This is a genomic window from Affinirhizobium helianthi (assembly GCF_042680945.1).
GTDB lineage: Bacteria > Pseudomonadota > Alphaproteobacteria > Rhizobiales > Rhizobiaceae > Neorhizobium > Neorhizobium helianthi.
Genome location: NZ_JBHUEQ010000015.1, coordinates 172,528 through 229,902 on the forward strand (window position 1 = coordinate 172,528; position 57,375 = coordinate 229,902).

Annotated in this window: 47 protein-coding genes, 1 pseudogene and 2 riboswitches (2 of these 50 cut by a window edge); of the genes and pseudogenes, 27 read left to right on the plus strand and 21 right to left on the minus strand. The window is 57.3% G+C overall.

Features of this window, described 5'->3' with window-relative positions:
- Together ACFSE1_RS08460 and ACFSE1_RS08465 are read right to left on the minus strand one after the other, a co-directional pair.
- A protein-coding gene (locus tag ACFSE1_RS08460) for a ShlB/FhaC/HecB family hemolysin secretion/activation protein (protein ID WP_377399239.1) crosses the window boundary here: on the minus strand, positions 1-34 show its 5' portion. 1,709 nt of this gene lie to the left of the window's left edge; 34 of the gene's 1,743 nt are visible here — the first part of the coding sequence; the start codon lies at positions 32-34; the stop codon falls past the left edge of the window.
- Between the two features lie 15 nt (positions 35-49).
- Positions 50-4,741 carry a beta strand repeat-containing protein gene (locus ACFSE1_RS08465; RefSeq protein WP_377399242.1) on the minus strand — a complete coding sequence of 1,564 codons (4,692 nt, stop codon included), beginning with the start codon at positions 4,739-4,741 and terminating at the stop codon, positions 50-52.
- A gap of 196 nt (positions 4,742-4,937) precedes the next feature.
- Between ACFSE1_RS08465 and kduI the strand changes: the two genes are divergently transcribed.
- Together kduI and kduD are read left to right on the plus strand one after the other, a co-directional pair.
- Positions 4,938-5,762: a 5-dehydro-4-deoxy-D-glucuronate isomerase gene (gene kduI / locus ACFSE1_RS08470; protein WP_377399245.1), complete on the plus strand. Its 825-nt coding sequence runs from the start codon at positions 4,938-4,940 to the stop codon at positions 5,760-5,762.
- Complete coding sequence (gene kduD / locus ACFSE1_RS08475; RefSeq protein ID WP_377399248.1) at positions 5,759-6,502, plus strand: 2-dehydro-3-deoxy-D-gluconate 5-dehydrogenase KduD; 744 nt, start codon at positions 5,759-5,761, stop codon at positions 6,500-6,502. The genes kduI and kduD overlap by 4 nt, the downstream gene beginning before the upstream one ends.
- A gap of 438 nt (positions 6,503-6,940) precedes the next feature.
- On the opposite strand, the gene ACFSE1_RS08480 is transcribed toward kduD, so the two are convergent.
- From ACFSE1_RS08480 to ACFSE1_RS08495, 4 genes are all read right to left on the minus strand, one after another.
- Positions 6,941-7,897 carry an ROK family protein gene (locus tag ACFSE1_RS08480; protein ID WP_377399251.1) on the minus strand — a complete coding sequence of 319 codons (957 nt, stop codon included), beginning with the start codon at positions 7,895-7,897 and terminating at the stop codon, positions 6,941-6,943.
- A 157-nt stretch (positions 7,898-8,054) separates the two neighbouring features.
- Positions 8,055-8,738 (minus strand): GntR family transcriptional regulator, encoded by a 684-nt coding sequence (locus ACFSE1_RS08485; RefSeq protein ID WP_377399254.1) that lies wholly within the window; start codon positions 8,736-8,738, stop codon positions 8,055-8,057.
- 175 nt (positions 8,739-8,913) lie between these two features.
- Positions 8,914-10,239 carry a GGDEF domain-containing response regulator gene (locus ACFSE1_RS08490; protein ID WP_377399257.1) on the minus strand — a complete coding sequence of 442 codons (1,326 nt, stop codon included), beginning with the start codon at positions 10,237-10,239 and terminating at the stop codon, positions 8,914-8,916.
- A 102-nt stretch (positions 10,240-10,341) separates the two neighbouring features.
- Positions 10,342-11,262: a hydrogen peroxide-inducible genes activator gene (locus ACFSE1_RS08495; protein ID WP_377399260.1), complete on the minus strand. Its 921-nt coding sequence runs from the start codon at positions 11,260-11,262 to the stop codon at positions 10,342-10,344.
- Between the two features lie 177 nt (positions 11,263-11,439).
- On the opposite strand from ACFSE1_RS08495, the gene katG reads away from it, so the two are divergent.
- Entirely contained in the window at positions 11,440-13,614 is a 2,175-nt protein-coding gene (katG, locus tag ACFSE1_RS08500; RefSeq protein WP_377399263.1) for a catalase/peroxidase HPI, read from the plus strand.
- 237 nt (positions 13,615-13,851) lie between these two features.
- A complete protein-coding gene (locus tag ACFSE1_RS08505; RefSeq protein ID WP_377399266.1) occupies positions 13,852-14,022 on the plus strand; it encodes a hypothetical protein in 171 nt (56 codons plus the stop codon).
- A gap of 100 nt (positions 14,023-14,122) precedes the next feature.
- Here the strand turns inward: ACFSE1_RS08505 and ACFSE1_RS08510 are convergent, their stop codons facing one another.
- Both ACFSE1_RS08510 and ACFSE1_RS08515 read right to left on the minus strand, forming a co-directional pair.
- Complete coding sequence (locus ACFSE1_RS08510; protein WP_377399269.1) at positions 14,123-14,251, minus strand: hypothetical protein; 129 nt, start codon at positions 14,249-14,251, stop codon at positions 14,123-14,125.
- A 190-nt stretch (positions 14,252-14,441) separates the two neighbouring features.
- On the minus strand, positions 14,442-15,698 hold the full coding sequence (locus ACFSE1_RS08515; protein ID WP_377399272.1) for a glycerate kinase type-2 family protein: 1,257 nt from the start codon (positions 15,696-15,698) through the stop codon (positions 14,442-14,444).
- A gap of 126 nt (positions 15,699-15,824) precedes the next feature.
- Positions 15,825-16,021: riboswitch (cobalamin riboswitch) on the plus strand.
- A 133-nt stretch (positions 16,022-16,154) separates the two neighbouring features.
- Here ACFSE1_RS08515 and ACFSE1_RS08520 point away from each other — a divergent pair.
- From ACFSE1_RS08520 to ACFSE1_RS08530, 3 genes are read left to right on the plus strand one after another with little or no spacing between them, the layout of a single operon-like run.
- Entirely contained in the window at positions 16,155-17,162 is a 1,008-nt protein-coding gene (locus tag ACFSE1_RS08520) for an ABC transporter substrate-binding protein (RefSeq protein ID WP_377399275.1), read from the plus strand.
- A 57-nt stretch (positions 17,163-17,219) separates the two neighbouring features.
- A complete protein-coding gene (locus tag ACFSE1_RS08525; protein WP_377399278.1) occupies positions 17,220-18,242 on the plus strand; it encodes a FecCD family ABC transporter permease in 1,023 nt (340 codons plus the stop codon).
- Positions 18,239-19,000, plus strand: a complete 762-nt coding sequence (locus ACFSE1_RS08530) for an ABC transporter ATP-binding protein (RefSeq protein ID WP_377399281.1) — start codon at positions 18,239-18,241, stop codon at positions 18,998-19,000. Before ACFSE1_RS08525 ends, ACFSE1_RS08530 begins: the two co-directional genes overlap by 4 nt.
- Positions 19,001-19,145: 145 nt before the next feature.
- On the opposite strand, the gene ribB is transcribed toward ACFSE1_RS08530, so the two are convergent.
- Positions 19,146-19,781: a 3,4-dihydroxy-2-butanone-4-phosphate synthase gene (gene ribB / locus ACFSE1_RS08535; RefSeq protein ID WP_377399284.1), complete on the minus strand. Its 636-nt coding sequence runs from the start codon at positions 19,779-19,781 to the stop codon at positions 19,146-19,148.
- 123 nt (positions 19,782-19,904) lie between these two features.
- Positions 19,905-20,053: riboswitch (FMN riboswitch) on the minus strand.
- Positions 20,054-20,316: 263 nt separating this feature from the next.
- Here ribB and ACFSE1_RS08540 point away from each other — a divergent pair.
- A complete protein-coding gene (locus ACFSE1_RS08540; protein WP_377399287.1) occupies positions 20,317-22,560 on the plus strand; it encodes a glycoside hydrolase family 2 protein in 2,244 nt (747 codons plus the stop codon).
- 74 nt (positions 22,561-22,634) lie between these two features.
- Positions 22,635-24,003: pseudogene (locus tag ACFSE1_RS08545) on the plus strand (IS3 family transposase).
- Positions 24,004-24,051: 48 nt separating this feature from the next.
- On the opposite strand, the gene ACFSE1_RS08550 reads toward ACFSE1_RS08545, so the two are convergent.
- On the minus strand, positions 24,052-24,882 hold the full coding sequence (locus ACFSE1_RS08550) for a p-hydroxycinnamoyl CoA hydratase/lyase (RefSeq protein ID WP_377399290.1): 831 nt from the start codon (positions 24,880-24,882) through the stop codon (positions 24,052-24,054).
- 35 nt (positions 24,883-24,917) lie between these two features.
- On the minus strand, positions 24,918-26,369 hold the full coding sequence (locus ACFSE1_RS08555) for an aldehyde dehydrogenase (protein ID WP_377399293.1): 1,452 nt from the start codon (positions 26,367-26,369) through the stop codon (positions 24,918-24,920).
- A gap of 131 nt (positions 26,370-26,500) precedes the next feature.
- Between ACFSE1_RS08555 and ACFSE1_RS08560 the strand changes: the two genes are divergently transcribed.
- Positions 26,501-26,953, plus strand: coding sequence for a MarR family winged helix-turn-helix transcriptional regulator (locus ACFSE1_RS08560; RefSeq protein ID WP_377399296.1), 453 nt, complete (start codon positions 26,501-26,503; stop codon positions 26,951-26,953).
- Between the two features lie 124 nt (positions 26,954-27,077).
- Here ACFSE1_RS08560 and ACFSE1_RS08565 read toward each other — a convergent pair whose 3' ends face one another.
- Together ACFSE1_RS08565 and aspT are read right to left on the minus strand one after the other, a co-directional pair.
- On the minus strand, positions 27,078-28,685 hold the full coding sequence (locus ACFSE1_RS08565) for a bifunctional aspartate transaminase/aspartate 4-decarboxylase (RefSeq protein ID WP_377399299.1): 1,608 nt from the start codon (positions 28,683-28,685) through the stop codon (positions 27,078-27,080).
- Positions 28,686-28,696: 11 nt separating this feature from the next.
- Positions 28,697-30,379, minus strand: a complete 1,683-nt coding sequence (gene aspT / locus ACFSE1_RS08570) for an aspartate-alanine antiporter (protein WP_377399302.1) — start codon at positions 30,377-30,379, stop codon at positions 28,697-28,699.
- A gap of 254 nt (positions 30,380-30,633) precedes the next feature.
- Here aspT and ACFSE1_RS08575 point away from each other — a divergent pair, with 254 nt between their 5' ends.
- The 10 genes from ACFSE1_RS08575 to ACFSE1_RS08620 all read left to right on the plus strand — a co-directional run bounded on the left by ACFSE1_RS08575 (position 30,634) and on the right by ACFSE1_RS08620 (position 42,332).
- On the plus strand, positions 30,634-31,128 hold the full coding sequence (locus ACFSE1_RS08575; RefSeq protein ID WP_377399305.1) for a hypothetical protein: 495 nt from the start codon (positions 30,634-30,636) through the stop codon (positions 31,126-31,128).
- Positions 31,129-31,543: 415 nt separating this feature from the next.
- Positions 31,544-32,974 carry a YfcC family protein gene (locus tag ACFSE1_RS08580; protein ID WP_377399308.1) on the plus strand — a complete coding sequence of 477 codons (1,431 nt, stop codon included), beginning with the start codon at positions 31,544-31,546 and terminating at the stop codon, positions 32,972-32,974.
- Positions 32,975-32,985: 11 nt separating this feature from the next.
- Positions 32,986-34,212: an arginine deiminase gene (arcA, locus tag ACFSE1_RS08585; protein WP_377399311.1), complete on the plus strand. Its 1,227-nt coding sequence runs from the start codon at positions 32,986-32,988 to the stop codon at positions 34,210-34,212.
- Positions 34,213-34,224: 12 nt separating this feature from the next.
- On the plus strand, positions 34,225-35,226 hold the full coding sequence (gene argF, locus ACFSE1_RS08590) for an ornithine carbamoyltransferase (protein ID WP_377399315.1): 1,002 nt from the start codon (positions 34,225-34,227) through the stop codon (positions 35,224-35,226).
- Position 35,227: 1 nt separating this feature from the next.
- Positions 35,228-36,178 carry a carbamate kinase gene (arcC, locus tag ACFSE1_RS08595; RefSeq protein ID WP_377399318.1) on the plus strand — a complete coding sequence of 317 codons (951 nt, stop codon included), beginning with the start codon at positions 35,228-35,230 and terminating at the stop codon, positions 36,176-36,178.
- A 98-nt stretch (positions 36,179-36,276) separates the two neighbouring features.
- Positions 36,277-36,756 (plus strand): Hsp20/alpha crystallin family protein, encoded by a 480-nt coding sequence (locus tag ACFSE1_RS08600; protein ID WP_377399321.1) that lies wholly within the window; start codon positions 36,277-36,279, stop codon positions 36,754-36,756.
- 148 nt (positions 36,757-36,904) lie between these two features.
- The gene (locus tag ACFSE1_RS08605) at positions 36,905-37,447 is read left to right on the plus strand and encodes a DUF1269 domain-containing protein (RefSeq protein WP_377399324.1); all 543 of its coding nucleotides are present in this window, start codon (positions 36,905-36,907) and stop codon (positions 37,445-37,447) included.
- A gap of 203 nt (positions 37,448-37,650) precedes the next feature.
- Positions 37,651-38,847 (plus strand): NAD-dependent epimerase/dehydratase family protein, encoded by a 1,197-nt coding sequence (locus ACFSE1_RS08610; protein ID WP_377399327.1) that lies wholly within the window; start codon positions 37,651-37,653, stop codon positions 38,845-38,847.
- Positions 38,848-38,853: 6 nt separating this feature from the next.
- Positions 38,854-40,455: a hypothetical protein gene (locus ACFSE1_RS08615; RefSeq protein ID WP_377399330.1), complete on the plus strand. Its 1,602-nt coding sequence runs from the start codon at positions 38,854-38,856 to the stop codon at positions 40,453-40,455.
- Positions 40,449-42,332 (plus strand): glycosyltransferase family 2 protein, encoded by a 1,884-nt coding sequence (locus tag ACFSE1_RS08620; RefSeq protein WP_377399333.1) that lies wholly within the window; start codon positions 40,449-40,451, stop codon positions 42,330-42,332. Before ACFSE1_RS08615 ends, ACFSE1_RS08620 begins: the two co-directional genes overlap by 7 nt.
- Before the next feature lie 79 nt (positions 42,333-42,411).
- Here ACFSE1_RS08620 and cysN read toward each other — a convergent pair whose 3' ends face one another.
- The 3 genes from cysN to ACFSE1_RS08635 all read right to left on the minus strand — a co-directional run bounded on the left by cysN (position 42,412) and on the right by ACFSE1_RS08635 (position 45,711).
- The gene (gene cysN / locus ACFSE1_RS08625; RefSeq protein ID WP_377399336.1) at positions 42,412-43,893 is read right to left on the minus strand and encodes a sulfate adenylyltransferase subunit CysN; all 1,482 of its coding nucleotides are present in this window, start codon (positions 43,891-43,893) and stop codon (positions 42,412-42,414) included.
- Entirely contained in the window at positions 43,893-44,849 is a 957-nt protein-coding gene (cysD, locus tag ACFSE1_RS08630; protein ID WP_377399339.1) for a sulfate adenylyltransferase subunit CysD, read from the minus strand. Before cysD ends, cysN begins: the two co-directional genes overlap by 1 nt.
- A 112-nt stretch (positions 44,850-44,961) precedes the next feature.
- A complete protein-coding gene (locus ACFSE1_RS08635) occupies positions 44,962-45,711 on the minus strand; it encodes a phosphoadenylyl-sulfate reductase (RefSeq protein ID WP_377399342.1) in 750 nt (249 codons plus the stop codon).
- Between the two features lie 309 nt (positions 45,712-46,020).
- On the opposite strand from ACFSE1_RS08635, the gene ACFSE1_RS08640 reads away from it, so the two are divergent.
- The 6 genes from ACFSE1_RS08640 (at position 46,021) to ACFSE1_RS08665 (ending at position 51,859) form a co-directional block, all read left to right on the plus strand.
- A complete protein-coding gene (locus ACFSE1_RS08640) occupies positions 46,021-46,470 on the plus strand; it encodes an RrF2 family transcriptional regulator (protein WP_377399345.1) in 450 nt (149 codons plus the stop codon).
- Positions 46,471-46,688: 218 nt separating this feature from the next.
- Positions 46,689-47,717 carry a sulfate ABC transporter substrate-binding protein gene (locus ACFSE1_RS08645; protein ID WP_377399348.1) on the plus strand — a complete coding sequence of 343 codons (1,029 nt, stop codon included), beginning with the start codon at positions 46,689-46,691 and terminating at the stop codon, positions 47,715-47,717.
- Between the two features lie 72 nt (positions 47,718-47,789).
- Positions 47,790-48,644 (plus strand): sulfate ABC transporter permease subunit CysT, encoded by an 855-nt coding sequence (gene cysT / locus ACFSE1_RS08650; protein WP_377399351.1) that lies wholly within the window; start codon positions 47,790-47,792, stop codon positions 48,642-48,644.
- A complete protein-coding gene (gene cysW / locus ACFSE1_RS08655; RefSeq protein ID WP_377399354.1) occupies positions 48,631-49,500 on the plus strand; it encodes a sulfate ABC transporter permease subunit CysW in 870 nt (289 codons plus the stop codon). The genes cysT and cysW overlap by 14 nt, the downstream gene beginning before the upstream one ends.
- An 11-nt stretch (positions 49,501-49,511) precedes the next feature.
- The gene (locus tag ACFSE1_RS08660) at positions 49,512-50,549 is read left to right on the plus strand and encodes a sulfate/molybdate ABC transporter ATP-binding protein (RefSeq protein ID WP_377399357.1); all 1,038 of its coding nucleotides are present in this window, start codon (positions 49,512-49,514) and stop codon (positions 50,547-50,549) included.
- Between the two features lie 194 nt (positions 50,550-50,743).
- Positions 50,744-51,859: a phosphatidylglycerol lysyltransferase domain-containing protein gene (locus ACFSE1_RS08665; RefSeq protein ID WP_377399360.1), complete on the plus strand. Its 1,116-nt coding sequence runs from the start codon at positions 50,744-50,746 to the stop codon at positions 51,857-51,859.
- A gap of 364 nt (positions 51,860-52,223) precedes the next feature.
- Here ACFSE1_RS08665 and ACFSE1_RS08670 read toward each other — a convergent pair whose 3' ends face one another.
- Entirely contained in the window at positions 52,224-52,826 is a 603-nt protein-coding gene (locus tag ACFSE1_RS08670) for an FMN-dependent NADH-azoreductase (protein WP_377399363.1), read from the minus strand.
- A 55-nt stretch (positions 52,827-52,881) separates the two neighbouring features.
- Positions 52,882-53,364, minus strand: coding sequence for a DMT family transporter (locus ACFSE1_RS08675; protein WP_377399366.1), 483 nt, complete (start codon positions 53,362-53,364; stop codon positions 52,882-52,884).
- A gap of 79 nt (positions 53,365-53,443) precedes the next feature.
- On the opposite strand from ACFSE1_RS08675, the gene ACFSE1_RS08680 reads away from it, so the two are divergent.
- Positions 53,444-54,352, plus strand: coding sequence for a LysR family transcriptional regulator (locus ACFSE1_RS08680; RefSeq protein ID WP_377399369.1), 909 nt, complete (start codon positions 53,444-53,446; stop codon positions 54,350-54,352).
- Positions 54,353-54,608: 256 nt separating this feature from the next.
- Here the strand turns inward: ACFSE1_RS08680 and ACFSE1_RS08685 are convergent, their stop codons facing one another.
- The 3 genes from ACFSE1_RS08685 to ACFSE1_RS08695 form a co-directional block, all read right to left on the minus strand.
- Positions 54,609-55,919 (minus strand): TRAP transporter large permease, encoded by a 1,311-nt coding sequence (locus ACFSE1_RS08685; protein ID WP_377399372.1) that lies wholly within the window; start codon positions 55,917-55,919, stop codon positions 54,609-54,611.
- On the minus strand, positions 55,919-56,458 hold the full coding sequence (locus ACFSE1_RS08690) for a TRAP transporter small permease (RefSeq protein WP_377399376.1): 540 nt from the start codon (positions 56,456-56,458) through the stop codon (positions 55,919-55,921). The genes ACFSE1_RS08685 and ACFSE1_RS08690 overlap by 1 nt, the downstream gene beginning before the upstream one ends.
- Positions 56,459-56,541: 83 nt before the next feature.
- Positions 56,542-57,375, minus strand: partial view of a TRAP transporter substrate-binding protein gene (locus tag ACFSE1_RS08695; RefSeq protein ID WP_377399379.1) — the 3' portion only. Its footprint extends 201 nt past the window's final position; the window shows 834 of its 1,035 coding nt (coding positions 202-1,035); its start codon lies off the right edge, out of view; its stop codon occupies positions 56,542-56,544.

Consider the following 57,375-nt stretch of genomic DNA (forward strand, 5'->3'; position numbering starts at 1 on the left):
GCAGGAAAAGGCGGTGTCGCAAAATCATCAACATGCTCAATCTTTATCTTCAGAACCCGGCATTGGAGAGCTCTTGCTCCAGAGTTGACTGGGATGGGTTGGAAGGTGGCGTTGCTGGCCGGCCACCTTGGCTATTGCTCGAATTACCTTGGTTGCTGGTCGTGCTGTTCTGGTTGCCGGGCTGATTCTTGCCTGTGCCAAAGGGATCCTGCGTCGGGTCAACCTCCCCGGGCACCTGCAGTGAGATCGTGTCCTGCTGGTTCTTGATGAAGCTTTCCACAATCGAGCTCACGTTTGGTTCCTGCGTCGAAGGCTGCGGTGCTGGCTTGGCAGGCGGCGTTCCAACGACAGCAAGGTTACCAGGCGTGACGGTCAGGCTATAATTTGCGGAAACCTGCAGGCTGCCCTGATTGATGGGATAGATACCTGCTGCCGAGTTTGCATTGGCTGGCGATAGCAGGCTGCCTGAAAGTCGGTCGCCATTGATGAGATCGCCGGACAGGATCTGGTAGGAGAAAGCAGGATTGTTTGATCCTACTGTGCGGCTTGCATCATTCGCCCGCAGCGATAGGGCCCTCGGTAGAATGCGAAGCTGACCATTTACCAGCGTCACTGCGTAGTTCGGCGACAGAGAGAAGCCGCTGAGCCCGATTGAATAATTACCAACTGAAGACCTGGCGTTGGCGGTAACGGAAGGGGTTCCGCTCAGCCTGTCCCCATTGGCAAGCCCCATTCCTCCAATCGTATAGGTCAAGTCGGGATTGGCTTCGCCGTAGATCCGGGTCAAATTGTTTGCCGTGATCGTCAGCGGACGACGTAGAACAGACAACTGCGCGTTTCGATAGCTTAATTGATAATTAGGCGATGCGGCCAGTGTACCTTGTCCGATCGTGTAGGCACCAGCGTTCGATGTTGCGGTGGCACCGGTTGCAAGGCTGCCGGTCAGGCTATCGCCATTGACGAGACCCTCGGTCCGATAGGTCAGCGCGGGATTGCTGTCGCCGTAGTATCGGGAAATTGCATCTGCGTTCACGTTGAGCTGCCGGGGCGTGATGTTCAGTGCTCCGGCCGTGAAGCTGAGCCGGTAGTTCTGAGAGGCGCTGAGCGTTCCCTGATGGATGGCATAGCTGCCGATGCCGGACGCCGGTGTGGCCGCAGTGGCAAGGCCACCGATAAGTTGGTCGCCATGAACAAGCCCGGAGGCCGTATAGCCAAGAAGGGGATTGGCGTTCCCATAGATGCGCGACAGGTTATTCGCCGCCACGATCAACTGGCGTGGTGTAATCGTCAACTGCCCGCCTGCGAATGAAAGCGCATAATTGCTGCTATTGGTGGCGCTCAGCGACCCCTGAGCAATATCGTAGGTGCCGACGCCTGAGGTGATCGTTGCCGCCGTTGCCAATGAACCCGTGATGGTATCCCCGTTCACCAAACCGTTGGCCGAGTAGGTCAGCCTTGGATTGGCGTCTCCGTAGGTTCTGGTGATGTTATCGACAGTTACACTGATCGGGCGAGGCGTAACGGTGAGTTGTCCAGGTCTGAAGGACATCCAATAATTGCTGCTATTGGCAAGGGTCAGTGTTCCCTTCGTAATGTCATAGGTCCCCACACCGGACGCAGTGTTTGCTGTTGTCGCGAGAGATCCCGAAATCGTGTCCCCGTTGACGAGGCCATCGACTCCATAGGTGAGGGAAGGATTTGTGTCCCCATAGACCCGGGCCATGTTGTCAGCCGAGATGCGGAGATTCCTCTGCGCGATAAATCCCCCCAGATCGACAAGTTGCAGCGATGCACCGTGAGCTGTCGTGCCGCTTATGCCGCCAATGCCGATCTGGTTATAGCTTCCGGCAGATGTTGTATTCGTCAATCCGCCCTGACCTGATATTCGATAGTCTCCACGGCCGCCTGTCTGATAGACGGTGGTCGGAGTATCGCCATAGGTGCCATGCTGCGATACGCCGACGACACCCGCAACGCCCAGCAGCATGGGATAGGGATTGCTGTTGGATAGTCCCCAAGCACCTCCATTCAGCAGAAACCGGCTTCGAAACTCATCGGTATTCACCCCGCCGGAGGTTGATCCGGCACTGGTTGTCTGACCGGTGGTCTGTCGATCCCAATAGGAGTTGAAGGTGAACCCCAGCCCCTGATGGGATACGAGGCCGCCGGTGACTGCTCCGTTTACGCTGCCTGCGGCAAAGGAGTTACTGATGTTTCCGAAATGGAAACTACCGACAAGCCCTCCGGCTGAATTGCCGGATGTTGCGCCGGTTGCGTAACTATAACTAACAACACCTTCAAGTTCACCGACCAAGCCGCCAGCTGCTGCGCCGCTAAATCCGAAGACATTCGCGGTTGAATAGGACTGCGTGATAGAACTGCTCGCCCCATCGCCGAGATAGTATCCGATTAGTCCTCCCACCGAAGAAAAATGGCCAGAAACACTGCCGGATGTATAGACGCGAGAAATGTCTCCTAGGGCAATTGCGGCAAGGATGCCTGCACTACTGCTCGCTTTGATGGAAGCATTTGTGATGCCGAGATCGGTGACAATGGAATTTTCGCCCAGCGAATTGAACAACCCTCCCGCTATGCCGTTGTAGCTGGCCGTATCGACGGTCAGCCCGTCAATGCGGAATCCCAGGCCATTCAATTGTCCCTGAAATCCATTCGAGTTGGCGCCGATTGGTTTGAAACCATCGCCGCCGTTCCACTGGGCCGTAGAGCTTGCGTCGATGTCTCGCCCAAGAGCATAGGTGCCATTAAGATTGTTCTGCATGTTTTGCAGATCGAAGACCGTATTCACCAGCATGTAAGGGTTTATGGTCGTTCTGTCGGCGGCAAAGAGCGCGTAGTCCGTGGGGTTGGTGTAGCTCGTGCCGTTGACGGTCGAAGAATCCTTGCCCGTCGGATTATAGAAGATACTCATCCCGCCTGGAGTCGAGACCTTTACTCCGTTTGCGAAAGATACCGTCCCAACCCCCTGACCGCTATTGTCTGCACGCAAAGTGAGGGATGACTGGTTGCCTCCCGTCACATTGGCGTTGATGGCAATGTTTCTGTAGGCCGACAGCATCAGGTTGGTGCTGGATGTCCAGGAGAGTGGATCGGCAACAGTGATATCACCATCCTGGCTTCCGGCGGAGCCCGCGCTGCCGGTGGTGATCATGACATTGGCTGTGCGAAGCGCATTGACCAGCGTATCGGTGCTGATGATGCTGTCATTGCCGGTCGCAGACAGACCGGAAGAGTTGTGCGCTATCGCGTTGGCAATGGTGATATTGTAGGGATCGAGCAACAGATTACCGAACTGTCCGCTGGAGGCAGTCAGATCGACGCTACCCTGATAGGCAAGCTTTGCCTTGCCCGAAACCTCAACCTCTCCGCCTGCGCCGCTGCCAGCACCTTTGGCGCTGATTGCCCCACTGAAGCCGGTCAACAGGTCCGACCAGATGACGATATCGCCACCGCGGCCGTCTGTAGTGGCATCGGCCTTGATTGTGGTGTCGGCATCCACCATGGTTGTGGCTGCAGTCTGGACGGTGCCGCTGCCCTGACGCGCCCCGCCAATCAGGATGGTGCCGCCTCCGGTTGACCCCGATGCGTCAATGGTGGCCTTGTCCAAGCTGATGGTTTTGCCGGTTACGGTGACGTTGCCGCCCTTGCCTTGTTTTGTCGTCGCCTTGACCTTGCCGGAAATGGTGACCGCTCCACCACCGCCTCCGCCGATGACAATCTTGCCGCGGCTCCCGCTCATGGAGTTTGCTTCGACCGATCCCGACAGATTGATGGCATGACGTGCCGCATTCTGGGCCGTTGCCGCTGATATGACAACCTGGCCTCCTGATGCGGAAATCTTGCCACGGTTCTGGATCAGCGGTTCGTCGCCGCTTTTTCCTGTCGGAACCGCCACCTGCAGAAAACCATCGCCGGAAAGATCGAGTGTAGCCTGTTCGCCAGAGCCGAGGCCGATCTTGCCGGTCTCAACTTCGATCAGGCCGTCATTGCTGACAGTGCCACCAATCAGGGCAGCGTAGCCGCCGCGGCCAATGCGGACCGTTCCGGCGTTTGTAACCGCCTTTGAAGCGCCATTGCCTGAGAAACGCGGTTTGCCGGCGAGAAAGTCTTCATCCGTCATATCGAGGGTGGAGGCGACGAAGCCACCTCCAACAGAAACCGTGCCGCTGGGCGTGATGGCAATTCCGTTCGGATTGATCAGGTAGACTTGGCCATTGGCTTTCAGCGAACCTGAAATGCTCGAGCCGGTGGTGCCAGTGACACGGTTGAGAATGGCAGAAGAGCCGCTAGGCTGGACAAATTCGACGCTGCTGTCCCTACCGATTGAAAAGCTGTTCCAGTTGACGATTGCATTTTCAGAGCCCTGGTGAACGGTCATCGCGCTTCCGGTTGAGCCGATCGAGACCTGTCCCGCCGCAACGCTAGCCCCTGACGGCAGATCATTGGCATGTGTCGGGTGCGTTACAATCGTCGAAAGCAGAATCAACGCAGTTGTTGATGTCAGCTGTGCGTGTAGCCCACGTCTACCCCGGCCCATTTTCTTGCTCCCCTGATCCCCATTGCGCCCGCAGACGCGAACATGCCAAGCCCGTTTGTGGCGGAAAAGTGGTGTCTCGGAGGCTTCGCCAAGTAAAGCGCAAAAATTGCATCTATCGTCTAAAGGGGTGATTTTCCGGCGACAGGCCGTTGGAGCGCCGGAGCATTGCCGGTTCCACGGAAGCATCTGAAATGCTCTCTCCGGTTGCTATTTCTGGCCCGGAGGCAAAGCGCGCTACCGCGCTCTTGCCGGGCGTGGCCCAGCCTCCCGAAGAACGAGCTCTGGTAAATCTTACGATGAGGCGCTTGACCTACGGCAACTCATCGTACAAATAGCTCCATATATAATACGTATTTTGTCGCACTGGATTGGGAGGAGTTTCATGCTGACCGTTGAAACACGTCAGGCCGTTCACCCTGAGCACGCCAAGAGCCTGGATACAGAAGGGCTACGCCGTCATTTTCTGGCGCAGGATATGTTCCGCCCCGGCGAAATCCGCCTCATCTACACCCATTACGACCGGTTCGTCATGGGAGGTGCGGTTCCGGCAGGCGCGTCTCTTACGCTGGACAGGGTGGAGGAGACCAAGACACCTTCCTTCCTGGATCGACGCGAGATGGGCATCGTCAACATTGGCGAGGCAGGGACCGTTTCTGCTGGCGGCGAAACATACACATTGAACCGGGGCGACGTTCTCTACCTCGGAGCAGGCAGTGGCCAGGTGACATTTGCAGGTAAGGGGCGCTACTACATCGTTTCCTGCCCTGCCCATCGCACCCTGCCAGCCAGGCTGATTACGCTTGCCGACAGCAAGGAAGTCAAGCTGGGTGCCGTTGAGACCTCCAACAAGCGCACCATCAATCAGTTTATCCATCCTCTCGTCATGGAGAGCTGCCAGCTCGTTCTTGGCTATACAACGCTTGAGGACGGTTCCGTGTGGAACACCATTCCGTCCCACGTGCATGATCGCCGTATGGAGGCCTATCTTTACTTCGGGATGGATGAAAAATCGCGTGTGCTTCACTTGATGGGCGAGCCGCAGGAAACGCGCCACCTGTTCATTTCCAACGAAGAAGGTGCAATTTCGCCGCCCTGGTCTATTCATTCCGGCGCAGGCATCGGCTCCTACACCTTCATCTGGGCCATGGCAGGTGACAATGTCGATTATACAGATATGGATTTCATTCAGCCGAGCGACTTGAAATGACGGATGTATTTTCGCTCAAGGGCCGTAAGGCACTGGTTACGGGCTCCAATACCGGGCTTGGACAGTCGATTGCTGTCGCTCTGGCCGCCGCCGGAGCGGAGGTCGTCTGCGCTGCGCGCCGCTCGCCCGAAGAAACGCTTAAAATCATCGCCAGCCAGGGAAGCAAAGCCTCTTCTCTGGACCTCGATTTTTCCAATCCAATGGCGGCACGCGATGTGTTCTCCGGCCAAGGCTTCGACATTCTCGTAAACAATGCCGGGATCATTCGCAGAGCCGATGCAGTGGATTTTACCGAGAGCGATTGGGATGAGGTGATGGATGTCAACCTCAAGGCGCTTTTCTTCACCACGCAAGCATTTGCAAAGGAACTGATGGCGAGGGGGCAGGACGGCAAAGTGGTGAATATCGCGTCACTATTGTCGTTTCAGGGCGGGATTCGTGTGCCGTCCTATACGGCAGCCAAACATGGTGTGGCTGGTCTGACAAAGCTTCTGGCCAATGAGTGGGCGGCCAAGGGCATCAATGTCAACGCCATTGCTCCCGGTTACATCGAAACCAACAATACCGAGGCACTGCGTGTGGATCCTGCCCGTAACAAAGCTATTCTGGAAAGGATTCCCGCGAACCGCTGGGGCCAGCCGGAGGATATTGCCGGTGCCGCCGTTTTTCTCTCCTCATCGGCGGCAAACTACATCCACGGGGCAGTCTTAAATGTCGATGGTGGCTGGCTGGCGCGCTAGAGAATTAGGCTCAGAGCCGGGCTGCCTAAAATGCTCCACCTTTTTGGTTTCACAGAATCCGCAGGCAAAACCGCTGAAGCAATTTTCGTGGACATGCTCTAGCGTCTGTCCACCACAGATTACTAGCGACATTAAATCGAAGTGCGGGACAGTGCCGGACGTTTCGGTTCATCCTGTATGACAGGGTGATGTCGATTGTCCTATGGCAATTGCCAGAGCCCCGTCATTTCGCCCGTACAAGGGCCTTAGCAGTTCAGTTTCTCCACACCCCGACTATGTGAGGCCGTGGAGCCCCGATTATCTGCAAGATTGCATCTGCACAAGCGCAGAAGTGGGAGCCTATGGCACCGTTGCGATTCTTGACGATTGAGGAAACGTCCAAAAGCATTTCAAATAATTCCCCAACTCCTGATCGTGAACACTGCGAGCGAGGCGGGTTCAACGGACGCGTTGCAAAAGATCGACGGCCAGTGCAGTGGCGCCCATCAGCCCTGCCTTTGCTGAATATCTGCTTGGTTCCATGCGAATTGGGAAAGGCAGCAGTCGCTGCGTATAGGCCCGAAGTTTGTCCTGAAAGACTGCTTGCGAACCAATACCGCCGCCGATGACGATCAGCTGAGGATCGATCAGCGTCAGCACAGATGCGATGCCAATTGAGGCAGTGCGGGCTGTTTCTTCAATGGCATTCAGTGCATCTTGCTCGCCTCTGGCTGCGCGGGCGAAGATGTCGGCAACCGTTTCGCCCCCACGCGCAAAACGTTGACGGATGCCAGCCGTGCCGACGACGGCTTCGAACAATCCATCTGGATTGACCTCCGCGCCGGCATGCGGATCGGAACCAAAGGGAAGATAGGCAATCTCGCCAGCCCGTCCGAAGGCGCCGCGCACAATCTTGCCTTCAATGACGATGCCCATGCCAACACCGGTGCCGAAAGAAGCGAAGACAAGAGATTGCCGATCCTTTGGCGGCCTTGCCTGTGCTTCACCGAATGCAGAGAGGTTCACATCATTCTCGACTGTGACGGGGAATGGCAGGGCCTGCTCAAGAAGAGTCTGGAGCGGCTGATCTTCCGGCAGGCAGAGATTGGGTGAAAGCGAGGCAAGGCCAGTATCTGGCGAGACGGCACTGGGAATGCCTATGACCATGCCCGCGACGTCTTTCAGAGCGATGCCCGCCAGCGATGCCAGCCTTTCGCTCAGCCGCACAATTTGTTGCAAAACCGGAGCGTCTGGGCCGTTTTCTGTCGGCTCCGTGAGTTCTGCCAGAAGATGCCCGCCACAATCCGCCAGACCGCCGATGATCTTGGTGCCGCCGAGATCGATGCCAATCGCATATGTGCCTTCCTTCATACGCGGCGCTGTGTCTGAAACCGTTGTGGAAAACTGGTCGGTCATGCTTCGTCCTGGTTCAAGGTCGTCTGAGAGGTCGCCCCGCGGCTCGAGGGTCTGAGCCATCTTCTGGGTGTCGTATGAGATAAGATGAATGCGATAAGAGGTGTAAAATCTGCGGCAATGCTCTCAGGATGTGAGTCTTTTCAGCGGCGCCCTTACCCTAGCCTAACCGGGTATAGGCTGCGAGAATGAAACGTTCTGCATCGAACAGATAATCCCGCAGGGTTTTCGAGGCTTCTGCTGTCTGCCCCGCCTCCAGCTGCTCGAGGATCATCTGGTTTTTATCGACGTAGCGCGCATGCAGATATTCAGGGTCGTGCAACAGACCGAAGACCAATCGCAATTCCAGGGAAATCTGCGCAAAGAACATGTTCAGGCGGGGGCTATCCGCCAGTTCAACGATGGCTGCATGAAACGCAATGTCGTCGGTTCCGGCACTCAACCATTGTCCGTTCTGCCGATGCACCATAGCCGCTTCGACCGAAGCCCGCATTTTTTCGACCGCCGGATGGCGGGGATCAGCCTCAGCGAGCGCCTGACATTCGATCATCCGGCGCAGATTGTAGATGTCAACAATGGTGGACATGCTGGGCGTGTTGACGAAGACGCCGCGGTTCGCCTCATGCTTCAGCAGGCCTTCCTTTGTCAAAAGACGAAAGACTTCACGCAAGGTATTGCGCGAGACGCCCAGTTCTTCGCATAAAGCAACTTCAGACAGATGGCTGCCGGGCGGAAGAATCCCCGAAATGACTTTGTCTCTGATGCGGCCAGCAAGGCTTTCCGCCAGTGTGAGGACCACTTCGCCAGCCGGTTCAGCATTGCCAACTGTCACAGTCTTTTTCATCCGGTGCTAAACCCCGCTTGTTTCAGCCCCGCCTCAGCTCGATGAAGGCAGTTTTCCATCAAGCGTTTATATCAATGTGACACGCGCGTCATCCGCCCACTCGCCGGGCGGAGCCCCAAGAGTGTTTCCGATCACAGGAAGATCACCGGGAATGCTCTCTTCTGTTTGTTTTGACTTAGGACGAGATGATGAAATCCTCGAGTGTCTGGTCACTGCATATTCGATCCCGGCCGTTCTTTTTGGCCAGGTAAAGCATCTGGTCTGCACCATTCAGCTGGTTGTCCAGCGTTTCCCCCGGTACCAGGGCGACCATTCCGACGGATGCCGTCAGACGAAACACGCCTTCCGGTGAGGCAAACGCATGCGTGCGGACCCGCTTCAATAGAGTTTCTGCTTGCTGTTGGGCCGTTTCGGAATTGCGCTTTGGAAAAAGCAGAACAAATTCCTCTCCGCCAAGGCGGGCGGGAAGGATGCCCCGTTGCTGCTCCTCTTCCCGCAGGAGAGACGCCATTGTTCTCAGCACCCGGTCGCCTGTTTCGTGGCCGTAGGAATCGTTGATGCGCTTGAAGTGATCGATATCGAGAATGGCAACCGTCCCGCTCTCCTGGTCGTCACGCAATTGTTCGACGTAGACGGCAGCGCGTTCAAAGAAGGCTCGCCGATTGTAAAGACTGGTCAGTGGGTCGCGCTCTGCCAGATAACGCAGGCGCTTCAACTGAAGCAGCGTTTCCACATTGTTGTCGATCCTGCATTGAAGCTCTTCCGGCAGGAAGGGCCGGTAGAGAAAATCGGAAGCGCCCGCCTTGAGAAAGGATGCGGAGAGATGGCGATCGGAAGATGACGATATGCCGATGATCCGAATGCGATCGGAGCCATGCCTTGCCCGAATTTCCTTCGTCAGCTCGAAACCGTCCATGTCGGGCATGAAGTAATCGGTCAAAACCAGTTCGATTGACGGATCGTCCTGCATGATCTGGAGTGCGTCCCGCCCGGTCGTCGCGGAATGGACACGAAAATTCTGCCTCTTGAGGAAGCCCACAAGATCGGAACGCATGATGTTCATGTCGTCCACGACGAGGATGGAGACAGAGCGGTTTTCGATGATCCTGCCTGCGGCGGCAACCACACGGTCTACCGAGCTTTGCCCCTCCTTCACGATATAATCGATCAAACGGCGGGCGGCGTAGTTCTTTGCGAGATCCTCGACGATGGATGCCGAGAAGAGAATGGTGGGAACACCTGATTGCGCCAGAAGATCAAGAATTTCGCCATTGGGGGCGTCTGGCAGATTGAGGCCGGTCACTGCCAATGTAAATTCTTGCTGTTGAAGGGCGTTCTGCGTATCGTTGAAGCTTCTATAGATGTGAACAATAGCATTGAGGCGTGCCTCAAGCTTGCCACGCATCAGATTGGCAAGAGATGCAGAATCTTCGACGAGTAGAATGTGCTCCGGCTCACCTCTGCTGCTGCAAGAGTCCATATCTAGACTGAATTTATTCATGTGCAGAGCATCTAATTTACGTCCGGACCGGGAGTGGGGCCGACCTGTAAAGCATTATGGAAAGCTTGCAAACCCCGTTTTCCAACCCTTTCATCATGTGATCTATCGCTCATACGTCGCGCCATCTCTCTGTTTGAGAAGCCCAACCTGCTGCACAACATCGGCGATTTGCGAAAACGGTGCGAAAAGCGGGTTTGTTTTGCGCCAGACCATGCCGATGCGCCGACGTGGGCGCGGCTCGGCGAGACGCGAAACGGACACGTCTGCGGATCGTGTTTCGATCGCCACGGCCATTTCCGGTATGAGGGTGACACCAATTCCGGCTCCGACCATCTGAACCAGCGTTGACAAGGAACTGCCTTCCATCAGATCGCGTGGCGGTGAGGTGGAAATGTTGCAGTAGAAGAGAGCCTGATCGCGAAAGCAATGTCCTTCCTCAAGCAGAAGAAGCCGCATTTCCTGCAACCTGTCAGAACTCGGAACCGGTTTGTGTTCGTCTTCCTTGGGCCGAACCAGCACGAATTCCTCTTCGAAAAGCGGGAATTCCTCAAGGGCGGGTTCCGAGACAGGCAATGCGACAATGGCGAGATCCAGGCGCCCTTCCATCAGGTCTTCTATCAGACGCTGTGTGATGGCCTCACGCGGGCGCGGATCCAGGCCAGGATAGTTGAGGGTAAGGGTCTTGATGACCTCTGGCAAAAGATAGGGCGCCACGGTTGGAATGACCCCAAGCCGCAGCCGTCCCCGCAAGGGGCCGGTTGCATTACGGGCAAGGTCTCCCAGGTCGTCAACGAGATGCAATATGGTGCGCGCGCGCTCCGCAAATTCTTCTCCGAGGCCGGTCAGCCGGATTTGTCGGCTGCCGCGCTCGACCAAAGGTGCGCCGATCAATTCTTCCAGTTCCCGGATCTGCACCGAAAGGGCAGGTTGCGAAATGGCGGATGCCTCTGCAGCACGTCCGAAGTGCCTCAAACGGGAAAGCGCTTCGAAATAGCGCAGGTGCTTCATCGTCAGACCATTCATAATCTCACCATATCGCACCGGTTAGAATATACAATTGGAATTTATGGAACTCGTTTGGTAGCGGTGCCTCGTGAAAGAAGTTCTTGATGACGTTGTCTGCCGCCACGATGCGGCCAACCATTTGAAGTTCGTACAATCTGTGAATTCAAGCTTGATTTAAGCTCGTCGGAGGACGCTATGGACGCACACAAAACAAATTCGGCTGGCAAATGTCCGGTCATGCACGGCGGCAACACGGCAACCGGCAAGTCCGTAATGGACTGGTGGCCCAATGCGCTGAACCTCGACATTCTGCATCAGCACGATACCAAGACCAATCCGCTCGGCAAGGACTTCAACTACCGTGAAGAGCTGAAGAAGCTTGATGTCGAAGCGTTGAAGAACGATCTGCGCGCTCTGATGAACGAGAGCCAGGATTGGTGGCCGGCCGATTGGGGTAGCTATGTCGGCATGTTTGCCCGCGTTGCCTGGCATGCTGCCGGTTCCTACCGTCTCGCAGACGGGCGTGGCGGTGCAGGCACCGGTAACCAGCGTTTTGCGCCTTTGAACAGCTGGCCGGACAACGTCAATACGGATAAGGGCCGCCGTCTGTTGTGGCCGATCAAGAAGAAGTACGGCAACAAGATTTCCTGGGCGGACCTTATGGTGCTGTCGGGCACGATTGCCTACGAAGTCGCAGGCCTGAAGACCTATGGCTTCGCCTTCGGTCGCGAAGATATCTGGCATCCTGAAAAGGACATCTACTGGGGTTCGGAAAAGGAGTGGCTCGCGCCTTCCGACAACCGTTACGAAGATGTTGCCAAGCCGGAAACCATGGAAAACCCGCTGGCAGCAGTGCAGATGGGTCTCATCTATGTGAACCCGGAGGGCGTGAACGGCAATCCTGACCCGCTGAAGACAGCTGCTCAGATCCGCGAAACCTTCGCCCGCATGGCAATGAACGATGAAGAAACCGTTGCCCTGACTGCAGGCGGCCACACCATCGGTAAATCGCATGGTAACGGTGACGCGGCGAACTTGAGCGCCGATCCGGAAGCGGCTGGCGCGGAATTCCAGGGCCTGGGCTGGATGAACACCAAGGGCCGCGGCATTGGCCGCGATACCGTGGTGAGCGGCATTGAAGGTGCATGGACCACCAACCCGACCAAGTGGGACATGGGCTATTTCGACATGCTGTTCGGTCATGACTGGGAACTCACCAAGTCCCCGGCCGGTGCCTGGCAGTGGAAGCCTGTCAGCATCAAGGAAGAAGACATGCCGGTGGATGTCGAGGACCCCTCGATCCGCTGCATGCCGATGATGACGGACGCAGACATGGCCATGAAGGTCGATCCGGCCTACAACGCCATCTGCCAGAAGTTCATGGCGGACCCGAACTACTTCTCGGAAACCTTCGCTCGCGCCTGGTTCAAACTGACCCATCGCGACATGGGACCGAAGGCGCGCTGGATCGGTCCGGACGTGCCGAAGGAAGACCTGATCTGGCAGGATCCGGTTCCCGTTGGCCGCAAGGATTATGATGTCGCCGCCGTCAAGGCGAAGATTGCTGCATCGGGTCTGACGATCTCGGACATGGTTGCCACTGCCTGGGATAGCGCCCGCACCTATCGCGGCTCCGATATGCGTGGTGGTGCCAATGGTGCACGCATCCGTCTCGCTCCGCAGAAGGACTGGGTCGCGAACGAACCCGAGCGTCTGGCAAAGGTTCTCTCGGTTCTTGAGCCGATTGCAGCAGAAGCAGGTGCAAGCGTAGCCGATGTGATCGTTCTGGCTGGTTCCTATGGTGTCGAGCAGGCTGCCAAGGCAGCAGGCTTTGCCATTGAGGTTCCCTTCGCACCCGGTCGTGGCGATGCGACGGCGCAACAGACTGATGCCGATAGCTTCGCTCCGCTGGAGCCACTGGCTGATGGTTTCCGTAACTTCGTGAAGAAGGACTATGTCGTCAGCCCGGAAGAAATCCTCCTGGATCGCGCACAGCTCCTCGGTCTCACTGCGCATGAAATGACCGTCCTGATTGGCGGCATGCGTGTGCTGGGAACCAATTTCGGCGGCACGCAGCACGGCGTGTTTACCGACCGTGCCGGCACCTTGACGAATGACTTCTTCGTCACCTTGACCGACATGGCATACAGCTGGGTTCCAACCGGCAGCAACACTTACGAGATCCGCGATCGCAAGTCCGGTGCCGTCAAGCACACGGCCACCCGCGTGGATCTGGTATTCGGTTCCAACTCGGTTCTTCGCGCCTATGCAGAAGTTTATGCGCAGGACGACGCCAAGGAAAAGTTCGTTAGGGACTTCGTTGCCGTCTGGACCAAGGTGATGAACGCGGATCGTTTCGATCTGATCTAATCGGATCGTTCATCCAGCGTTTTAAGCAGCCTCTCCCGCCGCCCATCGGGAGAGGCTTTTTTATTGACTCGGCTACAGGCGCCAGGGGCGGGAGCGGCGTGGCGCTGCCCAACATAAGGCAACCCGCAAAGGAGCAAGCCATCCGGCGCGCAATTTCGATCGTATGACGCCAAGACCATATCCGGGGAACCAAGTGGCGAGACGGATCGTTGAGGGACCGAAACCGAGGAGTTTTGGATGAGCAACGACCAGAAGAAGCCACAGTCAGATCAGGATAATCCGCACAGTGATAATCCTCACCGGGGTGTCATCACTGCTGGCCCGGACGCGCACGCCAATGAAGGCTCGACAAGCGCAACCAAGGAAAAGGCAGAGCGCGAAGTTCGCCAAAGCGAGAACAACACTTAAAGTACGTCGCGGTGTCGCTTGAACGAGAGATGCCAGGATAGAGCAAAAGGGTCGCCCACTCGCAGGCGGCCCTTTTCAGTTCAGCCATGAGCAAAGCAGACTACAGGTCGATGGAGTGCAGCCATTGCCTGACGATCCCGGCATCTTCGTCCACCAGCCGGTGATCTGCTGGAAGATCCGCAGACGTGACCGTCGCTCCACAGGATGCCAGCTTCTCGTGAAGCTGCACGCTCTTTCCCCGGAGCGGGTCTTGCCTGCCTGCCACCACCAGCACTCTCTTTCCTTCGAGGGTTCTATCCGGACAGTCGTCGAGCACGGGAATTGATCTGTATCGTGACCAGGACATAAACGGCCAGCATAGGGAAGACCGTCGCCTTGCAGTTTCATCGCCGGTGGTGGAAAGCGCAACGATCCCCTGTTCAGTCGATGACGATCGCGCGGAAATCGTTGACATTCGTGCCAGTTGGTCCCGTCACGAACAGATCACCAAGTGCTTCGAATGCCGTGAAGCTGTCGTTTTGCGCGAGCCTCTGTCTTCCATCGAGGCCGAGGCGTCTCAGGCGTGTTGCTGTCGTACCATCGCAAAATGCGCCAGCATGATCGCCAAATCCGTCGATACCGTCCGTATCGGCGGCAAGTGCGCAGAAACTTTGACCTTCCAATGCCAGCGCCAGAGCCAGGGCAAATTCGCTGTTGCGGCCACCCTTTCCGCTCTTCGTTCGCAGCGTTACTGTTGTCTCGCCGCCCGACAACAAGACGGCGGGGCGCCGAAACGGGCGGTTCTTGCCGATCGTTTCACGGACGAGAGCGGCGTGAGCAAGCGCGATATCACGGCTTTCCCCCTCCATTGAATCGGAAAGAAGATAGGGCGTGTATCCTTTTGCTTCAGCGATAGAAGCCGCAGCTTCCAGAGATATGCCTGCCGAGGCGATGATATGATGTGCGTTGCGTTGAAAGGCAGGATCCTCCGGTCCTGGAGCCTCCGCTGCAGGGGAGCGAAGATGCGCCATGACGTTGTCTGGCAGGTGAAGACCGAAATGATCGACAAGAGCGAGCGCCTCCTCCCGGGTAGAGGGGTCTGGAACCGTTGGCCCGGACGCGACATGGGCGGCATTGTCGCCTGGAATATCTGACACGATGAGGCTTACGACCTTTGCCCGGGTTGCCGCCGCCAGCCTGCCTCCCTTGATGCGCGATACGTGTTTGCGAACCGTGTTCATCACCGAAATTGGTGCCCCGGAAGCGAGCAGGACCTCGTTGAGCGCAATTTCATCGGCGAGAGAGAGGCCCACCGGTGGCGCTGGTAGCAAGGCTGAGCCGCCGCCGCAGATCAGGGCAATGACCAGATCGTCAGGCCCCAGCGAGGAAATGGCTGCAAAAAGTCGCTCTGTCGCGTGCAGCCCTGCTGTGTCGGGTACGGGATGGGCAGCTTCCAGCACTTCAATGTTGCGAGTCTTGCAGCCATAGCCGTAACGGGTGACAACCACGCCTTCCAGCGGTGAGGGCCACAAGCTCTCCAGAGCTGCTGCCATTTGCGCTGCACCTTTGCCAGCGCCAATGACCACTGTTCTTCCGCTTGCCGGGGGTGAGGGGAGAAACCTCGCCATCCCTTTGGCGGGTTCTGCCGCCTGAACCGCAGCATTGAAAAGGCTTATCAGTAAATCTCGATGTTTCATAAGCTCTTATCCCGTCTGCTTGTGTTCCTATCCCGGTCAACCCGAGAGAAAAAGTATTGAATGAAGAAGGCAAGTTTAATCTTCAATCCAGGCGCGAAAGCGTCTGGACAAGCCATCTTTGCATCCCTATCAGTGCGTTGCTACGGTTCTGCATTCGCAGATGAAAAGGGAACACGGTGCAGGTTCGCAAGAACCCATTCCGGGACTGCCCTCGCAACTGTAAGCGGCAAGCGCCTCATTGTGACCACTGATCTTGGATCGGGAAGGGATGGGGTTGCGCTCGAGCCGCAAGTCAGGAGACCTGCCGTGGCCAGACCAACCAACACCGGACGAGGGGCTCCGGCAGGGAGAGAATTCGATGTCGCATGCGATGATTTCGCACGCCATGTTTGTGCATGCCGAAGAAACGGCACTGTACGCTCCTGCCCATGAACCCAAGCATTCAAAGGACAGGACATGAAAATCGCGCTGATTGCCGCTTTTGTTGCGGCTTTGCCCAGCTGGGCTTTTGCTGGTTCCACCCAGTATCCTCTGACGGTCGAAAATTGCGGACGAAAGGTCACTTTCGAGAAAGCGCCTGCCAAGATCGTATCGATCGGTCAGGGCATGACGGAAGTACTTTACTCGCTGGGGCTTGCGGATAAGGTTGCAGGCACTGCAGTCTGGGTTGGGCCTGTGCTTCCTCAGTTTTCTCAGGTCAATGCAGGCATCAAGCGTCTTGCCGATAACGATCCCAGCTTCGAATCCGTTGTCGGGCTGGAGCCGGATCTGGTTGCTGCGGAGTTCGAGTGGCATATCGGTCCGATGGGTTCTGTCGGCAAACGAGAGCAATTCCAAGACATCGGCATCAATACCTATATTTCGCCAGCGGATTGCGTAGCGAAAACGAATGTCGATGGCGGGGATGGCGTGCGGAAAGAGCTATTCACGATGGATCTCATCTATCGTGAAATCGATGAGCTTTCGAAGATATTCGACGTCGAAGACCGGGGACAGGCGCTGATTGCGGAACTGAAGGCGCGTGAAGCGGCCGCGACAGCCAGCATTGCCGGGGCAAAGGCCAAAAACCTGCCTATCGTCTTCTGGTTCTCCAGCAAGGAAACGAAGGGCGATGCGTTCATTGCGGGCAAAAACAGCGCCCCCGCCTATATCCTGAAGAGCATCGGCGCAAGCAATGTTGTCGCGACCGAGGAAGAATGGCCGCTCGTGGGATGGGAAACCATTGCACAGGCAGATCCGGCCGTCATTGTCATCGCAACCATGGACCGCAGGCGTTTTCCAGCAGACGACCCGGCTGTGAAGCTGCAGTTCCTCCAGTCCGATCCTGTCACCAGTCAGATGACGGCCGTCAAGGCAAAGCGTTTCGTGATGATGGATGCACAATCCATGAACCCGACAATCCGCACTATCGATGGAATCGAGGTGTTGGCAAAGGCGATCAATCAGTTCGGTTTGGAGAACTGAGGTGGCCGGCGAGTTTCGCACCTTTTTCTGCACCCCGTCCATCGGGCGGGGTGAGCCATGAGGCGCGGTAAAACCGGATTGGCAGTGGTCTGTGCCGTCATGGTGATGATCGCGCTTGCCATTGCCATTCTATCCGCCGTCGCGGTGGGAGAGATGACCATGCCGCTGGCAAACGTAGCGGCTGCAATCACCAATCGCCTCGGCTTGACGCAGATCCCGGTTCCGCGCATTCAGGAGGCGGTAATCTGGGATTATCGATTGTCCCGCGCTTTGTTGGCAACATTCTGCGGCGCCGGGCTGGCGCTATCCGGTGCCATTCTCCAATCGCTTCTGCGCAATGCTCTGGCAGAACCCTATGTGCTGGGCATTTCTGCCGGGGCCTCAACCGGGGCGGTCGCCGTAATGCTGCTTGGCGTAGGAGCCGGGACGATTTCTCTATCCTTCGGCGCCTTTTGTGGTGCCCTCATCGCATTTCTCTTTGTAATCATGTTGACCCGAGGCAGGCAGTCGGCGGACCGCACGATTCTGGCGGGGGTGGCGGCCTCCCAGTTATTCAGTGCCCTGACATCCTATATCGTCTCCACCTCTGCCAATGCTGAGCAGGCACGCAGCGTCATGTTCTGGTTGCTTGGCAGTTTTTCCGGCGTGCGCTGGCCAGATGTGGCCGCAGCCGCAGCCGTTGTCAGCGGTGGGCTGCTGGTTTGCCTCTGGCACTCACGGGCGCTGGATGCCTTCACATTCGGGGAGGATGCGGCCCGCTCTCTCGGTATTCCGGTTCGCCGTGTGCGGGTATTGCTGTTGCTGGCAACGGCACTCATGACCGCCACGCTTGTCAGCATCGTTGGTGCAATTGGCTTCGTCGGCCTTGTCATTCCTCATGCGGTCCGTTTTGTGACCGGGCCACAGCACTTGCGGCTTTTGCCTGCCTGTGCCCTCGCGGGTGCCCTGTTCATGGTGGTCGCAGATATCGTCTCCCGCATCATCATTGCACCGCAGATCCTGCCCATCGGGGTGGTCACTGCATTGGTCGGCGTGCCCTTCTTTTCCCTGATCCTGTTCAGGGCCAGGAGGGAAGCATGATGCTGGGTGCTGAGCGCGTGAAATGGACGTCCGGCGGGCGGCTGATCGTAGATGAGGTGACGCTTCATGTTGAGACCGGGCAGACGCTCGGCCTGATTGGCCCCAACGGTTCTGGCAAGTCGTCGCTCATCCGGCTGCTGGCCGGTCTGCGAGCCCCGAGTGGTGGCGCGGTCATGCTTGACGGTAAGGCCATCACCCGCTTTGGGCGGCGGGAGCTGGCGCGTCGTGTCTCCGTCGTTGAGCAGCATCCGTCGACGGAAGCCAGCGTGACGGTGCTCGATGTGGTGCGATTGGGCAGGACGCCTTACCGCTCCGCGTTCTCGGCATGGAGCGAGGACGATGAGCAGATCGTGGAAGAGGCGCTTGCGCATGTCGGGCTTGAGCAGCACCGTGACCGGCACTGGCACACGCTTTCAGGCGGAGAGCGCCAACGTGTGCAATTGGCCCGGGCACTCGCGCAATCGCCTTCGATCCTCATTCTTGATGAGCCAACGAACCATCTCGATATCCAGCATCAGATCGAAATTCTGCGGCTCGTTGCAAGACTTTCGGTCACGACCGTGGTTGCAATCCATGACCTCAATCTGGCTGCACGCTTTTGCGATGCCATTGCCGTGCTGGAAGAGGGAAAGCTGGTCGCTTGCGGATCGCCCCTGGAGATCCTGACCCAAGAGCTGATTGCAAGGGTCTTCAAGGTCGAGGCGCATGTGGCGAAATCGGAATATCACGGGCGCCTGCATATCCAGTTCCTGATGTAGCAATCTGCAAATGTCGAAACAGAACCCTCCCAGACGCTGTTTCCAGATGTGCCGCGCAAACTGTGCAGCGGTTTGCGCGACACGGGGAAGACCAAAGACCTGAAGCATGAAGCGGAAAGTGGTCAGATCGCCTCACGCATTGGCATCAAGCCGCTTCGGACGCGCTCACGCCATCCCGGGCGTTCAGATAGCCAATGAGGTCTTCGATCGCGATCAGCGGAAGTCCATGCTGTTTCGCAAAAATCATGAGATCAGGCAGCCGCGCCATCGTGCCATCCTCTTTCGCCACCTCGCAGATCACGCCTGCTGCATAGCGGCCGGCAAGTCGCGCCAGTTCGACGGCGGCTTCTGTGTGACCGGGGCGAGCACGAACACCACCGGGATTTGCCCGCAGCGGGAACATGTGGCCAGGCCGGGCAAATTCTTCGGGCTTGGCGGCAGGATCGACAAGCGCTCGAATGGTTGCAGCTCGATCCGCTGCCGAAATTCCGGTCGTCGTTCCCGGCAGGTAATCGACGGATACGGTGAAGGCCGTTTTGTGCAGCTCAGTATTGTTCGGCACCATCAGCGGCAGTTCAAGCGCGTCGATACGCTCTTCTTCCATCGCGATGCAGATCAGGCCGCGCGCCTGGCTCATCATGAAAGCGATATGTTCAGGTGTTGTGGCATCGGCGGCGACAATGATATCGCCTTCATTTTCGCGGCTATGATCGTCAACAACCACGATCATCTTGCCGGCCTTTATCGAAGCGATTGCTTCATCAATGGTAGAAAAACTCATTTTCATTGCCTTTCAAGGGTTAAGCCGATTTCTCGGCTGTGTTCTTGTGTGCTTGCGGCACACTGAAAACTGCCCTTGGGCGAACAGGCACGAACACGCTCCATAGGCATGGAGGCGCTATCTGCTTGCTCTCTTTCATCCGGACTATAACCGTCGGCCCCGGAATTACACCGGATCTGCTGACCTTGATGGCGAGCCATCAAGCGCTCGCGGGCTTCAGGATCGCTCCTGTTACCGCCGGTGGGGAATTTCGCCCCGCCCTGAGAACCCTATCAAGATAAGGAGGCAGGCTGATAAAATGCAAGTCCTTTTACGATCCTCGATAGAAACAGTGCGTTCTGCGCGCTGCTCATTCACCGGCCTGTCTGAAATCTCGGTTCTGGCTTGATGGGCGGCTGATAGATAATGTGTGTTCATACATGCCGGGAAAGCTTGTCATATCACTTGTGTGCTGCAATGGCGGTAGTTAGGCTCATCTCACGAGGTGGCACGCATCTTTAAAGCCGGGCCGCTGTCAGATTGGGAGATTTCAGGCGTGCGGATCATTGAGAATTTTGGTGGAAACTGGACTTTTCTTGCCGGCTTCAAGGAAAGCTGGATCGGGCAAGAGCAAGAAGGTGAAACTGTCCGATTGCCCCACACCGCAGTAGAGTTGCCCTACAACTATCTCGATGAGAAGGCCTATCAGGCGGAATTCACCTATCAGAAGCATCTGGATTGGCGACCAGACTTTGAAGGGCAGGAGGTCAGTCTTGTCTTCGATGGAGCCATGGCAGATGCCCGTGTGTTTCTGAATGGTGAGCTGGTTGGCGCGCACAGGGATGGCTATACGCCATTCGAGGCGCGCCTGACCCCTTTTCTTCGTCGAGGGCGGAATTTGCTGACAGTGAGAATCGATGGACGTGAAAATCCTGCAATACCGCCGTTTGGCGGTGTGATCGATTATTTGACCTATGCGGGTCTTTATCGCGATGTCTGGCTGAGGGTTACTGCGCCTGTTTTCCTGCGCAATGCGAAAATCGAAACGCCAAATGTCCTTTCGGAGCGCAAGAGCCTGACGGCTGAAGTAACTCTGTCGAACGCTCAAAACCTTCCTGTTCAGGGGCAATTGCGGGCAAAGTTGCTCGACTGCGGGGGAGAGCCCATCGCCACTGCCCAATTAGAGGTGAATGGTACTGAAGCCCGCATCGAAATGATCGATCTTGATGACATTCGGCTTTGGGATCTCGATAACCCCACCCTCTATTCGCTGCATCTCACGCTGGAAACTACCTGTGGCACAGACGAATGGCAAACTCGCTTCGGCTTTCGTTCGGTAGAGTTCACGCCGGAAGGGTTCAGGCTGAACGGCCAGACCGTCAAGCTGAGGGGGCTGAACCGCCACCAATCATGGCCGCATATCGGCTATGCCATGGGAAAGCGGGGTCAGGAGAAGGATGCGGAGATTCTGAAGCACGAATTGAGATGTAATGTCGTGCGCACTTCACACTATCCGCAATCTCCCTATTTCCTCGACCGTTGCGATGAAATCGGGCTTTTGGTCTTTGAGGAAATTCCAGGCTGGCAGCACATTGGCGGTGCGGCCTGGAAGGAAGAGTCTGTCGAGAATGTCCGTCGCATGATTGAGCGGGACTGGAACCATCCATCGATCATTATCTGGGGCGTGCGGATAAACGAGAGCCAGGATGATCACGACTTTTACAGCCGCACCAATGCGCTGGCGCGAGAACTGGACCGCACGCGTCCCACGGGTGGTGTCCGCTACATTACCGATAGCGAGCTGCTTGAAGACGTTTACACCATGAATGATTTCATTCTGGGCATGGAGGAAATGCCGGGGCATAACCGCGAACGCATTGTGCTGCGCAATCAGCAGGAGGTGACGGGGCTTTGCAAAACAGTACCTTACCTCATTACCGAATATGGCGGCCATATGTATCCGACCAAGCGGTTCGATCAGGAGCAGCGTCAGGCTGAGCATGTGACCCGTCACCTCATGATCCTCAACGAGGCTGCCGGAACGTCTTCAACAGCAGGCTGCATTGGCTGGTGCATGTTCGATTACAACACGCACAAGGATTTCGGCTCGGGCGATCGCATTTGTTATCATGGCGTGCTTGATATCCATCGCGAGCCGAAATTTGCTGCTGCTGCCTACGCTTCCCAAGGGGATCCCTCAGGCGGAATCGTGCTTCAGCCCGTGACGTTCTGGGCGCGGGGCGAGCGAAATATTGGCGGTGTCCTGCCGTTGATCATCCTGACCAATTGCGACTACGTGGAAATCAAGATCGGCTCCGTCACGAAGCGCATCGATCCTGACCGCAAGACATACCCTCATCTTCCACACCCGCCATGCGTCTTGAATCGCGACATGGTGACTGCGGAGGAATTCGGGGAATGGGGCATGACCTGGGGCGACGGTGAAATCACCGGCTTTGTCGACGGTCGCCCGGTGAAAACCCTCCGCGTGCTGGCCAATCCTCTTCCAACGTCATTGCAGATTGAGGCGGATGCGACGAACCTCGCTGCGGCAGCCAAGGACACGGTGCGTGTTGTTCTGAGAGCACTTGATCAGGCTGGCAATGTGCTGCCCTTCTTCATGGAAGCGGTTGAGCTTTCGCTGGAAGGCCCCGGTCGTCTGCTTGGTCCCCGGATTGTCAGCTTCAAGGGTGGAGTGATCGCCACCTATGTTGAGGCCGGGGAGGGGCCGGGGGAATTGCGCCTCACGGCTCGGTCGGAGCAGATGGGCGAGGCAAGCTTGAATTTCTCGATCAACTGACCGTAATTTAAGAAGAACCCCGCGCTTCGTGAACTGACCCCCGAAAGTTGGACCTCCAACCTCGGGGGTTTTTCATGTCCAAATATAGTGTGCCTTTCAAGCAGGATGTCGTTGCGTTTTACGGCGACGGCAAGCGGAGCTTTCGTGAGGTGGGCTTGCACTTCGGCCTTGACCATTCGATGGTTCGCAAGTGGGTGGCAAGCCATGCTGCCCATGGTCTGGGCGGCCTTTCTAAGAAATTGAGCCACTACGATGCGCAGTTCAGGCTGTCGGTCCTTGAACGAATGTGGAAGGATGGCTTGTCCCATCGGCAAGTGGCCGCGCTTTTCAACATACGCAGCGCGGCTTGCCTGTCTGTCTGGGAGGATCGATATGAGCGCGGCGGCATTGAGGCCTTGGCCCCGCGTCGGAAAGGAAGGCAGCGATTGATGCCCGAGCCACCCACCGCAGCCCCTGGATCGGACAGGCCACAGAACGACGCGGCCAAGAGCCGCGAAGAGCTCTTGGCAGAGCTGGCCTATCTGCGCATGGAGAACGATTACCTAAAAAAACTGGAGGCCTTAACGCAGGCGCGTCAAACGCCGAACGGACGCAAGCCGTCCAGGCGTTAAGGCCACTCCATCCGTTCGCAGGCTTGCTGAAGCTCTCGGGTCTGGCACGCAGCACGTTCTATTATCGACAAAAGGTGCTGTCGGCGGGCGACCGGCATACTGCATTGAAGGCGAGCATCAGAACGATCTTCGACGCCCACAAGGGGCGCTATGGCTATCGTCGGGTGACGGTTGCAATTCGGGGCCTCGGACAGGTGGTCAATCACAAGACCGTCCAGCGGCTGATGGCCGAGATGGGATTGAAGTCTGTGGTCCGACCGAAGAAGTACCGTTCCTATAAAGGCCAAGCCGGGCGCATAGCCCCGGACCTGATAAAGCGCCGGTTCAGCGCCGAGCACATGCATCAGAAGTGGGTGACTGATGTCACCGAGTTCAGCGTCGCTGGCGAGAAACTCTTCCTCTCACCGTCATGGACCTCCATAACGGGGAGATCATTGCTTTCGAGACGGCAAGGCGGCCGATCTTTACCTTGGTCAAGACCATGCTCGACAAGGCATTGGCGGTGCTGGACGACGAAGACAGGCCAATCCTGCATTCCGATCAGGGATGGCAGTATCAGATGCCCGCCTGGAGTCGCATGCTGGACAGTCGTAATATCGCTCAAAGCATGTCCCGCAAGGGCAACTGCCTGGACAATGCCGCCATGGAGAGCTTCTTCGCCACCCTCAAATCCGAGTTCTTTTATCCCAATCGATTCGAGAACATCGAAAACTTGCGAGACGGAATTGAGGACTACATCCGCTACTACAACAACGACCGCATCAAGCTGAAACTTAAAGAGCTGAGCCCTGTGCAATACAGAACCCAGCCCTTAAATCGCCCTAGCCTATGAACCGTCCAACTTTATGGGGTCAGTTCACGAGGCGGGGTTCTTCCTGTTTCACTTTGCGCTTTTGCTTTTGTCGTAAGCGCCAAGGCCCGGCTTGTAGGTTTTCTCGTCGATAAACTGACGAATGCCTTCCTTGCGGCCTTCATTGTCGTAGGAATTGGCGGCCTCTTGCGCACGCACCAGATAGTCTTCCGCCTCGTCATAGGTCATGACGCCGACGCGGCGGACTGCATCCTTGGTTGCTTTCAGCGCAACAGGGTTCTTCTCGAGCAGGGCCTTGGCAACCGACGTGACGCGCTCGCGAAGCTGTGCCAAAGGCAGGCTTTCGTTGACCAGGCCCCAATCCGCTGCTGTCTTGCCATCGATCGGCTCTCCCAGCATGGCGTGGTACATGGCCTTGCGGAAAGGCAGCAACTCCACCGCAACCTTCGTCGCGCCGCCACCGGGCAGAATGCCCCAGTTGATCTCGGAGAGGCCAAATTTCGCCTCATCCGCGGCGAAGGCCAGATCGCAGGCGAAGAGCGGGCCATAACCGCCGCCGAAGCACCAGCCGTTGACCATGGCAATGGTCGGCTTCTGGTACCAGCGCAAGCGCCGCCACCAGCCATAGCTTTCCCGTTGCGAGCGGCGAACGCCCTTCAGCCCTTCAGCCTCGGTCTCACGGAAATACTCCTTGAGATCCATGCCAGCGGTCCAGGCGGCACCCTCACCCGTCAGAACCAGAACGCCCACATCGCTGCGGAACTCCAGCTCGTCGAGAACGTCCATCATCGCCCTGTTCAGGGTCGGGCTCATGGCGTTGCGCTTGTCTGGGCGATTGAACTTCACCCAGGCGATGCCATCGGCAACCTCATAGGCAACTGTATCGACATCATTGGCCATAGCGGCCTCCATTCCATAATTGAAAAGCAGCAGTTTTAAAGCGGGAAGGCACCGGGCAGTGTTTCCATGGTGATCCAGCGAAGCTCGGTAAATTCGGCAATGCCTGCACGACCGCCGAAGCGGCCATAGCCGGAAGCCTTGGTGCCGCCGAAGGGCATCTGAGCTTCATCGTGAACGGTCGGACCATTCACATGGCAAATGCCGGACCGAATACGGCGGGCAACGGAAAGGGCGCGCGCGGTGTCCTTGCTGAACACAGAGGCCGAGAGACCATATTCGGTGTCATTGGCCAGCCGGATGGCGTCTTCTTCATCCTTGGCGCGCAGAATGGCGACCACCGGACCGAAGCTTTCTTCGGAATAGATTTCCATCTCGGAGGTCACACGGTCCACCACCTGGGCAGGCATCAACACGCCCTCAGTGGCACCAGCGCTGGTCACGACTGCACCTTTCTGGCGCGCGTCGGCGATCAGGGCTTCCACGCGCTGTACGGTGCGTACATCGACCACTGCTCCCAGAGGAGCCTTGCCTTCGCTTGGATCGCCAGCCTTGAGTTCAGCGGCGCGCGCGGTGAACTTCGAAACGAATTCATCGGCAATTTCCGGCGCAACGATGATCCGTTCCGTGGACATGCAGATCTGGCCCTGATTGAAGAAAGCGCCAAAGATCGCGGCTTTCACCGCTTCATCCACATCGGCATCCTTCAAGACAAGCAGCGGTGCCTTTCCGCCGAGTTCCAGAAGAACGGGCTTCAATTGACGGGCCGCACGCTCGGCAATAACGCGGCCAACGCGTGTGGAGCCGGTGAAGTTGATGCGGCGAACGGCGGGGTGATCGATCAGCGCGCCGACAATCTCTCCGGCATCTTCCGGCGCATTGGTCACCAGATTGACCACGCCCGCAGGCAGGCCCGCATCTTCCAGTGCCTCAACGATCAGGCCGTGGGTGCGCGGGCAGATTTCGGATGCCTTGAACACAACGGTGTTTCCGCAGGCCAACGGTGTGGCCAGTGCGCGAACGCCCAGGATGACTGGCGCATTCCAAGGGGCGATACCAACCACGACACCTGCAGGTTCACGGATGGCCATGGCAAGGCATCCCGGCTTGTCAGAGGGAATAACCTCACCGGAAATCTGGGTAGTCAAAGCGGCGGCCTCGCGCAGCATCGAAGATGCAAGCATGACGTTGAAGCCTGCCCAGGCCTTGGTTGCACCGATTTCTGCGGCCATGGTCTCGATGAAAGAGCCGGCGCGCGCAGAAAGCGCGTCTGCCGCCTTCAAAAGTGCGGTGCGCCGCGCATTCGGACCAAGAGAAGACCAGGCAGGAAGCGCCGCCTCGGCGGCATCCGCAGCAGCAATGGCATCCGCCACCGTCGCCGCGGCAGCTTCGCTTGCAGTTTCTCCGGTCACGGGATTCTGTCTTGCGAAGGTTTTTCCGTTGGATGAAGAATGAGCTTTTCCGGCAATTCGCATAAGAACGGGTTGCATGTAGTCTCCTCCCATTGCGCCCGGCAAGTCCCGGGCAGCCAACACGCTATACGGTATAGCGATTGACTGCTATATCACATAGCTATATGGATTTTGCAAGTGAAAGATGCGGGTGTGGGATGAAGCAAAAGATGGAACACGAACCGGACGGATCGGAGAGCCTGCGCCTCGAAGACCTGATCGGCTACCATCTGCGTCGTGCCTCGATCATTGATCTGCAAGGGGCTAGTTCCGTCCTCGATCCCCTTGGCACCCGTCTTGTGCCGCTAAGCGTGCTGGCCAAGATTATTGAGCACCCTGGAACAACGTCCGCTGAGATTTGCCGGATGCTGGGAATGCAGCGGGCAAATATCGTGTCCATTCTGGCGGAGCTTGAGGGGAAATCCCTGGTCGCGCGTGAGGCGGATCCTCTGGATCAGCGTTTGCAGAGGCTTTCTGCGACGGAGGCAGGGATGAAAGCCGGGCAGCAATGGCTGAGTTTGTTGCGCCAGCACGAGGAGCGGGTCTTTGCGCGGCTGTCTTGCGCCGAGCGCGACCAGTTGCGGGATCTTCTGGCCAGAATCTGGCAAAGCGATGAGGGTTGAGCTGACCTGGCCGCAGTCGGGACGGTGTTCAAGCACCGTCCCGACGGGGGTGGCCGGCCTGGTTGAGGATTGGCCAAGCCGGACCTTTTGCCTTGGGAGGGCAAACGCATTCAGGAGAGAGCTGCTATGTCTTGCCGTTTTGCTTCCCCTTGGTCTTGAGGAATTCCTGATAGGATTCCTCGGCAAGCGCTCTCAAGGAGCGGCCGATTTCGGCGTATTCGTATTCGTTGAGGTTTGCCAGACTTGCACGGCCGGCCGGTTGCCGGGTGCCGAAACCGCGGCCTGGCAGCAGGACAATGCCCGTCTCGTCAGCAATGCGGAACAGAACATCGTGGCTGTCCGAGCTTTGCTTGATCCAGGCCGCAAACTCATCGCCATAAAGCTGCCGGGCAATGACCTCAAGGTCGAGCAGTGTGTAGTAGTCCACTGCATTGGCGTCGTTTTGCGGTGGCAGGCCGAGTTCACGATAAAGCGCGGCTTCCCGGCGGCGGATCAGCTTCTTCAGCTCGGCCTTGTATCCATCGCTTTCATCCATGAGCGAAAACAGGGAAAACAGCAGCATCTGCACCTGTTGCGGCGTTGATAGCCCCGCCGTGTGATTGAGTGCAACCGCACGGCTATCGGCCACGATCCTGTCGATGAATTTCAGGCTTCGCACGTCGGGCACCAGCGAACTGTAGCGCCGGTCGAGGCTTGCCTTGATCTCCTCGGAAAGGCGGCGAAGTTTCTCGTCAAAGGCATTTTGGCGATGCATTGCAATCACGCCCAGCCGCCAGCCGGTCGCACCGAAATATTTGGAGAAGGAATAGACAAGGATCGTGTTCTGCGGGCACAGCGCGAACAGGGAGCGGAAGTCGTCCGCGAACGTGCCATAGACATCGTCTGTCAGGATGAACAGGTCCGGCCGGTCCTGGACGATTTGCGCGACTCTTTCCAGGCTTCGATCGTCCATCTTCACCGATGGCGGATTGCTTGGATTGACGCAGAAGAACATCTTGATCGCCGGATCGCGCAGTTTCTCAAGCTCCGAGTCCGGATACTGCCAGTTGTCGGCAGGATCGGCGTTGATGGAAATTGTCTCCAGGCCATATTCCTCCAGTTCGGGGATTTCGATGTATGGCGTGAAGACGGGCATGCCGATCGCCACTTTATCGCCGTGTTCGATCAGGCGGTTTTCCTTCATTGTGTGGAAGATATAGGCCATGGCGGCGGTGCCGCCTTCCACGGCAAACAAGTCGATATCACCCGCTGAAAGATTGCCGCCGATCATTTCTTTGACGATGTAATTGCGCACGATGTCTTCGTGCACGGATAGCATTCTGGGCGGCACCGGATAATTGCTGCCCAAAATGCCTTCGACGATTTCATGCAGGAAGCCCGATGGCGAAAGCCCAAGCTGATCGCGTACATAGCTGAGTGCCCGGGCCAGAAACAGTACGCCGGGTTGATCACGGTGTTCTGCGGTGAAACGTTCAAACCGCGCCTCGATCCCCTCGATTCTGGCCAATCCGCCCACTCCGTGCGGCATGTAGGAATAGGAGAGCTCCGCTTCCGTTGCCGCAAACAGGCCCAAGCGAAAGAATGCGCGGCGGGGCAGGGTGGCAAGAAAGTTCGGGTTGCCACGGCCGGCGTTCAGCATCATGCGGTTTGCCTTGCCGGATGCGAGCTTGATCAGTTCGTCCTTCAACTCGAAAGGGCTAAGCTTGGCGTAGCGGCTGTAATCGGTCTGCATGTGCTTCTCCTTCAGGCGAATGCGACCACGAGCGGGCCGAGCAGGGTAAGGAAGACGTTTGCCAGAGCATAGGTGATGGCGAACGGGGTTGTGGGAACGGAATTGCCAGCCTTGTCGAGCACTTCGCCGAAGGCTGGATTGGCGCTGCGCGAACCCGAAAGCGCACCGGCAAAGATCGCGGTGTTCTTGTATTTCAGGACATACCGGCCGAAGAGCATGGTAATCAGCAGCGGCAGCAGGGTGACCACGACGCCGATCAGAAACAAGGAAAGGCCCTTGTCGATGATAGTGCTGACCGCTTGCTGCCCCGATTGCAGGCCGACGACGGCAACAAAGCCGGCGAGACCGAGGTCCCTCAGCAAACTGGAGGCCCCCTTGGGCATGTTGCCCTGGGTAAGGTTGCGGGTGCGGTACCACCCGAATAGCAGGCCGGAGAGAAGTGCGCCGCCGCCGCTGCCGAGGGTCAACGGAATAGAGCCGATGCGGATCACCACAAGCCCGACAAGAAGACCCACGACAAGGCCCAGTCCATGGAAAACCCAGTCCGTCTTGTCGCTGACAAGAATGATGGGGCCAATGATCTTTGCGGCCCTCTGAACGTCTTCGGCAGAGCCATACAAGGTCACCACATCACCGGCCCTGATGATTGTCTCTGGCTTGAGAACAAGGGGATTGCCGCCGCGCTTGACCTCGATCACATAGATCCCGTGGCGCACGTCTCCAGCGGTCATCCTGTCGATTTCGCTAACGGAACGGCCAATCAGCTCGCGGCTGGTAATCGCCACATCACGGCTCAGCATGACCAGATCCATGCCTTCGGAAGACTGGATTTCTGCACCCACTTGCCGGGCGATGGAGAGCATGCTTGCCCGGCGCCCGACCATCAGCAGAATGTCCCCTTGCTCAAGCACCTGCGCGGGATCGACGCCTATGATGGCGCCGTCGCGCTTCAGGCGCTCCACGCTGACGCCTGGCGTCATCGTCTCCAAAGCGGCAATTGTTGCGCCCGCCGCCTGTTCGACGCGAAACAGACGTCCGACGAGATCCGGTGCGGCAGGATGCTCGCCCTCTCCATAGATGCGGGCACCTGCAAGCAGTTCTGCCTGGGCTTCCAAGGCATCGTCGCGGATGCTGTGGCGGGTGAGCCAGGGCAGCACGTTGACGCACATGATAATGGCGCCAAGCGAGCCGAAAATGTAGGTGACGGCGTAGCCGATGGCGACGTTTGCCTGCAATCGCTGCGTCTCTTCCGCGGCCAGTCCCAGTTTCGCAATAGCCGAACTGGCCGTTCCGATGATGGCGGATTGCGTCAGCGCACCGGATGCAATCCCGGCGGCAAGCCCTTTATCGAGACCTGCCATGCGGGCCATGAGAATAACTGTCAGGAAGCCGGAAATTGCCAGAACTGCAGCCAGGGCGATTTCTCGGATGGATTGCCGACCGAGAGATCGGAAAAACTGAGGACCGCTTTCGAAGCCGACTGCATAGATGAAAAGCGCGAAGAGGAGCGCTTTGATGCCGTTATCAATCGTAATGCCGACTTGACTGATGATGACCGCTACGAGCAGCGAGCCCGCGACGCCACCAAGTTGAAATCTGCCGAAGTGAAACTTTCCTATCCAGTATCCAAGGGCAAGCGACAGAAAGAGTGCGACTTCTGGAGACTGGTTCAAAATTGAATGCACGAAGGACATGCTGGTGCTCCGTTTACAGAGCGTTTCCGGTCAAACCAAGGTCACCTGAAATGCTCTATCTCTTTGTTTTTTGCAGTCCGGAGGCAAAGCCGCCGACGCATTTCTGCAGGGCCGGCTCCAGGAGCTGGGCGACAATAACGACGGCGTCTCAGCGTATTTTTCTAGGTCTATTCGTGTAAATCCGTAAATGACCTGGATCACTAACCGAGTATAATATCCAAAAAATCGTATTATCCGGAAGGTGATCTACGTCAATGTTCTGGCGTAAACCCAGTGTTATCGTTTTCGACAGCCTTGTGCTTGGAGCAGATGCCAATCTGACTGCAGAGGCTGGCGCTGGAGGAACGATGCGAAAGCTGGTGACATTGCTGATCCTGGGACTTTCGACAGGTCTTTCAGGATGTGTGACGCAGGAAACGCGGCGAGGCTTTTCCCTTCAGACGCTTCCGGGAGACCTCCGCTGCAAGGTTCTCGCCTATGATGGCGAGATCGTTATTCGGCAGAACAAGGCGAACGGAAATCGAAGTGTCTGGGGACTTGGCAAGTGCCCGAGAACTCTGCCTGGAACCGAGGACGCAAAGATCTGGCGCCAGGAGCGGATCACCATACCGGTTCCTCATGTCGCACTGATCCAGACCAGGCGGAACAAGCAGGGGATCGTGCAGACGATCAGCGTGAGGCGCAATTACAATATCAGGCGCCTTGATCGCTTTGCTTACGTTTGGGTCAAGCATCCGCAGGTGCAGTAATTAATTTCCAAAATCGAAATAAATCTGAGGTCCGTGCTTTAAGTCAATGTCTAGATGCAAGAATATGGAATCATGGAGCCTCTTTAGGAAGAGGATTTCGAAATGGCTCCAGATTGGATCGCGGATCTTCGAACCATAGATGCTGTCATCCGCCGCGTTAAACTGTCTGTTTCCATGCCGGAACATGTTCCGGAGCTGATACAGACGACGTTCTTGTCCAGTACGTCTTACATAAAGCGTCGTTCGCCTTCTTCCCGTTCAGCCCGCCATCGCCGCTCCACGGTTTACCGTGCCGCGTCCTGGCCAGAGCCGGACCCTTACACCTGAACTATCGGTAGGCAAAACCAGTCTTTCTCGAGGTGCGCGGTGTTCCCGCCGTGCCTACGGCCACTGTATCTGAAGCAGAGGAACGTTCATGAGCAGCGACACGGCGCCGGAGCCTAAGGGGTTCCGCTTTCCCACCGCCTATACGATCCTCTTTGGCCTCATCATCCTGGCTGCAATCCTCACCTGGATTGTGCCTGCGGGGCAATATGAGCGGCGCTTGAACCCGGAGCTTAACCGCGAGGTGCCGGTCGTCGGTACGTACCGGCCCGTGGAGCCCAATCAACAGGGCCTGACTGACATCATTATGGCGCCCGTCCGTGGTCTCTACAACCCCGATGACAACAAAGCCAATGCGATCGATGTTGCGCTGTTTGTTCTCATTATTGGTGCTTTCATCAATGTCGTCGCCACGACAGGTGCGATCGATGCCGGGATCAGAAGCGCTATGGTGGCGCTGAGGGGGCATGAAAAATGGATGATCCCGGTCCTGATGGGCCTCTTCGCCTTCGGGGGAACGACGTTCGGTATGGCTGAAGAGACGCTCGCCTTCTACGTCCTGCTTCTCCCCATCATCATTGCGGCAGGATATGACGCGCTGACAGGTGTTTCGATCATCCTGCTGGGGGCAGGGGTGGGTGTTCTGGGATCGACTGTCAATGCCTTTGCAACCGTCATCGCTTCCGATGCAGCCGGCATACCGTTCACCAACGGCATCATCCTGCGCTTCATCATTCTTGGCCTCACATGGTTGGTCTGTGTCATCTATGTCATGCGCTATGCAGCGCGGGTGAAGGCCGATCCCAGCCGCTCTCTCGTCTATGACAGAAAGGCGGAGAACGAGGCGCAGTTTCTGAAGCCAAACAGGGTTGAAGCGACGCATTTTACGCTCCTGCACAAGTTTGTGCTTGTCATCTTCGCCCTGACCTTCGTCATCATGATCTGGGGTGTCACCAGCCAGGGCTGGTGGATGGGGCAAATGACTGGGCTGTTCTTCGCGGCGGCCGTCCTGGTCGGTCTCATTACCCGCCCAGGCGAAGAGGCCTTTATCGATTCATTTCTGGCGGGAGCCAGGGATCTGCTCGGCGTTGCACTGATTATCGGGCTTGCTCGCGGCATTGTCGTCATCATGGATGCAGGCCGCATAACGGATACGATCCTGCATTGGGCAGAGGCGAAAGTGACAGGTCTCTCGCAGGCCATGTACATCAACGTGATCTACTGCATCGAGGTCATGCTGTCCTTCTTCGTGCCTTCGTCATCCGGCCTTGCGGTTCTGTCCATGCCGATTGTCGCGCCGACCGCAGATTTTGCCAGCGTTCAACGTGATCTCGTGGTGACCGCCTATCAATCCGCCAACGGACTGGTGAACCTGGTCAATCCCACATTCGCAGTCGTCATGGGCGCCTTGGCAATCGGTCGCGTTCCCTATGAGCGCTGGCTTCAGTTCACCTGGCCGCTCCTGATCATCCTGACTGCAATCATCATGGTGTCGCTCAGCATCGGCGCAATGATCACCTGAAGGAGAAGACGATGTCCTTGAATTACGGCGTACACTCCGAAGTTGGAAAGCTGAGGCGGGTTATGGTGCATCGTCCGGGCGCCGCCCTGGCACGCCTTACCCCTTCAAATTGCCATGAGTTGCTGTTTGACGACGTCATCTGGGTCAAACAGGCGCGCATTGACCATATGACCTTCGTGGATGCCATTCGGTATCGCGGCGCTGAAGTGGTTTTTCTGCGCGAAGCATTGGCCGAAACACTGGTCGACGCGACTGCGCGGCGTTGGCTCCTCGACCGGCGGGTCAACGATAACACGGTCGGAGCGGGCATGTCGGCGGAGCTGCATGCCTACCTGATGGAGATCGATGAGGTCGCGCTTTCGCTGATCCTGATGGGCGGAATGAGCCGGGCGGAATTGCCCATCGAGGCCAAAGGCCTTCTGAGCGCGGTCCTTCGCCCGGAGGATTTCATTTTGCCGCCCCTGCCCAACCATCTGTTCACGCGGGATACCACCTGCTGGGTCTATGGCGGCGTCATGCTCAACCCTATGCGTTGGAATGCAAGACAGATGGAAACTGCCAACATCGCAGCGGTTTATCGGTTTCATCCGGATTTCCGCGACGCCGATGTCAAGGTGTGGTGGGGAGATCCAGACAAGAACTACGGCCTGGCAACAGCGGAAGGCGGCGATGTTATGCCAATCGGCAACGGTGTCGTTCTGATCGGCATGGGAGAGCGAACCACGCCGCAGGCTATCGGGCAGATTGCTCGCGCCCTTTTTGCGCAGGGTGCTGCGCAGCGGGTCATCGCCTGTGCCTTGCCCATCCAGCGCGCGGCCATGCATCTGGATACGGTCTTCACATTCTGCGACCGCGATCTGGTGACGATTTTTGCCGAGGTCGTCGACAGTATCACCGCCTATTCCATTCGTCCGGGCCAGAAGGACGGCGAGATCGATGTGCGGCGGGAAAGCGGCCATCTGACGGAGGTCGTTGCCGAGGCGCTGGGCCTGGAAAAACTGCGCGTGATACCGACCGGCGGCGATGCCTATGTCGCCGAGCGTGAGCAATGGGACGACGGAAACAATGTGGTCGCCATCGAGCCCGGCGTCGTCGTCGCCTACGATCGCAACACCTACACCAACACGCAGCTTCGCAAAGCTGGCGTCGAAGTCATCACCATTCCCGGCGGCGAACTTGGCCGTGGCAGAGGTGGTGGCCATTGCATGACCTGCCCTCTAATCCGTGACCCGGTCTGAAGGAGATCGAACATGCCAGTCAATCTCAAGGGACGCAGCTTTCTCAAGCTTCTCGATTTCACCCCTGATGAAATTCGCTTCATGCTCAGGCTCGCAGCAGCTTTGAAGCAGGCAAAATACGGAGGCTACGAACAGCAACGCCTCAAAGGCAAGAACATCGCCCTGATTTTCGAAAAGGATTCTACCCGCACCCGCACGGGCTTCGAGGTGGCGGCCTACGATCAGGGTGCCCATGTCACCTATCTCGGACCGTCCGGCACGCAGATCGGCAAAAAGGAGTCGATGAAAGACACTGCCCGCGTGCTGGGGCGCATGTATGATGGCATCGAATATCGCGGTTTCGGCCAGGAGCAGGCGGAAACGCTGGCGAAACACGCAGGTGTCCCCGTCTATAACGGCCTGACCGACGCCTTCCATCCCACCCAGATCCTTGCAGATTTCCTGACAATGCGTGAATTCACGCGCAAGCACCTGTCGCAACTCGCCTTCTGCTTCTTTGGCGATATCGGCAACAACATGGGCAATTCTCTCATGGTCGGTGCTGCCCAGATCGGCATGGATGTGCGCCTGGCAGGGCCGAAAGCATGCTGGCCCGATAGCGCTCTGGTCGATCAGTGCAGGTCGATCGCCGAGCATACCGGCGCCAAGATCACGGTGACTGACGATCCCCATGAGGCCGCCCGCGGCTGCGACTATGTCTATACGGATGTGTGGGTTTCCATGGGCGAACCCGACAGCGTCTGGAAGGAGCGGATCGAGCTTCTGACGCCATACCGCGTGACCGCCGACATCATGAAGGAAACGGGCAATCCGCACGTCAAATTCATGCATTGCCTCCCTGCCTTCCACAACCGCGAAACGGGCATCGGGGAAAAGATCTACGAGCAGTTTGGTATCGAGAACATGGAAGTCACCGAGGAGGTTTTCGAATCGCAAGCCTCGGTCGTTTTCGATCAGGCAGAAAACAGGATGCACACGATCAAATCCGTTCTTGTCACGACACTGGGGGCCTGAGATGCGGATCGTGGTGGCTTTGGGCGGGAACGCTCTCCTCAAGCGGGGAGAGCCGATGACCGCCGATGTTCAACGCGCCAATGTGCGCAAGGCAGCGCTTTCCCTGGCGCAATTGGTGGATGAGGGGCACGAGATCATCGTGGCCCACGGCAATGGGCCGCAGGTAGGGCTTCTGGCACTGCAAGCCGCCGCCTATCAGGACGTCCCTCCCTATCCGCTGGATATACTCGGGGCCGAGAGTGTCGGCATGATCGGTTATCTGGTGGAGCAGGAATTGACGAATGCGCTCCCGTCCAAGGTCCGCCTGGCTACAGTGCTCACGCAGATAGAGGTCGATGCCGAGGACCCTGCCTTCGTAAAACCGGACAAGCCCATCGGCCCGATTTACGACGTCGTCAGCAAGGACAAGATGCAGACGGCGGATGACTGGACCATGACCGAGGAAAGTCCCGGCCGCTGGCGGCGCGTCGTCCCTTCACCTCGTCCAAGACAGATCACGCAGATCGGTGTCATCAGGCTTCTGGTTGAGGGCGGCGTGGTTGTCATTTGCGCTGGCGGCGGGGGTATCCCTGTTATCAGGACGGAAGAGGGCAAACTCACCGGCGTCGAAGCTGTGATCGACAAGGACAGAGCAGCCGGGTTGCTGGCAAGCCAGCTTCTTGCAGATGCCTTTCTGATGTTGACCGATGTGGACGCGGTTTACACCGATTGGGGAACGGAGAAGCAGAAGGCCATCCGTGAAGCAGATCCCATCGCCCTGCGCAGTCACGGCTTTGCCGCAGGCTCCATGGGGCCGAAGGTAGAAGCTGCTTGCGATTTCGTCGCTAGCGCGAGCGGCGAACGCTTTGCTGGCATCGGGAGATTGGAAGATGCGAGTGCCATTCTTCGCGGCGAAGCGGGGACGCTTTTCCGCCATCGTGCCAATGCTGGCGGTGCAAGCGGCCAATCCTAAGGGACGAATAGTCCAGGAAATGCGCAAAAGAGTGATCTAGCTCAACGACTTAACTTAAATATGATCTAGTATCAATTATCATTCGTTGGAGAAATCCCATGGCCAACCCATCACAATCCCCATTGGCGCGTCGGCAAAGGGACCCCTATGCGCAGCCCCTGCGGGATCTCAGAACGCTGGTTGAGGAATTCTTCAATGGCATTGAGTCGGAGGCTTCCGGTTCCGGCTTGTTGCCGAACCTGCATTCCAACATCAGCGAGACGGCCGATGCCATCCGCATCACCACTGAGCTGCCGGGTGTCCAGCAAAAGGATATCTCGATCTCGGTGGATGAGGATAGCATCACGCTGAAGGGCTACAAGAAATCGGAGAAGGAAGAGGCGGGCGATCAAGACCGCATCTTCCATCGCAGCGAGCGCAGCTTTGGCAGCTATGAACGGACCATACGCATGCCGTTTATCATAGATCCAGACCGCGTTTCAGCCAGTTTCAAGGACGGATTGCTGACGGTGATCGTTGCAAAACCGGCTGAGACACAGGCAAAAGCCCGCACAATCGAGATTGTGAAAGCGGACTGAAATCCAGAGCAATTCCTGAACACCGGCGGACACCGGTTCTGCGGCCGGAATTGCGCCAAAACGAAGATTCCAAGCGTGGACAGAGACGTTGCCGCTTCAGGAGCGGCGGCTCCGAACGCTGTTGCAATCACAAGAGACGAGGCCAGTCATGATCGAACTCATCGTTGTTTCCTTCAAGTCTATTCATGATGCTGACCGTGTGCTCGTTCAATTGAACGAGATGCAGAAGGAATATCTTGTCGACCTTGCAGATGCAGTTGTGGTTCTGCGTCAGCCGGATGGCAAACTGAACCTCAAGCAATCCATCAAGCTGGCCGGTGCCGGCGCTGCCTCCGGCGGCATTTCCGGTGCTTTCTGGGGATCGCTTGTAGGGCTTCTCTTTCTCAATCCGCTGGCAGGCCTTGCCTTGGGTGGCATTATTGGAGCGGGCACCGGCGCACTTGCCGGCAAGCTGGTCGATTACGGCATTGATGACCGTTTCATTCGCAGCATCGGTGAAAAGCTCACACCTGGTTCCTCGGCGCTTTTCCTGCTCATCCGCAAGGTTCAGCCGGAAAAGGTCATTGCTGAACTGGCCGGGTTTCAGGGAACCATTCTGCGCACCTCGCTCGCGCCTCATCAGGAAAAGAAGCTCAGGGAAGCTTTGGCCCATGCCGAGGAAGAGGACACGCGGAAAGAAGAGGCCCTTTAGGGCATTTCCCGGAAAAGTGCGTAGCGGTTTTCCATTCGAAAATGCGCAAATGCAAAGGGTTAGCGAGGTTGAGCGTTTCCGTGAAACAGCGAACCTCCCTAGGTCGAACATCCAGGCGGAGCATTCAGCCGATCTCGTTTCGGCCGGACCTGCTTCAAGGTCGGGCTTCGAGGCAAGCTCCCAGCAATTGAGAAAGGCACATCATGACATCGGTTCTGGTTCTGGGCGGCGATGGATTTTGCGGTTGGCCCACCGCCTTGCATCTCTCGGCTAAAGGCTATAGGGTCGGCATCGCCGATAACTTCTCGCGTCGGCTTATCGATGAGGAACTGGGCGCAAACAGCCTCACACCCATTGCAACCCTCTCCGAGAGGCTTTCTGCCTGGAAGCAGCTAGGTTACGGCGAGATACCTTTTTACGAGATCGACCTCGCAAAAGATTATGCGCAGCTTCTTGAAGTGTTGAAGGAATTTCGGCCGGATGCCGTGGTGCATTTCGCCGAACAACGCTCCGCGCCTTACTCCATGACCAATGCGCGGCACAAGCGATACACGGTAGAGAACAATATCTCTGCCACTCACAATCTTCTGGTTGCCCTCGTCGAACTCGATATGGATACGCATGTGGTGCATCTGGGCACCGTGGGCGTCTATGGCTATGACGGCTCGGAACTGGCGATGCCCGAGGGCTATCTCGATGTCATCATCAAGGGGCCGGACGGCAGGCAATACCAGCGTTCCATTCTCTATCCTACACAGCCTGGCTCGATCTATCACATGACGAAGTCCATGGACCAGTTGATGTTCCAGTTCTTCGCGCATAACGACCGCCTGCGCATCACCGATCTTCACCAAGGTGTCGTCTGGGGCATTCAGACTGATGAAACGCGCCGCCATGAGAGCCTGATCAACAGGTTCGATTATGACGGCGATTACGGCACGGTCCTGAACCGTTTTCTATTGCAGGCCGTCATGGGGCATCCGCTGACGGTTCATGGCACCGGCGGCCAGACGCGTGGGTTCATCAACATCCAGGACACGGTTACCTGTATTCGCCTGGCAATCGAGAACCCGCCACATCAGGGCGACCGCGTCAAGATTTTCAATCAGGTGGCCGAAACGCGCAGAGTGCGGGATCTGGCCAAAATGGTCGCCAGCCATACTGGTGCCCAGGTGGCTTACGTGGACAATCCGCGCAATGAAGCGGCAGAGAATGAGCTGGAGGTTCTCAACCTCGGCTTCTCATCGCTCGGTCTCAATCCCATCCTGCTGGAGCAGGAGGAGTTCCACGAGACTCTCCAGATCGTCGAGCGCTATCGATCCCGTTACGTGGAAGCGACAGTGGCCGCACGCTCACTCTGGACCCGTCATCAGAAGCCCGGAACGATCACCAAGGAGTAATGTGCCATGCGTGAAGTCATTCGTCTCCTTGTCCTCGCCGTCATCACATTCGGCATTACCGCTGCGGTTGTTCTCTCCAGCAACCGCATCTTGGATGCCGAGCCCCGACAAGGCACAGAAGAGGCAGCGCTGCCGGAAGGCAGATATCCGCAGCGGGTATCTGAAGGGCCAAATATCGCCCGTATAGCCGCACCCTCGCCGCAGGAATGGCGGGGTTTGCAGGGTTTCCCATCGCAGACGGCGGTGGACTTTCGTGTTCCGGTCAATGCGCTGAACGCGCAGCTTCAGCTTGATCTGGAAAGCCATCTTGTTGAAGGCGGCGACGGACTGTTGCGCCTCTTCATCAACGATACGCAAAGGGATGCCATCGTTCTTCCGCCGGGCCGCCGTTTGCATCAGCTGACCTACAATATTGCGGCTGCCGATCTGGCAGCAGGCCATGTGCGGGTCAGGCTGGAAGATAATGGGACCAGCAACAGCGGTTCCATTTGCCCGACCAATGCGACAAATCTGGGGGCAGTGGTGCAGCTATTGCCAGAGAGCGGTCTCGCACTGACACTGAACGAGCCGCCGACAGATGCGCAGACTGCTGCGCTGCTTGCCTCCCAACCCATGAGCATCGGAACGCAGCCCGAGCCCGTGCCTGCCGTATGGGCCAGCCAGTGGCTGAGCCGCCAAGGTTTGGCAACAACGCTGGTTTCCGGCGAGGGCGCCGAGGTGTCTATCCGCCCGGCCCCTGCCACCGAAGCTTTGGCAATGGATGAAAAACTGCTGGTCGTCTCCGGCACGCAAGGGCTGGAAGATCTTGCGCGGCTGCGAGGTGCAACGCTACCTGACTCCTACCGCCAGCCATGGCCGCTTTCAGTCGCCGCACTCACTTCCGACCTTGCTACCCACACGTTTCGTGGGTCCACCCGCTGGTCGATAGGCTACAAACTTGCCGATCTTCCAGAGGGGCGGGCAATGGAAGCATTGGCCTTGAAGTTCAGACTCGGCCAGTTGCAGGGAGAAAATCTCTGGACCCTTCGCGTGCTTCTCAACGGAAACTTGATCTATGCCCAGAACTATCCTGGCAATGGAGGCGAGATGGAGGTCAATGTTCCCGTGGATCCGGCATTGCAGCAGGCGGTGAACAACCTCACCGTCACGCTGGTGGACAATACCCCCAATCAGAGCATCTGCCGTGCGGGGCCGGAGGCCGTGGCGCAACTGCTTCCCTCGACTGTGTTTACGCCTGCCGCGGATCCGGTTGATGACCTTCAATCGATTGTGCGAGAGCTGGCGGCACAAGATGCCGTGCAGGTGCAGCAGGCGGGAAATCTGGATGCGGCAACACTTGCAGAGGCTGAAGGACTGCTTGAATTGATCATGCCTCTCAGCCTGAAACCCCAGTTTGGCGGCGAGGCGGCGCGCATGACCGTAACGGTGGGCAATGGTCAGACACTTCCGCAACTGATTGGTGAGCAAGTTCAGGCTGGACGGCAGGTCGCTCTTGTCACGAAAGGTGCAGCGTCTTCATCCGGCAGCTTGCAAGTTCGCAGACTTGCAGACCCCGCTGCCATGCCGCCCCTGGATCAGCATCAGGCAGGGCTGGTCTTTACATGGTAGAAGCACGTCAACTCGATGCACTGAAGCAGAATCTGGAGGCAGGGCAGTATGAGTCTGCGGATTCAAGCCCTGCCAGGCTCTCTCACCCTTTGCCGTACCAGATGGCGCCGAGGGTATTGATCATCTTCATGATCATCTCTTGCGCGCTGCTGGTGCTGTTCAACTATGCGGTGCCATTTCGCCGGTTTTTTCCGGACGGAGATCTGCTGTTCTCCCATTATGCTGGCAATTATAGCGTGCCGCTGCGGCTTTTCATCCTCAGCTTCTTCGTTGCCTTTGCCAGCGCCGTCGATGGGTCCTGGTGGGTGCGTGTCGCTTTCGGGCTGGATCTGGTTCTTTCGTTTCTCCTCATTTCCGCCAGCTTCGATCTTTGGCATTTCCTCCTCGGCTTCTATACGGGCCTTCAAATCTCGCATATTGCCGCGCAGCTTTCCTCCGCGCTGGTCGGCTTCCTGCTTTTCTCCCTGATTTTGCTGGAGAGGGCCGATATGCCTTTACCAAACCCCGCGCCCAGAGGTTCGCGCTATCGGTTGACATCCTTGGTGACATCGCTGGTCATCCTGGTGATTTCCGCAGCGACATCGGCATGGGTTTCGGCTGCAGACTTTCCAATCATTGCGAACCTGCGATCAGGAGCCCTTCTCGGCGGTGTGAATGTCGGAATTTTCCTGCTTATCCCGCTTGTCTTTTTCTTGCTCAATCTTCTGGCATCCATCCAGAATATCCTGCGCAAGCCCGGCCCGTTCGCACCCGACATCACCCTGATTGTTCCAACATTCAACGAGGCTCATACGGTAGAGGCGCTGATCTCAGCCACGGATCAGGCGGCACGCAGCTATCCGGGCAAGGTCACGATGGTCCTGGTCGACAACAGCTCCACGGATGACACTGAAAGAAGAGCGCGCGAGGCTTTCGATCAGACATCCAGCCTCGCTTACGAGATCCTGACCGAGCCGAGGCGGGGCAAATCCTTTGCGCTGAATACCGGATTGGCGCATGTGAAGACGGAGTATTTCGCCAGACTGGATGCCGATACGCTGGTCTCACCGGATGCGCTTGTGCGGGCATTCGCACATTTCAGCAATCCGCATATGGGTGTGGTTGGCGGTCTTGCCATCCCGCCTGGAGGTGGGCCGTTCGATGGCCCGCGCATGATCGAAATCCTTCTCAAGATGGGCTATGATCAGGTCGCGCTCGGGGCTTGCGACGGGATATTCGGCATTCCGGGCATGTTTGCCTGCTACAGAACCAAGGCAGCGCGCGACGTGGGCGGCTTCGCGATTGGCCTCAACGGAGAAGATACGGATATCGCGCTGCGCATCGGCGAAGCGGGCTACCGGCTGTTTGTCGATCCGCAAGTCACATTCATTTCGGAAGTGCCGAGAACGCTGAACCATCTTCGGGAGCAAAGGCATCGCTGGTTCCGGTCAATCTTTCACGTCACCGCGCGCAACCGACAATACCTGTTTCCTCTCATTCCGTCGGTGCGAGGCTGGTTCGTCATTCCTTACATGCTGGCCAATACGGCGCGGCGGGCCATGGCCATGCCCTTGCTTCTCTTCGCGGTAAGTTTCCTCTTGCTTCACGATCCGGCCGGGGGCAGCACGATCACGCTTGCCTCGGTGGTGGCCTTGCTCCTTGGCGCCCCCTTCCTGAATGCTCTGCTGGCCATTCTGATCAACCTGCGATTCAAGGCCATTCTCTACCTGCCCTTCTACATCCTCTTCAGGATGCTGCGTTCCTATTTCACGCTTGAAGCGCTGCTATCGCTCAATTTCCGGAGCTATTCAGCCAAACTGGGCGAGGCCGTTACGCCAGTCGAAGAAGGGCCCGGCGCAAGCGGCGTTGTGGTGCTGAACGCGTACCGAACCTCTTGAGGCATGCCCGCAAAAGACAATCCCCGGAAGTGATCTGCACCTCCGGGGATTGGCATTGTAGAAGCTGGCTTGGAAAACCTCAGTTCAGATCTTCCAGAATGTCCTTCGCCTGTTGCTGGCTCACACGGCGAATTTCCACTTCATCCCGACGTGCCGAAAGCACTTCACCGCTCAGAAGCTCTTCTGCCAGATCTGCCGGAAGCGACAGAAGGACGCGTTGCGCATCACGGTGAAGACCACCGAGATCGGAGCGCTTGGCGCTGACCATCCCGCCTGCGACCGTGTTATTGGTATCAGGATCGATCAGAATGAAGGCACCGGTTGTCCGGTTCTGGTCATAGGCGTCAAAGATGGCGGTTTCATCGAAGTTCAGATGTACCTTGCCAATGGCATTCATGGCGAATGCATCGGAATGTGCCTTCCACTTGCCCGTGGAAAGCTCAAGCTGGGAAACCGGCTGCACCGTTACCCGCTGACGGCGTGAGCCAGCCTTCAGCCAGTAGCGCTTGCCAGGTTCGATACCGCCAGGCTGCAAGGCCACCAATTGGGCATCGAAGTTGAGGCCGGTCATGGGCTGGGCATCCAGCGAAACAATCATGTCGCCGCGCGATACGTCCACCTGTCGATCCAAAACGAGGGTGATGGCATCTCCCGCAACCGCCGCATTTCGCACCAGGTCGAAAGTCACGATCTGCTTGACGTTTGCAACCATGCCCGAGGGCAGAATGGCAACGGAATCGCCGGGCTTGATGGAGCCGCCGGCAACCGTTCCCTGATAGCCGCGGAAGCTCTCGCCAGGGCGGGAGACGCGCTGGACCGGAAGGCGGAAGCCGCCTGCCTGTGCGGAGCGCGTGGTTGCCAGTTCCAGGGCTTCGACGAGTGTTGGCCCCTCATACCATGGCATGGCAGAGCTTGCGCCGTAAACGACGTTCTCACCTTTCAGCGCGGACATGGGGATCGCCGTGATCTGGCGTACACCAAGGGCAAGAGCCAATTCCTTGAAATCGTGCGAGATTCTCTCGAAAATCGCCCTGTCGTAGGCGACAAGATCAAACTTGTTCACCGCAAGGACGAATTGCTTGATGCCCATAAGCGAGGCAATCGTCGCGTGACGGCGCGTCTGTTCCAGAAGGCCCGCACGGGCATCGACCAGCAGTACCGCCAGATCGGCAGTGGAAGCGCCCGTGGCCATGTTGCGCGTGTATTGTTCGTGTCCGGGTGTATCGGCAACGATGAAGGACCGTCTGTCGGTCGAGAAATAACGATAGGCGACATCGATCGTGATGCCCTGCTCGCGTTCAGCCTGCAGACCATCGAGCAGAAGAGCAAAATCGGGCAGTCCGAGATCGTTCTGCTTGCCGCTGTCGCGGGACAAGGCCGCCGCCTGGTCTTCCTTGACCGCCTTCGTATCCCACAGGAGACGGCCGATCAGTGTGGACTTGCCGTCATCCACGGAGCCGCAGGTAATGAGGCGGAGAGGGCGCGTGTCCCGAATGGTTTTCGCGGTATCGGTCAGCGGAACAGCAGTGTTTGCAGTTGCAGTATTGGCCTGGGCAGTCATCAGAAGTATCCTTCCCGCTTCTTCTTTTCCATCGATCCGGCCTGATCGCGATCGATGGCGCGGCCCTGACGTTCGGAGACGGTTGCGATTTCCAGTTCGGCAATCACCTCATCCAGCGTTACGGCTGTGGAGCGAATGCCCCCGGTGAGCGGCCAGCAGCCCAGCGTGCGGAAACGCAACATGCCTTCCTGCACCTTTTCACCCGGAAGAGGCTCGAAGCGCGGGTCTTCCGCCCACATCAGCATGCCGTCGCGCTCCACAAACTTGCGCAGCTTGGCGTAATAGAGCGGTGGAAGGAGAATGTTTTCCGCCTGAATGTACCGCCAGATATCGACCTCGGTCCAGTTCGACAGCGGAAAAGCACGAACGCTCTCGCCGCGACGGATCATGCCGTTGTAAATGCTCCAGAGTTCAGGGCGCTGGTTGCGCGGGTCCCATTTATGGTCCGGCGTGCGGAAGGAATAGATGCGTTCCTTGGCGCGGCTTGCCTCTTCATCGCGGCGTGCGCCACCGAAAGCGGCATCGTATTTTCCGGCGTCGAGCGCCTGACGCAGCGCTTCCGTCTTCATGACATCCGTATGGTAGGCCGATCCATGACTGAAGGGGGAAATACCTTCCTCAGCACCGCGCGGATTGGTATGCACGACCAGATCCAGATCGAAGCGCTCTGCCATCTCATCACGGAATGCAATCATCTCCGGGAACTTCCATCCCGTATCGATGTGCAGCAAGGGAAACGGAACCCGGCCGGGGAAGAATGCCTTGCGCGCCAGATGCAGAAGAACTGAGGAGTCCTTGCCGATCGAATAGAGCATGACGGGGTTTTCGAACTCGGCCGCCACTTCCCGGAAAATGTGAATTGCTTCGTTTTCCAGAGCTTTCAGATGCGGATCGAGGGGTGCCTTTACGGCTGGATCCTTCGAGTGCGGATCATATTCCGATGTATGCGTGTGCATTGCTCTTGACTGTCCTTGTTGCCGCGTTCCGCGCAAATACCTGCTGTCTTCTGCCGAATGCGGCTTTGCCCTGGGCAAGCCGCTGGTGATGGCAAAAGCGAGGGAGGCGGGGTTATTGGTGTGGCGCTGCGGTGATCGAGGACGCTGCGGCCTCGGGCACGTGAAGCCCGCATTCCCGCTTCTCGTCGTTTTCCCACCACCACCGTCCGGCCCGTTCAGGCTCGCCCGGCTTGATGGCCCGCGTACAGGGCTCGCAGCCTATCGAGGGATAGCCCCGCGCATGAAGTGGATTGACGGGAACGCGATGAGCCTCAACGAAAACGTTGATCTGATCGAGCGACCAGTCGGCAAGCGGGTTGATCTTCAACAGGTTGCGCTCACCGTCATATTCGGCGAAGGGGGTTGCCGCACGATTTCCGGATTGGCCGCGTCTCAGTCCGGTGATCCAGATTTGCGCTCCGCTCAGCGCTTCCGCCAGCGGCTCAAGCTTGCGCACGTGACAGCAGGCATGGCGCGCTTCGATGCTGTCGTAAAAGCCGTTGAGGCCGTATTTGGCTGCATAGGCATCTATCGCATCCTGCCGGGGTGTATAGCGGCGGATACGAACGTTCAGCGCCTCTTCGGTTTCCTTGATCAGGTTCAAGGTCTCCGGAAACAACCGGCCGGTTTCCAGCGTCGCAATTTCGATTGCGAACTGGCCTTCACCGATGGCGGCGGTAATGACCTGATCTTCAACGCCCAGGCTGGTGGTGAACACCGCATGGCCCAGACGAGAGACCAACTGCAGGCGCTCGGAGAGATCAAGCTCTGCCAGCTGGCTGTTCAGAGAATTCGCTTCTTTAGAAAAATCTTGCTGTTCCATCGACCAATCCAGTCTCGTTGAAGCAAGTATCCTGAAAGCGGCCGTCCGGCGCCAGAAAAGCTCTTCCTGTTTACTGCTGGACCTGAGCAAATGCGTCTCATTGTTCAGGTGGTGTGGGTAAATCCTGTCGTCGCGTGCGCGGTGGCGCCTTGCCGCCTACCTTGAGACACGCCAACTGGTTTGTGTTTTCGGTGCAGTTGCGCTAGCAGGGTAGCAAGCCCTCTGATCCTCGCGCATGGCATCGGTACAGTTTCCGGCTGTCGTCGCGCAGGCGCAGTGGTTCGATGAATCTCTTCTCACGTAAGTTCAATGATCTCGCAGAAAGCAAAATACGCGCTTCGCGCGCTGACAGCCCTCGCACAGGCAGATTCCACGCGTCCCCTGCTGATTAGCGAGATTGCGGTTCAGCAGGGCATTCCGAAGAAGTTCCTGGAGCAGATTTTGCTCGAACTGAAGCGGAACGCCGTGGTGGAAAGCCGGCGTGGCAAGCTTGGCGGCTATCTGCTGCAACGCCCCGCGTCCGAGATCACCTTTGGAGAAGTCTTGCGCCTGATTGACGGACCGGTCGCCCCTTTGCCCTGCCTCTCCGTCACTGCCTATCGCCGCTGCGAGGATTGCGATGGCGAGCATCAATGCGAGATAAGGCACGTGTTTGCCCGCGTTGCGGATGCGACCCGCGAGGTGCTTTTCAACACCACGATAGCCGATGCGCTGGATGGCGTGGATCCCCTGAAGCGCGCTGAACTACAGCATGCCTGACAGGCTCATCGTGCCTGTTTTCCTGCGCAAGGTGAAAATCAACCTTTCTTAAGAAAGCATGAGTGCGGGGTGGATTTTGCGTATCACCTTGGGCTCCAGAGGGCTTCTTTGCGCAAGCCCTGGCTTGTCGCGGATTAGTTTTGCCTTTTGCGCCGGGGCAATTGTCAACTCTACCAATCCGGTAGACATTAACCTCCTCAGCCGAAGGAGGAGCAGTCATGCAAAAACTGATAAGAGGACTGGCGAGTGCGGCGCTGGGTATTGCCGTTTCATTTGGCGCGATTGCACCGGCCTTTGCCGATACCACGCTGTTGAACGTCTCCTATGATCCGACCCGGGAGCTCTACAAGGATTTCAACGCAGCCTTTGCCAAGCACTACAAGGAAGAGACTGGAGAAACCGTCAGGATCCAGCAGTCCCATGGCGGTTCAGGCAAGCAGGCTCGTTCTGTCATTGACGGCCTCGAGGCCGATGTGGTGACGCTGGCGCTTGAAAGCGACATCAATGCCATTGTGGAAAATAGCGGCAAGATAAACGCCGACTGGCGCTCTCGCCTGCCGAACAATGCCTCTCCTTACACATCGACGATTGTTTTCCTGGTCCGCAAGGGCAATCCGAAGAACATCCATAACTGGGGTGATCTGGTGAAGGGCGATGTTCAAATCGTCACCCCTAACCCGAAGACTTCCGGGGGCGCGCGCTGGAATTACCTGGCCGCCTGGGCCTGGGCCCATGAAGAGTTCAAGGGTGATCAGGACAAGATCAAGGCCTATGTCGCTGACCTCTACAAGCGTGCCCCTGTTCTCGATTCCGGTGCGCGCGGATCAACGGTGACGTTTGCGCAGCGCCAGATCGGCGATGTGCTTCTGGCCTGGGAAAACGAGGCCTATCTCGCTGGCGAAGAATTCGGAAAAGATGCTTTCGATATCGTCGTTCCCCCCGTTTCCATCCTGGCCGAGCCACCGGTTGCCGTGGTTGATGGCAATGTGGACACCAAGGGTACGCGCAAAGTAGCAGAGGCTTACCTGCAATATCTCTATTCTGACGAAGGACAGAACATTGCGGCCAAGCACTTCTACCGCCCCAGCAATCGGTCAGTCGTAAAGCCGGAGCTGCTGAAGACCCTGCCGGACAATATCAAGCTCGTCACCATCGACGATCCGATTTTCGGCGGGTGGAAGAAGGTGCAACCCGAGCATTTCGGTGACGGAGGCATTTTCGATCAGATCTACAGGCCGGGTCGCTGAACGATCGTATGGAGGAAGGCGGGATCCGCCCGGATTTCACCTCTTCAACGGGGAACGAAAGGTCTCATCAGAATGACCGTATTGGCCACATCACGGTGGCGGTTGAAGCAGCCCAGCATCATCCCGGGTTTCGGGCTGACGCTTGGCTTTTCGCTCGCTTACCTCTCGCTTATCATTCTCATTCCGCTGGTTGGCCTTGTCTGGCGGACGACGTCGATGGGTTGGCAGCCCTTTCTGACAGTGCTGACCGATGAGCGCACACTTGCGGCACTTTATGTCAGCTTCGGCACCGCTCTTATTGCCGCGCTCGTAAACGCCGTCTTCGGGGTCCTGATCTGCTGGATCCTGGTTCGCTATGATTTTCCGGGCCGCCGCGTGATCGATGCCATGGTGGATCTGCCCTTTGCCTTGCCAACAGCGGTTGCTGGCATTGCGCTTGCCGCGCTTTATGCTCCCAATGGCTGGATTGGCTCGCTCTTCATGCCATTCGGCCTGCGGATCGCCTTCACACCTTGGGGCATCATCATCGCGCTCATTTTCATCGGTCTGCCTTTTGTGGTGCGCACCGTCCAGCCTGTTATGGAAGAGATTGACCGTGAGGTGGAAGAGGCGGCGGCAACGCTTGGCGCAAACCGCTTCCAAACCGTATTCAAGGTTCTGCTGCCGGGGCTTGCTCCTGCGGTTCTCACGGGCTTTGCCCTCGCTTTTGCCCGCGGCGTGGGAGAGTACGGCTCTGTCGTCTTCATTGCAGGCAATATTCCCTACGTCTCGGAAATCGCCCCACTTCTGATCGTCATCCGGCTGGAAGAATTCAACTATGCCGGCGCAACCGCAATCGCGAGCATCATGCTGGCAATCTCTTTCGCCATGTTGCTGGTGATCAACCTGATCCAGATCTGGAGCCGCAGGAGGTATGGTCATGGCTGATCGCGCTATGGGCAAGTTCCGAAGCCCGACCGAGGAGGGGCCGCTCACCAAGCTCCTGCTGATCGTTCTTGGTTTGGTCTTTCTCGCCTTCTTCCTCTTTCTGCCGCTCGTGGCGGTGTTTGTGGAAGCGTTCCGCAAGGGAGCGGAAGATTATGTCTCTGCCTTGTCAGATCCGGATGCTGTCGCTGCCATTCGGTTGACATTGCTGGTTGCGGTCATCGCGGTGCCGCTCAACACCATCTTCGGCGTTGCCGCCGCCTGGGCGATTGCGAAGTTCCATTTTCGCGGAAAAGCCTTCCTTATGACCCTGATCGACCTGCCTTTCTCGATCTCCCCGGTCATTTCCGGTCTGGTCTATGTCCTGCTGTTTGGCAGTCAGAGCCTCCTTGGTCCGTGGTTGAAAAGTCATGGCATCGAGATCCTGTTTGCGGTTCCAGGCATTGTTCTCGCAACAATCTTCGTCACCTTCCCGTTTGTGGCGCGCGAACTCATCCCGCTTATGGAAGATCAGGGCAGCGGAGATGAAGAGGCGGCACTCTCGCTGGGTGCGTCCGGATGGCAGACCTTCTGGTATGTGACCCTGCCAAACATCAAATGGGGTCTGCTCTATGGTGTGCTGCTCTGCAATGCCCGCGCGATGGGAGAGTTCGGTGCAGTGTCTGTCGTGTCCGGCCATGTGCGCGGGCTGACCAACACCATGCCGCTGCATGTCGAGATACTCTATAATGAGTATAACTTCGTTGCGGCCTTTGCCGTTGCTTCCCTGCTCGCGGCGCTCGCGCTGCTGACGCTTGCTCTCAAGACAATTCTCGAACTGCGCTTCGGGGCCGGCGGCGCCGGCGGACGCAGGCACTGAAAGGCTGTTTCATGGACGTCAAGGTTTCCAACGTCGTCAAGGAATTCGCAAACTTCCCTGCGTTGAACGAGGTTTCACTAAATATCCAGTCGGGTGAGCTGATTGCTCTGCTCGGTCCCTCTGGGTCAGGCAAAACAACGCTGCTTCGTCTGATTGCGGGGCTCGATCAACCGAGTTCTGGGCGGATCTTCTTCGGTGAGGAAGACGCGTCCCATCGCACGGTTCAGGAGCGCAATGTTGGCTTTGTTTTCCAGCATTACGCGCTCTTCCGCCATATGACAGTTGCGGAAAACATCGCGTTCGGCCTGAAAGTGCGTCCCGCGTCCACACGTCCGCCCAAGGCTGAAATCCGCCGTCGCGTTGGCGAGCTTCTCGATATGGTGCAGCTTTCGGGGCTCGAGAAACGCTATCCGAACCAGCTTTCCGGTGGGCAGAGGCAGCGCGTCGCGCTGGCGCGTGCCATGGCAATCGAACCCAGAATTCTGCTTCTCGATGAACCTTTCGGGGCGCTGGATGCCAAGGTCCGCAAGGAGCTTCGCCGCTGGTTGCGTGAATTTCATGACCGCACCGGCCACACCACAATCTTCGTGACGCACGATCAGGAGGAGGCGCTGGAACTGGCGGATCGCGTGGTGGTCATGAGTCAGGGCAAGATCGAGCAGGTTGGTTCGGCAGACGACGTTTACGATCATCCGCGCTCTCCCTTCGTCTTTTCCTTCATCGGGGAAAGTTCCCATTTGCCGGTGGAGATGACCGGTGGAAAGGTTGTCTTCGATGGCTTGCCCATTGGTATCGATGACGCCGGAGAGGGCCGCAAGACGCTGTTTTTCCGACCGCAGGATGTGCAGCTGACCGCTGAGGACTATGCCCTCTTCGGCAAGGTGACTGCCTGCCGCCGTCTTGCAGGTACGCGCATCGCGGAAATTGATATTGCCAATGGTGGTGATGCACACCACGTGGAGATAGAGGTGCCGCTGGAAACCCCCGTCGCACTGGGCAGCGATTTGCGCTTCCGCCCAACGCGATGGACATTGTTTGATCGGTCATGAGGGTTCGATTGGTCGGGAGAGGCTGATCGAGCACCAGCGGTTGATAAAGGTGTTTTTATATTCAGGAGATATTCCCATTTTTGTTAGTAAGAGAGAAACCGTGCCCCTTATTCGAACTTTCACAGATGCGTGACATAAGCAGCGGCTGATAAATGGCATCTGCTTCGCCATTGAAGCGCTTATGGAAGAGAACCATGGACCACCGAACCGCAGAGCGTGATGCTGCCGCGACGAACCCGACCGGCTTTTCGACCGTGCTTGAAGCCGCGTCCGGGCGTGGTCGTTTCATACGGCCATTGCGCTTTCAGCCGGCTCATGAGGTTGAGCTGGACCCGGAGCAGGTCATCGACATTCTTGGCACGCAGGCAAATGCCAGTGCCGGATTGGCGCTGCTGGGCGACAAGAAACTGCTGCTGTCCTCCACCGGTCAATGTTTTATCATGTATGCGGTTCGTGGTCGGTCCTGGGTTGCGCTTTTCGATCCTGTCGGTCCGATGGAGCATTGGGGAGAGACGGTTCGGCTTTTCATGGCAAGAGCGCGTGCTGCCGGTTGCCGACAGGTTTTTTATCAGGTTTCTCCGCGTTTTCTGCCGTTGGCGATTGAGTGCGGGCTGGTGGCCCACAAGCTTGGTGAGCAGGCTATTGTCGATTTGCAACGGTTTGAATTGAAAGGTGGTGACTGGTTAAAGCTGCGCCGCTCCATCAACAGGGCTGAACGTGACGGGCTGGAGTTCACATGGTTTCCGGCCGAGCAGGTGCCTCAACTTTTGCCGGAGTTGCGTTCCGTCTCGGATCAGTGGCTGAAAGCCCATAATGCTGCGGAGAAAGGTTTCTCACTCGGCACATTCCAGGATGATTATCTCTGCAAAAGCCCGGTGGCCGTTATTCGCCTGGAAGGTCGCATTGTTGCTTTTGCAAGCGTCATGACGGCGTCCAGCGAAGGGGACACATTCATAGACCTGATGAGGCATATTCCCGGCACCCATCGCGGGATGATGGATTTGCTGTTCGTGCGGATTATGGAAAAGCTGAAGGCCGACGGCTACCAGACCCTCAATCTCGGCATGGCTCCGCTTGCCGGGCTCTCTGAACACCCCTGCGCGCCCTTGTGGCATCGCATCTGCCGCTTTGTATTCGAACATGGCGAAAGGCTGTACAACTTTCGAGGTGTGCAAAGCTTCAAGGCCAAGTTCGACCCAGACTGGCAACCGCGCTATCTGGTTGTGAAAGGCAATGGCTTGCCGATCACCGCACTCTGCGATGTCACGCTGTTGATTTCTGGAGGTTTGAAGGGTGTTTTCCGTCGCTGATTTGGTTGAGCTGCGCGTTTAACAACCCTGGGCACGGCAGCTTCCTGCGAAGCGTGCCGTGGAGTTGCTGAGGTTGTGCAGCAGTCTCATCGGACGAGGGGAGGATACCGCTTTCCGATCCCATGCCAAAAGTCTTTGAAGAAAATTTATTCTAAAAATGCATGGTCATATGCTGGTGGCTGAATATATTGCCTGGCTTTAAAATACATTTTAGAAGATTCTTGTCTCAAATTGTCGAAGTTGCCTTCGACATCAATGAAAATAGAGATACACCAAAAGAGTGTCCAGTAAAAAAATACACGTAAAAATACATTCTATTCGGCTAAATCAGAAGGCAAAGGTCCTGTTGGCTGAAAGCCTCAGCTCAGCCCGCTGCATGGAAGGGGTCAAGGGCTGATATAGGCTGGAAGGCAGTCGCCCTGCCGCATTCCCGGTGGGCGTCGCTGATCGCGAGGCCTTCTGCCACCACGACATCGAGACATGTGACACCGATGAAGGCAAACAGAGAGCGAAGATAGGCTTCAGCATGTTCCGATGCAGCCAGAGATGCTCCTTGCCGGTAGATGCCACCGCGTGCGACGGCAAGGATCACCCTCTTGTTGCCCGCCAAGCCTTCCGCGCCATTTTCCGTATAGCGAAATGTCTTTCCGGCGATCACGATCCGGTCGATCCATGCCTTGAGTTGGCTCGGAATGGTCAGATTATAGAATGCGACACCGATGACGATCACATCGGCGCTCAGGAACTCATTCAGAATGGTTTCACCGAGCGCGATATCCCCCAGGACATCCGGCCCAGCAGCCAGATGTGCAGCGGTCAGATGTGGAACTGGATCGGTAGCGAGATCACGATAGGTTACGTCCATCATGGGATGGAAGTCCTGCAGTTTTTGAACAGCAGCTTTGGAGAGGGTGCGGCTCACTGAGCGCTCGCCGAGAATGCTGGAATCAATGTGAAGCAGTTTCATGGCTGATCCTTCTTGATGTGCCTGTCTTGATGCGCCTGTGAAGATTGCGGATGGTTCACGAGCCGGTCGCGGGTTTGACCGCCGATACCTGCAACTGCATCACGATGAGGCCGAGGAAGATCAGGGCGAGGCCGCTCAGGCGTGACCACGAAACGGGTTTTTGCGGAAGGCCAACAAGTCCCCAGTGGTCGATGATGATCGATGCCAGCATTTGTCCGGCAATGGCCGCCATGACAAATCCCGCAGCACCCAGTTTAGGCGCGAGCATCAGCGCGCCGGTGATATAGATCACGCCGACCACGCCACCGATCCAAATCCATCGGGGGGAATGCGCAAGATTGGACCAATTGGGTGCGCCCACCTTCGCCAGCGCCATGATGGGCAGAATGCAGGCGAAGCTGACGCAAAGAGATAGGAGCGTACCCCAGAGTGGATGACCGAGCGTTCGACCGAGGACCGCATTCGCGCCTGCCTGAAACGGAACAACGGCACCAGTGACGATAGCTGCGAGGATAATGAGAAGAGAATTGGCTTGCATGTCGCACCTCCATGCTCACCACATGCAGTATTTGCTTTGTAAATGAAAATTCCAATATAATATGACGAATATGCATGAGATGAATAAACTCCGCGGTATAGACCTCAATCTGCTGGTGGTGCTTGATGCTCTTCTGGCTGAACGGCATGTGTCCCGTGCAGCTGTCCGGCTGAATATGAGCCAGCCAGCAGTCAGCCACGCGCTGTCGCGCTTACGGCATCTGTTCAACGATCCCCTGCTGATACGTCGAGGCGGACAGCTTTTGCCGAGCGCAAAGGCGCTGGAAATTGCACCATCGCTGAGCGAGGCCTTGCGACAGGTGCGCGAGTTGGTGGAGCCGGGCGGTTTTGATCCTGTCAGGGAGAGGCGCACTTTCCGTCTCGCAATGTCGGATTATGGCTCTGCCGTTGTCTTGCCGGGCCTGGTCAAATTGCTCCGCCTTCAGGCGCCTGGAATTGATCTGGCTGTCACGCAATCAAGCAGAGAAGCCATGCTTCGCCTCGTCCTCGATGGGGAATGCGATCTCGCCTTGGGGGTCTTTCCCGATTTGCCAGAGCGGCTGGACGCGGAGCAGCTTTTTCTAGAGCATTTCGTATGCCTCTCAGACCGGGAGGCCATGCGCGGTGAGGATCGTCTGGATATGCAAGCCTACCTGTCGCGGCCGCACGTTCTGGTTGCTCTCAAAGATGAAGCAAACACCGAGATCGATAGGGCCTTGCAGGCCGTCGGTCATGCGCGCCGCGTCGCTGTTACACTGCCACATTGGGGAAATGCGCCGCGATTGATCTACGGAACGGACCTCCTGCTGACCGTTGCGAGCAGATCCCTCGCTTTTTATGAGCACGATCCGGCCCTCGTCACGTTCGAGCCGCCGTATTCGATTTCGCCTTTCCCCTTCGTTCAGGTTTGGCATGAACGGCGCGCCGCAGATCCCGGGCATCTGTGGCTGCGCAAGGCAGTGGCCAGCGTCTCGCGCCCTGCCGCATGAGAGATGAGAAGTCTGCCTCCGTTTGGCAGTCCGCCAAGTTCCGCGGCAAGCGGATAAACCAGATTGGATCCGTCTGCTGTTGGATTTCAGAGCATTTGCCTGAGAAAAGTGCGTAGCGGTGTTCCGTCCGGAAACGCGTAAAATACAAAGAGTCAGAGCCTTGTCGCGTTTCTGTTAGATACCAAAACGCTAGAAGGATTTAGCCGCCCCAACCGGGGCTGGGGCGGCTTGTCCATTCAATTCTGAGCGGAACCGATCAGATCAAGAAGGTCGATATGATCGGAAAGGCCGTGAGAATAATGATGCGGAGAAGGTCGGCAGATACGAAGGGTACAATACCACGATAGGTGTCGCGGATTGGTACTTCACGTGACATGGCGGATATGATGAAGAGATTGAGCCCAACCGGCGGTGTAATCATGCCGATCTCAGCCACCATCAACACCAGAATGCCGAACCAGATGGCGAAGTGCTCCGGGCTCATGCCGAAATCCATCGCGGTGACAATCGGGAAGAAGATTGGGATGGTGAGCACGATCATGGACAGCGAATCCATGATGCAGCCGAAGATGATGTAGAGTGTCAGGATAATGATCAGCACCGTCATGGGCGAGAAGCCCTGTGCTGTTACCCATTCCGCCCCCACCTGCGGCAGGCGGGAGAATGCAAGGAACGAGTTGAAGACGGTTGCGCCGAGCACGATGAAGAAGATCATGCCCGTGGAGACGGCGGTTTCCTTGAAGCAGGCCAGCAGGGACCGTCGATCAAGGCCACCGTTCTTCCAGGCCACCAGTCCGGCACCGGCCGCACCAACAGCGGCAGCCTGCGTGGGGGTGAACCATCCCAGATAGATACCGCCGACCACGAGGAAGAAGATGAGTGCGACGGGCCAGACAGCAATGATGGCCGGGATACGCTCCCGCCAGGGAACGCGCGGAGCCTGTCCTGCGCTTTCGGGTTTCAGGCGGACATAGATGGCGATGACGACGAAATAGGAAATGGCTGCAATAATGCCAGGCACAAAGGCTGCGAGAAACAGCTTGGCGATGTTTTGCTCCGCCAGAATGGCATAAATGACGAGGACGACGGAGGGCGGGATGAGAATGCCGAGCGTTCCGCCTGCGGCCAGCGTTGCCGTTGCAAGCCCGCCCGCATAGCCGTGGCGTCGCAGTTCCGGCAGTGCAACCTGAGCCATGGTTGCGGCTGTTGCGAGAGACGAGCCGCAAATTGAGCCGAAGCCTGCGCAAGCGCCAACAGCAGCCATGGCCACCCCACCCTTGCGGTGTCCCAGAAATGCTGCCGCAGCATTGAACAATGATTGGCTCATGCCGCCACGCGCCGCGAATTGTCCCATCAGCAGGAAGAGCGGGATGATGGAGAGCGAGTAGTTGACGTTCGTTGCCCAGATCACAGATTTCAGCTGCGAGAGAATTGGTGTCCAGCGGTCAACCACCAGATAGGTGCCAACGACGCCGCAAGCCAGCATGGCAGCACCGATGGGAACGCGCAGAAAAATGAGAAGGATCAAGACAGGGAATGACCAGAGGCCAATTTCAATACTGGTCATCAGTGGGCTCCCATGGCCGCAACAATTGTCTTTTTCCGGCGAATATCGCGAATGTCCGCTGCCACCACGAAAAGGCAAACAATAACGTTCACAGCCAGCAGCGCCATGGCAATGGCATAGCCCCACCAGATGGGCAGGAGCAGCAGTTGCGTGGTTTCGCCGTTTTCAAATTTGTCCAGCAAGCCGACGCCATGTCGCCATGCGAGCAGGGAAAACAGAAGAGCGATAATGATGTCGCCGATCAGCTGAGTCATATTCATGGCCTTCGGCCCGAATGCACTCATCACGAGATCGACACCGACATGCCCTCGCTTGAGTTGGCAGAAAGGCAGGAAGCCGAAGACGGCAAGGCCGCACAACACTTCCACCAGTTCGATTTCTCCGGGAATGGGGCGCAGTGTCACCGAGCCGATGATGGACAGCCCTGTCAGGAGACAGGCTGCAACAAGGCACAGGCCGCTAAAGGCAACCAGCGCGACGGATAGACGTGAAATGATGAATTCGAGCCGGTCGAAACCGGAGCTTGTTTGAGTGGTCATGAGAGGCCCCAAATGTTCGGGCGAACGTCAATAAAAAGCTCCGGGCGCCATGCGCTGCATGGCGTCCGGACAGCTGAGGGAAATTATTTGGTATTCTGTTGGATCAGGTCCACGGCGTCCTTATAAAGGCCGGAGCCGTTCAACCCCTTGCCGTCCATTTCGGCAATCCAGTTCTTGGTCACCTTCTCGCCAAGGGCCTTCCACTTTTCAGTTTCTGCCGCGTCGAGGGTGATGGTCGTGTTTCCAGCCTTGTCTGCAATCGCCTTGCCGTTGACATCGCCCTGATCCATGACCATGCCGAACTTACGGGCCAGTTCCTTGCCAGAATTGTTGTCGATCACCTTTTTGAGGTCATCTGGCAGCGCTTCATAGCTATCCTTGTTCATGGCAAAAATGAAGGCTGCGGTGTAAAGGCCGGTCTTGCCGGAAAATTGCGTGTGGTTCGGTGCAAGCTCTGCAATCTTGATGGAGGGCGTCACTTCCCACGGCACGACTGTACCGTCGATGACGCTCTTGGAAAGCGACTCGGGAACCGTGGTAACCGGCATGCCGACAGCCGCAGCGCCCATGGCTTCCAGCATCTGGTTGACGACCTTGGACGTGCCACGAAGCTTCAGGCCCTTCATGTCATCCAGCGATTTGATCGGCTTGGAGGCGATGGTATGCAGAAGCCCCGGACCGTGTGTGTGAACCGACAGGACATGAAAATCCTTGAACTCGTCCTGCAGATGCTTCTGATAGTAATCGTAGAAGGCAACGGAGGTCGCCTCTGCCGTTGTAACCATGAAGGGCAGTTCGAAAGCTTCCGACTTGGGGAATCGGCCTGGCGTATAGCCAACCAGCGTCCAGATCATGTCGACGACGCCGTCCTTCGCCTGATCGACAAGCTCGCCGGGCTTGCCGCCCAATTGCATCGA

What these genes read in the sequence shown, in the direction of transcription:
- ACFSE1_RS08465 (WP_377399242.1), bottom strand. Translation starts at nt 4,741, where the DNA reads ATGCTTCCGTGGAACCGGCAATGCTCCGGCGCTCCAACGGCCTGTCGC.
- kduI (WP_377399245.1), top strand. Translation starts at nt 4,938, where the DNA reads ATGCTGACCGTTGAAACACGTCAGGCCGTTCACCCTGAGCACGCCAAG.
- kduD (WP_377399248.1), top strand. Translation starts at nt 5,759, where the DNA reads ATGACGGATGTATTTTCGCTCAAGGGCCGTAAGGCACTGGTTACGGGC.
- ACFSE1_RS08480 (WP_377399251.1), bottom strand. Translation starts at nt 7,897, where the DNA reads ATGACCGACCAGTTTTCCACAACGGTTTCAGACACAGCGCCGCGTATG.
- ACFSE1_RS08485 (WP_377399254.1), bottom strand. Translation starts at nt 8,738, where the DNA reads ATGAAAAAGACTGTGACAGTTGGCAATGCTGAACCGGCTGGCGAAGTG.
- ACFSE1_RS08490 (WP_377399257.1), bottom strand. Translation starts at nt 10,239, where the DNA reads ATGAATAAATTCAGTCTAGATATGGACTCTTGCAGCAGCAGAGGTGAG.
- ACFSE1_RS08495 (WP_377399260.1), bottom strand. Translation starts at nt 11,262, where the DNA reads ATGAATGGTCTGACGATGAAGCACCTGCGCTATTTCGAAGCGCTTTCC.
- katG (WP_377399263.1), top strand. Translation starts at nt 11,440, where the DNA reads ATGGACGCACACAAAACAAATTCGGCTGGCAAATGTCCGGTCATGCAC.
- ACFSE1_RS08505 (WP_377399266.1), top strand. Translation starts at nt 13,852, where the DNA reads ATGAGCAACGACCAGAAGAAGCCACAGTCAGATCAGGATAATCCGCAC.
- ACFSE1_RS08515 (WP_377399272.1), bottom strand. Translation starts at nt 15,698, where the DNA reads ATGAAACATCGAGATTTACTGATAAGCCTTTTCAATGCTGCGGTTCAG.
- ACFSE1_RS08520 (WP_377399275.1), top strand. Translation starts at nt 16,155, where the DNA reads ATGAAAATCGCGCTGATTGCCGCTTTTGTTGCGGCTTTGCCCAGCTGG.
- ACFSE1_RS08525 (WP_377399278.1), top strand. Translation starts at nt 17,220, where the DNA reads ATGAGGCGCGGTAAAACCGGATTGGCAGTGGTCTGTGCCGTCATGGTG.
- ACFSE1_RS08530 (WP_377399281.1), top strand. Translation starts at nt 18,239, where the DNA reads ATGATGCTGGGTGCTGAGCGCGTGAAATGGACGTCCGGCGGGCGGCTG.
- ribB (WP_377399284.1), bottom strand. Translation starts at nt 19,781, where the DNA reads ATGAGTTTTTCTACCATTGATGAAGCAATCGCTTCGATAAAGGCCGGC.
- ACFSE1_RS08550 (WP_377399290.1), bottom strand. Translation starts at nt 24,882, where the DNA reads ATGGCCAATGATGTCGATACAGTTGCCTATGAGGTTGCCGATGGCATC.
- ACFSE1_RS08555 (WP_377399293.1), bottom strand. Translation starts at nt 26,369, where the DNA reads ATGCAACCCGTTCTTATGCGAATTGCCGGAAAAGCTCATTCTTCATCC.
- ACFSE1_RS08560 (WP_377399296.1), top strand. Translation starts at nt 26,501, where the DNA reads ATGGAACACGAACCGGACGGATCGGAGAGCCTGCGCCTCGAAGACCTG.
- ACFSE1_RS08565 (WP_377399299.1), bottom strand. Translation starts at nt 28,685, where the DNA reads ATGCAGACCGATTACAGCCGCTACGCCAAGCTTAGCCCTTTCGAGTTG.
- aspT (WP_377399302.1), bottom strand. Translation starts at nt 30,379, where the DNA reads ATGTCCTTCGTGCATTCAATTTTGAACCAGTCTCCAGAAGTCGCACTC.
- ACFSE1_RS08575 (WP_377399305.1), top strand. Translation starts at nt 30,634, where the DNA reads ATGTTCTGGCGTAAACCCAGTGTTATCGTTTTCGACAGCCTTGTGCTT.
- ACFSE1_RS08580 (WP_377399308.1), top strand. Translation starts at nt 31,544, where the DNA reads ATGAGCAGCGACACGGCGCCGGAGCCTAAGGGGTTCCGCTTTCCCACC.
- arcA (WP_377399311.1), top strand. Translation starts at nt 32,986, where the DNA reads ATGTCCTTGAATTACGGCGTACACTCCGAAGTTGGAAAGCTGAGGCGG.
- argF (WP_377399315.1), top strand. Translation starts at nt 34,225, where the DNA reads ATGCCAGTCAATCTCAAGGGACGCAGCTTTCTCAAGCTTCTCGATTTC.
- arcC (WP_377399318.1), top strand. Translation starts at nt 35,228, where the DNA reads ATGCGGATCGTGGTGGCTTTGGGCGGGAACGCTCTCCTCAAGCGGGGA.
- ACFSE1_RS08600 (WP_377399321.1), top strand. Translation starts at nt 36,277, where the DNA reads ATGGCCAACCCATCACAATCCCCATTGGCGCGTCGGCAAAGGGACCCC.
- ACFSE1_RS08605 (WP_377399324.1), top strand. Translation starts at nt 36,905, where the DNA reads ATGATCGAACTCATCGTTGTTTCCTTCAAGTCTATTCATGATGCTGAC.
- ACFSE1_RS08610 (WP_377399327.1), top strand. Translation starts at nt 37,651, where the DNA reads ATGACATCGGTTCTGGTTCTGGGCGGCGATGGATTTTGCGGTTGGCCC.
- ACFSE1_RS08615 (WP_377399330.1), top strand. Translation starts at nt 38,854, where the DNA reads ATGCGTGAAGTCATTCGTCTCCTTGTCCTCGCCGTCATCACATTCGGC.
- ACFSE1_RS08620 (WP_377399333.1), top strand. Translation starts at nt 40,449, where the DNA reads ATGGTAGAAGCACGTCAACTCGATGCACTGAAGCAGAATCTGGAGGCA.
- cysN (WP_377399336.1), bottom strand. Translation starts at nt 43,893, where the DNA reads ATGACTGCCCAGGCCAATACTGCAACTGCAAACACTGCTGTTCCGCTG.
- cysD (WP_377399339.1), bottom strand. Translation starts at nt 44,849, where the DNA reads ATGCACACGCATACATCGGAATATGATCCGCACTCGAAGGATCCAGCC.
- ACFSE1_RS08635 (WP_377399342.1), bottom strand. Translation starts at nt 45,711, where the DNA reads ATGGAACAGCAAGATTTTTCTAAAGAAGCGAATTCTCTGAACAGCCAG.
- ACFSE1_RS08640 (WP_377399345.1), top strand. Translation starts at nt 46,021, where the DNA reads ATGATCTCGCAGAAAGCAAAATACGCGCTTCGCGCGCTGACAGCCCTC.
- ACFSE1_RS08645 (WP_377399348.1), top strand. Translation starts at nt 46,689, where the DNA reads ATGCAAAAACTGATAAGAGGACTGGCGAGTGCGGCGCTGGGTATTGCC.
- cysT (WP_377399351.1), top strand. Translation starts at nt 47,790, where the DNA reads ATGACCGTATTGGCCACATCACGGTGGCGGTTGAAGCAGCCCAGCATC.
- cysW (WP_377399354.1), top strand. Translation starts at nt 48,631, where the DNA reads ATGGTCATGGCTGATCGCGCTATGGGCAAGTTCCGAAGCCCGACCGAG.
- ACFSE1_RS08660 (WP_377399357.1), top strand. Translation starts at nt 49,512, where the DNA reads ATGGACGTCAAGGTTTCCAACGTCGTCAAGGAATTCGCAAACTTCCCT.
- ACFSE1_RS08665 (WP_377399360.1), top strand. Translation starts at nt 50,744, where the DNA reads ATGGACCACCGAACCGCAGAGCGTGATGCTGCCGCGACGAACCCGACC.
- ACFSE1_RS08670 (WP_377399363.1), bottom strand. Translation starts at nt 52,826, where the DNA reads ATGAAACTGCTTCACATTGATTCCAGCATTCTCGGCGAGCGCTCAGTG.
- ACFSE1_RS08675 (WP_377399366.1), bottom strand. Translation starts at nt 53,364, where the DNA reads ATGCAAGCCAATTCTCTTCTCATTATCCTCGCAGCTATCGTCACTGGT.
- ACFSE1_RS08680 (WP_377399369.1), top strand. Translation starts at nt 53,444, where the DNA reads ATGAATAAACTCCGCGGTATAGACCTCAATCTGCTGGTGGTGCTTGAT.
- ACFSE1_RS08685 (WP_377399372.1), bottom strand. Translation starts at nt 55,919, where the DNA reads ATGACCAGTATTGAAATTGGCCTCTGGTCATTCCCTGTCTTGATCCTT.
- ACFSE1_RS08690 (WP_377399376.1), bottom strand. Translation starts at nt 56,458, where the DNA reads ATGACCACTCAAACAAGCTCCGGTTTCGACCGGCTCGAATTCATCATT.